At 46.1% G+C, this 57,671-nt stretch carries 54 protein-coding genes, 1 tRNA gene and 2 riboswitches (2 of these 57 cut by a window edge); of the genes, 30 read left to right on the top strand and 25 right to left on the bottom strand.

Features of this window, described 5'->3' with window-relative positions:
- On the top strand, positions 1-642 hold the 3' portion of the coding sequence (larC, locus tag QUA83_RS04300; protein WP_333291762.1) for a nickel pincer cofactor biosynthesis protein LarC. 768 nt of this gene lie to the left of the window's left edge; the window shows 642 of its 1,410 coding nt (coding positions 769-1,410); the start codon falls outside the window, past its left edge; its stop codon occupies positions 640-642.
- A gap of 252 nt (positions 643-894) precedes the next feature.
- Positions 895-1,458 carry a Uma2 family endonuclease gene (locus QUA83_RS04295; RefSeq protein ID WP_333291760.1) on the top strand — a complete coding sequence of 188 codons (564 nt, stop codon included), beginning with the start codon at positions 895-897 and terminating at the stop codon, positions 1,456-1,458.
- Positions 1,459-1,792: 334 nt separating this feature from the next.
- Here QUA83_RS04295 and QUA83_RS04290 read toward each other — a convergent pair whose 3' ends face one another.
- The 3 genes from QUA83_RS04290 to QUA83_RS04280 all read right to left on the bottom strand — a co-directional run bounded on the left by QUA83_RS04290 (position 1,793) and on the right by QUA83_RS04280 (position 4,881).
- Entirely contained in the window at positions 1,793-4,144 is a 2,352-nt protein-coding gene (locus QUA83_RS04290) for a PhoX family phosphatase (RefSeq protein ID WP_333291758.1), read from the bottom strand.
- 151 nt (positions 4,145-4,295) lie between these two features.
- Positions 4,296-4,421 carry a hypothetical protein gene (locus QUA83_RS04285; protein WP_333291757.1) on the bottom strand — a complete coding sequence of 42 codons (126 nt, stop codon included), beginning with the start codon at positions 4,419-4,421 and terminating at the stop codon, positions 4,296-4,298.
- Positions 4,414-4,881 (bottom strand): hypothetical protein, encoded by a 468-nt coding sequence (locus tag QUA83_RS04280; RefSeq protein ID WP_333291755.1) that lies wholly within the window; start codon positions 4,879-4,881, stop codon positions 4,414-4,416. Before QUA83_RS04280 ends, QUA83_RS04285 begins: the two co-directional genes overlap by 8 nt.
- Positions 4,882-5,270: 389 nt before the next feature.
- On the opposite strand from QUA83_RS04280, the gene folK reads away from it, so the two are divergent.
- The 4 genes from folK (at position 5,271) to QUA83_RS04260 (ending at position 8,981) form a co-directional block, all read left to right on the top strand.
- Positions 5,271-5,753: a 2-amino-4-hydroxy-6-hydroxymethyldihydropteridine diphosphokinase gene (gene folK, locus QUA83_RS04275; protein ID WP_333291754.1), complete on the top strand. Its 483-nt coding sequence runs from the start codon at positions 5,271-5,273 to the stop codon at positions 5,751-5,753.
- 187 nt (positions 5,754-5,940) lie between these two features.
- Complete coding sequence (locus QUA83_RS04270; RefSeq protein ID WP_333291796.1) at positions 5,941-6,489, top strand: NUDIX hydrolase; 549 nt, start codon at positions 5,941-5,943, stop codon at positions 6,487-6,489.
- Positions 6,490-6,638: 149 nt separating this feature from the next.
- Positions 6,639-8,090, top strand: coding sequence for an FAD-binding domain-containing protein (locus tag QUA83_RS04265; protein WP_333291794.1), 1,452 nt, complete (start codon positions 6,639-6,641; stop codon positions 8,088-8,090).
- 243 nt (positions 8,091-8,333) lie between these two features.
- The gene (locus tag QUA83_RS04260) at positions 8,334-8,981 is read left to right on the top strand and encodes a Uma2 family endonuclease (RefSeq protein WP_333291752.1); all 648 of its coding nucleotides are present in this window, start codon (positions 8,334-8,336) and stop codon (positions 8,979-8,981) included.
- 103 nt (positions 8,982-9,084) lie between these two features.
- Here the strand turns inward: QUA83_RS04260 and QUA83_RS04255 are convergent, their stop codons facing one another.
- A complete protein-coding gene (locus tag QUA83_RS04255; RefSeq protein WP_333291750.1) occupies positions 9,085-9,534 on the bottom strand; it encodes a hypothetical protein in 450 nt (149 codons plus the stop codon).
- A 97-nt stretch (positions 9,535-9,631) separates the two neighbouring features.
- On the opposite strand from QUA83_RS04255, the gene QUA83_RS04250 reads away from it, so the two are divergent.
- Genes QUA83_RS04250 through QUA83_RS04240 form a run of 3 tightly spaced genes read left to right on the top strand, consistent with a single transcriptional unit; the run spans position 9,632 to position 12,496 of the window.
- A complete protein-coding gene (locus tag QUA83_RS04250) occupies positions 9,632-9,958 on the top strand; it encodes a hypothetical protein (RefSeq protein ID WP_333291748.1) in 327 nt (108 codons plus the stop codon).
- Between the two features lie 15 nt (positions 9,959-9,973).
- Positions 9,974-12,106 (top strand): pentapeptide repeat-containing protein, encoded by a 2,133-nt coding sequence (locus QUA83_RS04245; protein ID WP_333291746.1) that lies wholly within the window; start codon positions 9,974-9,976, stop codon positions 12,104-12,106.
- 57 nt (positions 12,107-12,163) lie between these two features.
- Complete coding sequence (locus tag QUA83_RS04240; RefSeq protein WP_333291745.1) at positions 12,164-12,496, top strand: DUF2834 domain-containing protein; 333 nt, start codon at positions 12,164-12,166, stop codon at positions 12,494-12,496.
- A 431-nt stretch (positions 12,497-12,927) separates the two neighbouring features.
- Here the strand turns inward: QUA83_RS04240 and QUA83_RS04235 are convergent, their stop codons facing one another.
- A complete protein-coding gene (locus QUA83_RS04235) occupies positions 12,928-14,502 on the bottom strand; it encodes an FAD-dependent oxidoreductase (RefSeq protein WP_333291743.1) in 1,575 nt (524 codons plus the stop codon).
- A gap of 248 nt (positions 14,503-14,750) precedes the next feature.
- On the bottom strand, positions 14,751-15,512 hold the full coding sequence (locus tag QUA83_RS04230; RefSeq protein WP_333291742.1) for a Uma2 family endonuclease: 762 nt from the start codon (positions 15,510-15,512) through the stop codon (positions 14,751-14,753).
- 179 nt (positions 15,513-15,691) lie between these two features.
- Positions 15,692-15,838, top strand: a riboswitch (cobalamin riboswitch).
- Positions 15,839-15,899: 61 nt separating this feature from the next.
- Here QUA83_RS04230 and QUA83_RS04225 point away from each other — a divergent pair.
- From QUA83_RS04225 to QUA83_RS04190, 8 genes are all read left to right on the top strand, one after another.
- On the top strand, positions 15,900-16,619 hold the full coding sequence (locus QUA83_RS04225) for an energy-coupling factor ABC transporter permease (protein WP_333047166.1): 720 nt from the start codon (positions 15,900-15,902) through the stop codon (positions 16,617-16,619).
- Between the two features lie 3 nt (positions 16,620-16,622).
- Positions 16,623-16,955, top strand: a complete 333-nt coding sequence (locus QUA83_RS04220) for an energy-coupling factor ABC transporter substrate-binding protein (RefSeq protein ID WP_333291740.1) — start codon at positions 16,623-16,625, stop codon at positions 16,953-16,955.
- Positions 16,952-17,752 (top strand): cobalt ECF transporter T component CbiQ, encoded by an 801-nt coding sequence (gene cbiQ, locus QUA83_RS04215; protein ID WP_333291738.1) that lies wholly within the window; start codon positions 16,952-16,954, stop codon positions 17,750-17,752. Before QUA83_RS04220 ends, cbiQ begins: the two co-directional genes overlap by 4 nt.
- Before the next feature lie 399 nt (positions 17,753-18,151).
- On the top strand, positions 18,152-19,576 hold the full coding sequence (locus QUA83_RS04210; protein WP_333291736.1) for an ABC transporter substrate-binding protein: 1,425 nt from the start codon (positions 18,152-18,154) through the stop codon (positions 19,574-19,576).
- A 248-nt stretch (positions 19,577-19,824) separates the two neighbouring features.
- Positions 19,825-20,403 (top strand): Uma2 family endonuclease, encoded by a 579-nt coding sequence (locus QUA83_RS04205; RefSeq protein WP_333226727.1) that lies wholly within the window; start codon positions 19,825-19,827, stop codon positions 20,401-20,403.
- 38 nt (positions 20,404-20,441) lie between these two features.
- Positions 20,442-20,586, top strand: a riboswitch (cobalamin riboswitch).
- A 157-nt stretch (positions 20,587-20,743) separates the two neighbouring features.
- Positions 20,744-21,184, top strand: coding sequence for a hypothetical protein (locus QUA83_RS04200; RefSeq protein WP_333291734.1), 441 nt, complete (start codon positions 20,744-20,746; stop codon positions 21,182-21,184).
- A gap of 19 nt (positions 21,185-21,203) precedes the next feature.
- Complete coding sequence (locus tag QUA83_RS04195; RefSeq protein ID WP_333291733.1) at positions 21,204-22,070, top strand: methyltransferase domain-containing protein; 867 nt, start codon at positions 21,204-21,206, stop codon at positions 22,068-22,070.
- A gap of 230 nt (positions 22,071-22,300) precedes the next feature.
- Positions 22,301-23,149: an ABC transporter ATP-binding protein gene (locus QUA83_RS04190; protein ID WP_333291731.1), complete on the top strand. Its 849-nt coding sequence runs from the start codon at positions 22,301-22,303 to the stop codon at positions 23,147-23,149.
- Positions 23,150-23,305: 156 nt separating this feature from the next.
- Here QUA83_RS04190 and QUA83_RS04185 read toward each other — a convergent pair whose 3' ends face one another.
- Positions 23,306-24,007, bottom strand: coding sequence for a diacylglycerol/polyprenol kinase family protein (locus tag QUA83_RS04185; protein ID WP_333291729.1), 702 nt, complete (start codon positions 24,005-24,007; stop codon positions 23,306-23,308).
- A gap of 170 nt (positions 24,008-24,177) precedes the next feature.
- Here QUA83_RS04185 and QUA83_RS04180 point away from each other — a divergent pair, with 170 nt between their 5' ends.
- From QUA83_RS04180 to QUA83_RS04165, 4 genes are all read left to right on the top strand, one after another.
- Positions 24,178-24,369, top strand: a complete 192-nt coding sequence (locus tag QUA83_RS04180) for a hypothetical protein (RefSeq protein ID WP_333291728.1) — start codon at positions 24,178-24,180, stop codon at positions 24,367-24,369.
- Entirely contained in the window at positions 24,344-24,619 is a 276-nt protein-coding gene (locus QUA83_RS04175) for a type II toxin-antitoxin system PemK/MazF family toxin (RefSeq protein ID WP_333291726.1), read from the top strand. Before QUA83_RS04180 ends, QUA83_RS04175 begins: the two co-directional genes overlap by 26 nt.
- 130 nt (positions 24,620-24,749) lie before the next feature.
- Positions 24,750-25,031, top strand: coding sequence for an antibiotic biosynthesis monooxygenase (locus QUA83_RS04170; RefSeq protein WP_333291724.1), 282 nt, complete (start codon positions 24,750-24,752; stop codon positions 25,029-25,031).
- A gap of 53 nt (positions 25,032-25,084) precedes the next feature.
- Positions 25,085-25,591 (top strand): DinB family protein, encoded by a 507-nt coding sequence (locus QUA83_RS04165; protein ID WP_333291723.1) that lies wholly within the window; start codon positions 25,085-25,087, stop codon positions 25,589-25,591.
- Between the two features lie 214 nt (positions 25,592-25,805).
- Here QUA83_RS04165 and bicA read toward each other — a convergent pair whose 3' ends face one another.
- The 3 genes from bicA to QUA83_RS04150 all read right to left on the bottom strand — a co-directional run bounded on the left by bicA (position 25,806) and on the right by QUA83_RS04150 (position 29,383).
- Positions 25,806-27,479, bottom strand: coding sequence for a bicarbonate transporter BicA (gene bicA, locus QUA83_RS04160; RefSeq protein WP_333291721.1), 1,674 nt, complete (start codon positions 27,477-27,479; stop codon positions 25,806-25,808).
- Between the two features lie 377 nt (positions 27,480-27,856).
- Positions 27,857-28,804, bottom strand: a complete 948-nt coding sequence (locus tag QUA83_RS04155) for a glycosyltransferase (RefSeq protein ID WP_333291719.1) — start codon at positions 28,802-28,804, stop codon at positions 27,857-27,859.
- 108 nt (positions 28,805-28,912) lie between these two features.
- Positions 28,913-29,383 carry a tetratricopeptide repeat protein gene (locus QUA83_RS04150; RefSeq protein WP_333291717.1) on the bottom strand — a complete coding sequence of 157 codons (471 nt, stop codon included), beginning with the start codon at positions 29,381-29,383 and terminating at the stop codon, positions 28,913-28,915.
- A gap of 76 nt (positions 29,384-29,459) precedes the next feature.
- On the opposite strand from QUA83_RS04150, the gene QUA83_RS04145 reads away from it, so the two are divergent.
- Positions 29,460-30,803, top strand: a complete 1,344-nt coding sequence (locus QUA83_RS04145) for a glycosyltransferase family 4 protein (protein WP_333291715.1) — start codon at positions 29,460-29,462, stop codon at positions 30,801-30,803.
- A 34-nt stretch (positions 30,804-30,837) separates the two neighbouring features.
- Positions 30,838-32,760 (top strand): hypothetical protein, encoded by a 1,923-nt coding sequence (locus QUA83_RS04140; protein ID WP_333291713.1) that lies wholly within the window; start codon positions 30,838-30,840, stop codon positions 32,758-32,760.
- A gap of 307 nt (positions 32,761-33,067) precedes the next feature.
- Here the strand turns inward: QUA83_RS04140 and QUA83_RS04135 are convergent, their stop codons facing one another.
- Both QUA83_RS04135 and upp read right to left on the bottom strand, forming a co-directional pair.
- On the bottom strand, positions 33,068-33,214 hold the full coding sequence (locus QUA83_RS04135; protein ID WP_332946242.1) for a hypothetical protein: 147 nt from the start codon (positions 33,212-33,214) through the stop codon (positions 33,068-33,070).
- A 320-nt stretch (positions 33,215-33,534) separates the two neighbouring features.
- On the bottom strand, positions 33,535-34,170 hold the full coding sequence (gene upp / locus QUA83_RS04130; protein WP_333291711.1) for a uracil phosphoribosyltransferase: 636 nt from the start codon (positions 34,168-34,170) through the stop codon (positions 33,535-33,537).
- A gap of 601 nt (positions 34,171-34,771) precedes the next feature.
- Here upp and QUA83_RS04125 point away from each other — a divergent pair.
- Positions 34,772-35,344, top strand: coding sequence for a DUF4360 domain-containing protein (locus QUA83_RS04125; RefSeq protein WP_333291710.1), 573 nt, complete (start codon positions 34,772-34,774; stop codon positions 35,342-35,344).
- Here QUA83_RS04125 and QUA83_RS04120 read toward each other — a convergent pair.
- The 5 genes from QUA83_RS04120 to QUA83_RS04100 all read right to left on the bottom strand — a co-directional run bounded on the left by QUA83_RS04120 (position 35,322) and on the right by QUA83_RS04100 (position 39,478).
- Positions 35,322-35,588 carry a hypothetical protein gene (locus tag QUA83_RS04120; RefSeq protein WP_333291708.1) on the bottom strand — a complete coding sequence of 89 codons (267 nt, stop codon included), beginning with the start codon at positions 35,586-35,588 and terminating at the stop codon, positions 35,322-35,324. The two genes, QUA83_RS04125 and QUA83_RS04120, sit on opposite strands and share 23 nt — an antisense overlap.
- On the bottom strand, positions 35,567-35,713 hold the full coding sequence (locus QUA83_RS04115) for a hypothetical protein (protein WP_333291707.1): 147 nt from the start codon (positions 35,711-35,713) through the stop codon (positions 35,567-35,569). Before QUA83_RS04115 ends, QUA83_RS04120 begins: the two co-directional genes overlap by 22 nt.
- Positions 35,714-35,814: 101 nt before the next feature.
- Positions 35,815-37,062, bottom strand: a complete 1,248-nt coding sequence (locus tag QUA83_RS04110; RefSeq protein WP_333291705.1) for a URC4/urg3 family protein — start codon at positions 37,060-37,062, stop codon at positions 35,815-35,817.
- Positions 37,059-38,141, bottom strand: coding sequence for an adenylate/guanylate cyclase domain-containing protein (locus QUA83_RS04105; protein ID WP_333291703.1), 1,083 nt, complete (start codon positions 38,139-38,141; stop codon positions 37,059-37,061). The genes QUA83_RS04110 and QUA83_RS04105 overlap by 4 nt, the downstream gene beginning before the upstream one ends.
- 89 nt (positions 38,142-38,230) lie before the next feature.
- Positions 38,231-39,478, bottom strand: a complete 1,248-nt coding sequence (locus QUA83_RS04100) for a GTP cyclohydrolase II (RefSeq protein WP_333291702.1) — start codon at positions 39,476-39,478, stop codon at positions 38,231-38,233.
- A 403-nt stretch (positions 39,479-39,881) separates the two neighbouring features.
- Between QUA83_RS04100 and QUA83_RS04095 the strand changes: the two genes are divergently transcribed.
- Both QUA83_RS04095 and queC read left to right on the top strand, forming a co-directional pair.
- Positions 39,882-41,216 (top strand): cytosine deaminase, encoded by a 1,335-nt coding sequence (locus QUA83_RS04095; protein WP_333291700.1) that lies wholly within the window; start codon positions 39,882-39,884, stop codon positions 41,214-41,216.
- Between the two features lie 491 nt (positions 41,217-41,707).
- A complete protein-coding gene (gene queC, locus QUA83_RS04090) occupies positions 41,708-42,382 on the top strand; it encodes a 7-cyano-7-deazaguanine synthase QueC (protein WP_333291698.1) in 675 nt (224 codons plus the stop codon).
- 126 nt (positions 42,383-42,508) lie between these two features.
- Here queC and QUA83_RS04085 read toward each other — a convergent pair whose 3' ends face one another.
- A complete protein-coding gene (locus tag QUA83_RS04085) occupies positions 42,509-43,987 on the bottom strand; it encodes a hemolysin family protein (protein ID WP_333291696.1) in 1,479 nt (492 codons plus the stop codon).
- A 67-nt stretch (positions 43,988-44,054) separates the two neighbouring features.
- A complete protein-coding gene (locus tag QUA83_RS04080) occupies positions 44,055-44,747 on the bottom strand; it encodes a hypothetical protein (protein ID WP_333291694.1) in 693 nt (230 codons plus the stop codon).
- Positions 44,748-44,931: 184 nt separating this feature from the next.
- Here QUA83_RS04080 and QUA83_RS04075 point away from each other — a divergent pair.
- A tRNA-Ile gene (locus tag QUA83_RS04075) sits at positions 44,932-45,004 on the top strand.
- Between the two features lie 371 nt (positions 45,005-45,375).
- On the opposite strand, the gene pyrR is transcribed toward QUA83_RS04075, so the two are convergent.
- The 4 genes from pyrR to QUA83_RS04055 form a co-directional block, all read right to left on the bottom strand.
- Complete coding sequence (pyrR, locus tag QUA83_RS04070) at positions 45,376-45,909, bottom strand: bifunctional pyr operon transcriptional regulator/uracil phosphoribosyltransferase PyrR (RefSeq protein ID WP_333291691.1); 534 nt, start codon at positions 45,907-45,909, stop codon at positions 45,376-45,378.
- A gap of 252 nt (positions 45,910-46,161) precedes the next feature.
- Positions 46,162-47,241 carry an adenosylcobinamide-phosphate synthase CbiB gene (gene cbiB / locus QUA83_RS04065; RefSeq protein ID WP_333291792.1) on the bottom strand — a complete coding sequence of 360 codons (1,080 nt, stop codon included), beginning with the start codon at positions 47,239-47,241 and terminating at the stop codon, positions 46,162-46,164.
- A 355-nt stretch (positions 47,242-47,596) separates the two neighbouring features.
- Positions 47,597-47,980: a GFA family protein gene (locus QUA83_RS04060; RefSeq protein WP_333291690.1), complete on the bottom strand. Its 384-nt coding sequence runs from the start codon at positions 47,978-47,980 to the stop codon at positions 47,597-47,599.
- Between the two features lie 37 nt (positions 47,981-48,017).
- Positions 48,018-48,461, bottom strand: a complete 444-nt coding sequence (locus tag QUA83_RS04055) for an Rrf2 family transcriptional regulator (RefSeq protein WP_006635345.1) — start codon at positions 48,459-48,461, stop codon at positions 48,018-48,020.
- A gap of 265 nt (positions 48,462-48,726) precedes the next feature.
- Between QUA83_RS04055 and QUA83_RS04050 the strand changes: the two genes are divergently transcribed.
- Both QUA83_RS04050 and QUA83_RS04045 read left to right on the top strand, forming a co-directional pair.
- On the top strand, positions 48,727-49,116 hold the full coding sequence (locus QUA83_RS04050) for an AbrB family transcriptional regulator (protein WP_015179394.1): 390 nt from the start codon (positions 48,727-48,729) through the stop codon (positions 49,114-49,116).
- 765 nt (positions 49,117-49,881) lie between these two features.
- The gene (locus QUA83_RS04045) at positions 49,882-53,463 is read left to right on the top strand and encodes a PAS domain S-box protein (RefSeq protein WP_333291688.1); all 3,582 of its coding nucleotides are present in this window, start codon (positions 49,882-49,884) and stop codon (positions 53,461-53,463) included.
- 295 nt (positions 53,464-53,758) lie between these two features.
- Here QUA83_RS04045 and QUA83_RS04040 read toward each other — a convergent pair whose 3' ends face one another.
- A complete protein-coding gene (locus QUA83_RS04040; protein WP_333291686.1) occupies positions 53,759-54,862 on the bottom strand; it encodes a site-2 protease family protein in 1,104 nt (367 codons plus the stop codon).
- Between the two features lie 854 nt (positions 54,863-55,716).
- Here QUA83_RS04040 and QUA83_RS04035 point away from each other — a divergent pair.
- Positions 55,717-56,793 carry a DUF3616 domain-containing protein gene (locus tag QUA83_RS04035; protein WP_333291685.1) on the top strand — a complete coding sequence of 359 codons (1,077 nt, stop codon included), beginning with the start codon at positions 55,717-55,719 and terminating at the stop codon, positions 56,791-56,793.
- A gap of 140 nt (positions 56,794-56,933) precedes the next feature.
- On the opposite strand, the gene QUA83_RS04030 is transcribed toward QUA83_RS04035, so the two are convergent.
- Positions 56,934-57,671: the 3' end of an AAA family ATPase gene (locus QUA83_RS04030; protein ID WP_333291684.1), read on the bottom strand. Its footprint extends 900 nt past the window's final position; only the last 738 of its 1,638 coding nucleotides appear in the window; its start codon lies beyond the right edge, outside the window; its stop codon occupies positions 56,934-56,936.

The raw sequence follows: 57,671 nt of genomic DNA, 5'->3' as shown, positions 1-57,671 counted from the left end.
CCGCCACCGTCGATGCAAATTCAGGCGATCGGTTTGGGTGCAGGTTCTCGAAACCTGGCAATTCCTAATATTTTGCGCCTCTGGATTGGGGAGAAGTCAGAAGGGGAGAGGGGGAGAGTGGGAGAGTGGGAGAGTGGGAGAAAGACGGCTACTAATTCCCCATTCCCGATGCCCAATTCCCAATTCCCAATGCCCAATTCCATAGAAACTATTACGGTACTGGAAACGCAAATTGATGATTTGAGTCCGCAGGCGATCGGCTATGTTTTTGATGCTTTGTTTGCCGCCGGAGCTCTGGATGTTTTCACTGCCCCAATTGTGATGAAAAAGTCGCGGCTGGGGGTTTTGTTAACTGCGATTTGTCATCCAGAATTTGAGGATGCTTGCGAAGCTGTGATCTTTCGCGAAACTACTACTCTGGGAATTAGGCGATCGACTCAACAGAGAACTATTTTACACCGAGAAATCGAGACTGTTCAAACAGAATACGGCGAAGTGCAAATAAAAGTTGCTAAGTCTGGAGAAACGATTACTAATGTGCAGCCGGAATATGAGGATTGCGCGGAAATTGCCAGACTAAAAAATATTAGCTGGCGGGAAGTTCATCGCTTGGCGCTGCAAAGTTGGTACGATCGTACTTAATCAATTACAGTGACTTACAAGAGGAATTTATTCCCTGACGGGCTGACAACCCGTCAGACTCAGCAGGCTTGAGGAATATCTAAATCAGAGGAATCAAAACCTCTGATATCATGTCCGGTAGATTACCCCTAATACGTTAGGGGCTCCCCTCACGAAAAATATCTGCCAATAATTGACAATCTCAAAAACCCGCCCTTTTAATCGCTTTTTCTTCAAGCTATTATATAAACATACTTCATTCCCGATCGCATTATGGTTGCCTTACCCGATCGCCTATCGATGAGTGCAGAAGAATACCTGGCTTGGGAACCCACCCAAGAGGAACGCTACGAGTATTGGGATGGCGAAGTAGTCGCCATGAGTGGCGGCACCCGCAATCACAATCGAATTTCAGGAAATTTCTTCAGAATCCTAGATGATGCCCTTGTATATCGCCCTTGCGAACCTTACATCACGGATGTCAAAGTCCAAGTGGAACGAGGGCAAAAATATTTTTATCCTGATGTTGTGGTAACTTGTGATGAGCATGATAACGATCCGCAATTAGTGCAATTTCCTTCCTTAATTATCAAAGTTTTATCGCCTTCCACAGAAGCAGCAGATCGCGGCATTAAATTTGCTAAATACCGCCAATTTTCAACAATGCAAGAGTATGTCTTGGTGCAAGTTGAACAGCCAGGAGTAGAAATGTTTCGGCGCAATCAACAGGGGGAATGGGTTCTCTCCGAGTATGGTTTAGGCGATTCCTTGCAGCTTGAATCGGTGAATCTAGAAATTTCGATCGCCGATTTATATCGCCAAGTAAAATTTTCTTAAAAATTTCCCTGTCAAGGGATTTGATATTAATTATCCTAGCGATTTTTTTTAGTATTTGAACGAACCGCGAAGACGCGAAGATTGCGAAGAAAGAACAGTATCTTCTTCTTTCTCTTTCTTCGCGTCCGCGTGCCTCGCGGTTCATTTAATCTTACTCCAGATTCGTAAAAACCCGGTTTCTGGGCCCCGATGCGTAAGTCCTATTTAAACTGAGATGTTGCACCATTCTCAATAAGCTTTTTATGAACAGGCAAGATGCCTGTTCCACAAGAAAATTCACTCTTTGTGGAACAGGCATCTTGCCTGTTCTGGACAATGGTGCAAGATGTGAGATTTAAACAAACTGACCCGTTGGAGTCGATCGCACCCGACGAATTCCAATCACCGACGGCATCGGCGAACGACGCCTGTCATTCTCAATATTACTCGGCCACAAACTGCCGCGAGAAACACTACGAGTTTGATTAAAAACAGCACCGTTCAAATCCAACATTTCAATTTGCCGACTCAGTACAGTACCATCATCGATCGGACAATCTTCCCCAGGATGCTGCACCGCAAGCAACAACGTATCTCGCCCGACAAAAGTCGGCCCCGTCATTTCACAGCGATTCGGGCCGTAAGCAAACGGAATTACTGTTCCTGCATTCGGGCCGGAAGTCGGAATGTAAAACAGCCAATTGTTGCCGAAAACACCAGTCAAATCTGACACATTTCCCGTCTTTTTGTGGTCGATTGTCGTTGGCTTTCCACTCGCACCCACATCAAAACCGTTGTGCGTGCTCGTAGACATATCAGTGACGGCCCAAATATTGCCTTGAGCGTCAAAATCCAAATTGTCGGCACTAGCAAATCCCGACCCACCTACCGAACCCGCTTCTCCGCCTTGAGCCAAACGTTGCCAGCGGAACGTCAAACCTGCACCGTCGGGACTGTCTTCAATTATTTTGTAAAGTCCTCCCGACTGCTGAGTGCTGTTGACTGCGCTATCGTATTTAGCAACAGTAAAAATGCGAGAATCTGGATAGCCGTCGCTTCCGGGTGCGGCGTCAGTATAAGCAATGAAAACTTCTTTAGTAGTAGGATTAACTTCCAAATCTTCCGGCCGCGCCGTCGGAGTGCCACCAATCAAATTAGCAGCTAAGAAAGCATCAACTAAAACCGCGCCTTGGCTGCTGTAGAAATCAGCCAGAGTTTTATTTTGGTAGCCCGGAAGTGCTGTTGCTTCATTGGTTGTATCTACTACAAAAGAACCGCCGTCTTCGGTTTGACCAGCAATTCCGGCGCGTTTGGGGAAGCGAGTAGCGGCATCTCTTTGAGCTTTGCCAAAACTTGCTAATTCCGCTTCTCCCATTTTTTTTGGACTCAACGGATTAGTTTGGGCATTGATTGTTAGCTGCAGCCATCTTCCAGTACCGTTGCGGTTATATTGGGCAACGTACAAAATGCCGTCTTCAAACAATCGGCTGTTGTTTTTATCTGCGGGATTGGTGACAGTACCGTTGCTGACAAATTTCCAGGTGTGTCCGCCGCGCCGATCGTCCCCCATGTACCCTATTAACTTGCGGCCTGCTTCAGCGCGAATCGCGACGTTTTCGTGGCGGAAACGGCCCAACCATGTGTGCTTCCGGGGGCGGAAACTTGGATCTTGGGGATCGACTTCTACCATCCAGCCGTATTTTTCGCCGACTAAGCCGAATTCCTCGCCCGTAGTACCCTTGGCGTAGCCGGTTTGGCCGCCGTTGGGTTTGATGTTTTCCTGAACTCCGACGAAGAATAGTTCGCTACCTTGGAAGTTTTCTTCAGCGGAGAGGATTGTTCCCCACGGGGTTGTGGCGCCGGAACAGTTGTAGGCTGTACCGATGATGCGGTTGCCGAGTCCGTCGGTGTTGACTTGCGCGAAGACTTGGGTGGCTGCGGGGCCCGTGCCCGTGAGGTACTCGTTATCCCCTTGTCTGGTTCCCCAGGAGGTGACATCTTTGTATTTGTCGGTACGCTGGCTGTTGATTCCTAGCCCTGAAAGTCCGTGAATGCGTCGGTTGAGAGAGTCGCCGGCGATCGCCCCAAATCTACCGTTAGACTGTTTGGTGATGCGGACGATCGAACCACCGAGATTGTACAGAAATTCGCCGAGGGTATCGCGATTTTTTACGGATAAGTCTATACCGAGGACAGCGCGATCGGTTGTTGGAAATGGTGCCAGATCAGACGGCGCTTCCGGCGTCACTTTCGACATAGGGAAACCTACATACTCGTGGTTAACCCAGAGATAACCGTCGTCACTGCTGCCGCGAAGGGGTAGGAAGGCTGTATAGTCGCAGTTGTAGCCGAAATAGTCTGCCGGATTGGGGAAAACTCGATCGCCCCAGCGGACAATCACATAGCGTTCGTATTCCGGCGGCACAACCACATCGTCAACAATGCTGTAACTCGTTAATTTAGTATCCTGTGAGGCCGCCATCACGGTTCCCTGTCCGTTTAAGCCCGTCGGCATAAAGCTGGACAATTCTTGATAAATCGGCAGCGGGTGGGGAAGTCTTAACGGAGTGAAAGATAGCGGAACTACAGCTTCGGCCGAGGTGGAATTGATGCCGAATAGTGTTTTAGTTAGTTGAGGGGCAAGCACAGTGGTAGCTGCACTGCTGCCGAAGAAAATTAACAGTTGTCGGCGAGTTATTTTAGACATAAATTCCTGTTCAGCCCAACTTCCCTAATCTGATGATTCCGTATGAAACTCTATCACTGTTCAATTAAGGGAAGTTAACCTGAAGGTTAATTAAAGTGGAATTATATTTGGGTTAATAATTGGTTATTGGTTATTGGTTATTTGTTATTGGTTATTTGTTATTTGTTACCAATTCCCAATGCCCTGTTTGCCCTGTTTGCCCAATTCCCGATGCCCGATGCCCGATGCCCGATGCCCGATGCCCGATGCCCGATGCCCGATGCCCGATTTCAATCATCTCGAAAACCCGGGTCATTTTCTGGGGATGTCGATCGACTAGGCGCAGGTGCATTCATCACTTGCGAATACCCAGAATTTGGGGACGAAATATTGCCGTTTCGGAATCCCAGCAGCAATTGAGCATCGGCAAAATATCTAGTCCACTGTTCAATTCTCGCATCTTGTTGCCAGTCGTGGCGGGATACTCTCGATCGCAAAACTGGAACTCTTTGTCGGCTGCGATCGGCTGTAATGATGATTGTAACTTCTGTTAATGCCGGATTTTCTTGAAACTCGCGGGCGATCGACTCTTTCGCTAAATCTTCCGCCTGCTGCACTAAACTCGCAAAAGATTGACTGCCGTCCGCATCTAGGGTAAGGTAGCGCTCTTTTGTTTCAGCCAAACCTATTGATATACTTGCTGTTAAACTGATAATTGCTAGAATGACAGCCGACAATAAGCGTAGGTACAAATTCATTATGTTTGAGACTAAATACTAACACTTGTCAATGATAGTTAATAAAATTTAACACGAAGTTAATATTTGATTAAAATAATATTTTGTGTCACCACATTTCCCTAAAAAAGTGTCCTATAGGCTTAATTTACCCACCAAAAATTAGGCTTTTAGGGGCGGATTTTACTCGAAATGTTTGTCGGTAGTAAAGGATATCGATCAACCCGCCCCCGCGTTACTCTTCTTCCTTCTTCCTTCAACATCAGAAGGAACCCTCGATAATTAATCCGTGTATTCGTGTCAAAATCCGTGTCGTGCCTTCCCTCTTCCTTCTTCCCTTTTCCATCGGACTGACATCCGTTACATCCGTTACATCCGTTACACAATCCGTTGCCGAACCTTCTTCTTTTATGAAATCAACAAAATGTGCGATCGCCCTCGGTAGCAACTTAGGTGACTCCCTCGCCACACTCAAAAGCGCGATCGCCACCCTCAACAACACCCCAGGAATAGCAGTAAAATCCCATTCAAGCTGGTATCAAACCGCCCCCGTCGGGCCGCCCCAACCCGATTACATCAACGCCTGCGCCATCCTCGAAGTGGCACTAGAACCCGAACAATTGCTAGCAGCTTTATTAGAAATTGAAATAAAATTTAATCGAATTCGCCGAGAAAAATGGGGGCCAAGAACCCTCGACCTAGATTTGCTGCTGTACGACAATTTAATCCTAGAAACTCCGACACTGACTCTACCTCATCCCCGGATGACCGAAAGAGCTTTTGTATTAGTACCTTTAGCAGAAATTGCCCCGGATTGGGTGCATCCGGTGACGAAAAGTGCGATCGCCCAACTCCTGCAAACCGCAGATTGTTCCGGAGTGCAAAAATTGTAACTGTAAATATTGAGCAAAATTCACGGATCGTACCAGTTTCAAAAAAAATGCAACCCTAGGTAAGCTGCCAAGTGTGATAGTCATCAGTCATTCCCAATCTAAAATCTAAAATCTAAAATCTAAAATCCTATGAGATCGCCTATGATGTCTTAAATCGGTGCACGCTAACATTATTCGCTTGTCGCTTATGTCGATCGGTCAAGAACTACCCCAACTCCTCAAACAACGCCTATTTTACCAAGGGCGCAAATTCAACTTTGACGTAGCCACCCTCCGCCTTCCCAACGGTTCCGAAGGCGAGTGGGAATGTATTCGCCACCCAGGCGGAGCACTTGCAGTTCCCGTCACACCCGAAGGTAAACTCGTATTGGTACGCCAATATCGCTTTGCCACAAAAGGGCGAATTTTAGAATTTCCCGCAGGTACAGTAGAAATCAATGAAAATCCCGCCGAAACTATCAAACGCGAAATCGAAGAAGAAACCGGATATCGCGCCGGAAAATGGCATAAATTAGGGCAATTTTTTCTCGCCCCCGGTTATTCCGACGAAATCATTTATGCTTTCTTAGCCCAAGATTTGGAAAAACTGGAAAAGCCGCCAGCACAAGACGATGACGAAGACATGGAGACAGTTTTATTCACCCCGGAAGAATTAGAAAAAGCTATCTTAGCTGGGGAACCAATTGATTCAAAATCTATTTCTAGCTTTTTCTTGGCACGTCCCTTTTTGATGTAAATAGGACTGACAAAAAAACCCGGTTTCTTATAAAAATCGTGCGTCAAACCGATAAATATTAACTTAGAAACCGGGTTTTTGACCCCGCGTGTGTCCAGGGCTGTAAAATCTAAAATCTAAAATCTAAAATCTAAAATCGAATGTCCGATATATCCAATCTAATTTTATTTTGGCACCGCCGCGACTTGCGTATTTCTGACAACATCGGACTGGCAGCAGCGCGCCAGCAAAGCCCGAAAGTAGTCGGAATTTTTTGTCTCGATCGCAATATCCTAAATCGCGATGACGTAGCGCCAGCCCGAGTCACATACATGATAGGCTGCTTGCAAAAACTCTCCTCGCGTTACAGGGATGCAGGCAGCCAATTGCTGATAATTCAAGATGACCCGATCCTAGGAATACCGAGATTAGCAACAGCTATAAATGCTCAAGCAGTATTTTGGAACTGGGATGTAGAACCCTACGCAAAACAGCGCGATCAGTCTGTATCAAACGCCCTCCAACAAGCAGGAATTCAAGTTCAAAATTTCTGGGATCAACTCCTGCACGCCCCAGATGAAATTCGCAGCGGTACAAAGACTCCCTACACAGTTTATACACCATTTTGGAAAAAATGGAACAGTAAACCCAAAGCCCAACCAGTAGAGACACTGCCGATAACTTATCTGGAATTAATGACCGGATTAACCGCCGAAGAACAAGCAATCGCCAACCAAGCAGGTGCAATGGAAACAGTGCCAACTGCCTCTAGTTTGGGATTTATTTGGGAAAACCCATTAGTAATAGAACCAGGAGAAGATGCAGCGCAACAAAAATTAGAAGAATTTTGCGATCGGGCAATTTACCAATATCAAGAACAGCGCAATTTCCCCGCCATTAACGGCACATCCCAACTCAGCGCCGCCCTCAAATTTGGTGCAATTGGCATCCGCACTGTTTGGCAAGCTACCCAGATAGTAATGGACACTTGCCGCAGCGAAGAAGCGTCTACAAGCATCCGTACTTGGCAACAGGAAATAGCGTGGCGGGAATTTTACCAACACGCCATGTATAATTTCCCAGAATTAGCAGACGGCCCCTACCGTCAAGCATTCAAAGACTTTCCTTGGGAGAACGATGAAAAGCTCTTTCAAGCTTGGTGTAAAGGCAAAACTGGCTATCCTATTATCGATGCAGCAATGCGGCAGTTAAATCAGACAGGTTGGATGCACAATCGCTGCCGCATGATAGTCGCCAGTTTCCTCACCAAAGATTTAATTATTAACTGGCAGTGGGGCGAAAAATACTTCATGCAAAAATTGATAGATGGCGACCTTTCTGCTAACAACGGCGGCTGGCAGTGGAGCGCATCTAGCGGCATGGACCCGAAACCTTTGCGAATATTCAATCCCGCCAATCAAGCTCAAAAATTCGATCCGGAAGGGGAATATATTCGGCACTGGGTTCCAGAATTGCGTCGCGTTGATACTAAAGTTTTGCTAACAGGAAATATTTCGCCTTTAGAACGCCGACTTCTTCATTATCCCTCTCCGATCGTAGATCACAACGAGCAGCAGCGCAAGTTTAAGGAACTTTACAGCCAGCAAAAAAACGCAGATTAGACAGCTCGATTTTTGGCAGTTAACAGTAAATTAAGTTGAGAGGGCGCTGTACACCCATCAACTTAAAAGATGGTATCAGTTATAATCAATAGTCCGGACAGTTTTCAATCACTAACGGCAGAATGCGGGTTTCAGCCTTCTCAGTGAGGTCAAATGCTAACGGTAGAATGAGGGTTTCAGCCTCGGTCTCAAAAACTGTCCGGAGTATTGATAATAAACTTAAAAAATAAATCGGAGGTTGAAATGGTATCGCTGCAATTAAGGCAAATCAGTGTACCCCCAGGACATAGAGTGCTGTTTAATGATGTCAACTGGCAGGAATTTGAAGCAATTTTAGAAGAGTTGGGAGAACACCGTGGCTCTAGAATAGCTTACAGTCAAGGAACTTTGGAGATTAGGATGCCACTACCAGAACATGAATTCAATAAGGAAATCATTGGCGATATGGTGAAAATATTACTCGAAGAACTTGAAATTGATCGAGAATGTTTTGGTTCTACGACTTTTAAGAGAAAAAGTATGTTACAAGGAATTGAACCTGACAACTGCTTTTACATTCAGAATCACGCTCTAATGATTGGCAAAAAGCGGATAGACTTAACTGTAGATCCGCCGCCTGACTTAGCAATTGAAGTCGATCTAACTTCCAAAACTCAACTCGATGCTTACGAAGCTTTGGGAGTACCTGAAATCTGGCGCTATGAATATAAAAAGCTTCAGATTAATGTGCTTCAAGATGGGAAATATGTTGAATCGGAAATTAGTCCGACTTTTCCCAATCTGCCAATTATTGAAGCTATTTCTCAATATTGCGAACAAAGTCAAACAGCGGGCACGAGTCAAACTCTCAGATTGTTTCGCAAGTGGGTTAAAGACCAAATACAAAATTGATATGAAATCCCTATTCCCCGCACTTGCTGTCAGAATTCCAGCTTATTTACGATCGCCAAAAAGCCCAGTTTATGACAGCAAGCCTCCTAATCCCGTTGTATTGTTAATTGCGCTTTTGGGAAATAGAGAGAGAGTAAGGGTGTTGACCTTGAGATCGATCGCCCACAAAAATAACATAAGTTCCCTTGTCCCCATAACCGGAAAATTCTACATTCCCCGCAGCAGCATTCGCCGGCAGGACGCAGAAACGCCCCCTCGGCCCCTGAATCATCAAACTCGGAGCTCCAGCGGTTTGTACTGCAATCCGCCAGTAAGGTAAATCCTGCGTTACTTCGATGACGTGGTTCGGTGCTTGGGACACAAAACCGCAGTCGCCGCTATTGTTCGGGCCGCCGGAAACTCCAGAAACTCCCAGCGGTTCGGGAAATCCCGGAGCAATTTGTAGCGGTTGGCTCCGAATAGCACCGGCATCCGCTAAAATCATTGCCAAGGCTACGGTCACGATCGAGCTAAACCACAGTTTGCCGCGATCGCCCGGATAATTGATCTTCATGTTTCCTCACACAATGGCATTTGGTTATAGTTCTTTGACGGTAGGGGATAATGGCGGTTCCAAACACATTAATCGAAAATAACTTCCGAATTTTTTTATGAATCCTCAAAATAACTTCAATTGGCAGCAAGCGTTCGGAGAACTAAAAGCTAAAGTAGAACGATCGCCACTCATCACACAAAATTCAGACAGCTATCAAGCCGTCGGAACCTTATACAATCAATTACTGGACAAGTTTCAAAGACTCCCCAAACCGGGGCAGGTGGCAGCCTTTGCCGTCGGAGCGATAATTGTCCTGACAGTCTTCAATAGCATCGTACAGCTAATTTCGGCCCTGATGACTCTTGCCGTTCTCGGAGTGCTAATCTACATAGCGTATAAATTGGCAATTTCGCCCCAGTCCTCAAATACTAACGACAAATAATAGGAATTTTTAAATATGGCTAACCCCACCGCGCCCAGCGGCATCAATCAACCCGATCCGTCTTGGCAAACACAATCCAAGCAAATGCCACTGCTGGTTCGCAGGTGCGGCGCTTGGGCAGTGGAAATTTCGTTAATTGCGGCCAGCGCCCTTGTTCCCTTCAGTATCGGGGCATTGGTCAACCAGGAAGATCAAACAGCGCCACTCAATTCCTCAGTAGCAGCAGCATCCGAAACCGTCGCCCGTACTTTGGGCATACCGATGCGCGATCGCAGCCCCAGAGTCGCACACCTAACTAATCTATTCTGGTCAGGGGCACTGCTGGCACCGGCAGTTTTAGCGGGGTGGCAACTGTTTTTGCTCGCCCGAACCGGTCAAACTATCCCCAAACGCTGGTTCGGGGTCAAAGTTGTCACAGCGTCGGGTACTCCTCCGGGTTTTGGGCAAGTGCTAATTCGCGAAAGTTTGGGGCGCTGGGGAGTGCCTCTGGGCGTCGCTTACGGCATTTGGCGCTTGAGCGGTGCGTTTCCAGATTTGCTGATTTTAGGGGGGCTCAGCGGCTTGGCAGTGCTCGCAGACGGCGCTTTGGCATTGCGCTACAAACGCCAATCCGGACACGATCGCCTCGCCAATACTTTGGTGGTCAACGCTCGATCGAATCAACTATCTGACAATCCTGTCAAGAGTCCAGATTGGACTGAGGAAGACGCGCAGATTGCGGCTTTGGTTGTGACTCCACAAAGCGGCCTGAAAGCAAATGCCAGTTTGTGGAATTGGATGCGCCAACACCCAGGCACAACTCTAGTGATAGTTACCGTCGGCAGCGCGGGATTGATTTTAACTTTGTTTGTTGGCACTCTCATCTACACTCAAAGTCAAGCAAATATGCGGGATTCCCGGCAGCGGAACGACGAATTATTTGTAGCTTTAGTTAGCAAATTGTCTCCCACATCGGCTAGCGGGGCATCCGGCAGGCGATCGGCTATTTTGGCTTTGGGGGCGGTGGAAGACTCCCGCGCCGTACCCTTGCTAGCGGATTTGCTAGCTCAAGAAGACAACCGCGCCATGCTGGACGCGATCCAGCAAGCTTTAGTCAGTAGCGGGCCGAAAGCTTTGCCTGAGTTGCAGCGGTTGAATCAGGCCCTCAGCAACGACCTCGATTCCCTGCGGTTTGGCGGCAAGGCCCCGGAACGCGAGTTAGCGGCCGCCCGCCAGCGAACAGTACAAAGGGCGATCGGCAAAATTCTCACAGTGTATAGCAGCCAACTCAACGGCGCCGATCTGAGCCGCACGGATTTAGCTCAAAGTCCCGCCGGCCCATCTCAGTTTACTTTAGTTTTAAACAAAGTTGACTTGTCGGGAATTAAGTTGAGAAATGCCAATTTAACCAATGCCAGCTTGCAGGGAACTCGCTTTTACGGCACCGGCGAAGACAGGCGTCCGGGTACATTTGACGATTGGATTTCTGACTTGAGCGGCGCTAATTTGGAAGGAGTAAATTTGGTCGGGGCGTCTTTGAACAGTGCTGTAATGAACGGGACTAATTTTGTGCGCGCTGTCATGAACAAAGCTAATTTGTCAAAGGGCAATTTGAATTCAGCTAATTTCAGCAGTGCTATTTTAATTGGAGCAAATTTACAGGAAGCACTGTTAAAAAATGCCCGTTTTACCGGAGCAGATATAGGAAGCGCGAATTTGTCGCGAGCAGATTTGTCAGGTGCGCGTTTGGGCAAAGTGAAGGCTCAAGGCGCTCAGTTGTCCTTGACAAATTTGTCTAAATCGGAATGGCAAGGTGCTGATTTATCTGGTGCTGATTTGAGTGGCGCAAACTTACAAAAGGCAAATTTGACTTCGACTAAACTCGCCAACGTGAATTTAAAAGATGCTCAGTTGCAAGATGCGAATTTTAGGAATGCAGAGGTGAGTTCGGTTGATTTTAGAGGCGCGAATTTAGCGGGAGCCGATTTTAAAGGCGCTGTGTTTCTAGGGAAGGCAGCTTCGGATCAATTTATTCAAAATCCGACTGGTAGTAAATCCGGTAGATTCCTAGGAGTTGATTTTGCGGAGGCTAAGAATTTAGATAAAAGTCAAATTGCTTACATTTGTTTGCAGGGGGGGATTCATCCGAAGTGCCCACAGAAGAAGTAAGGATTTGTTGTTAGCGAGTAGGCTAATACAGTTAATCAACGAACAGGTAAGGTAATTATGAGCGTTAAGCGAATCATTTATCTCATCCTAGCAATTCTGGGGCTTGTGCTGCCTTGGTACTATAACTTGCAGTTTTTTAGCAATGCTGGCTTGCTGGACTTTGTAAACGAGAGTTCGGCTAATCTTGCTGCGAAATCGGTAAGCTTAGATTTGTTTATCGCAACTGTAGCAGGAAGCACTTGGATGTACGCTGAGTCAAAACGATTGGATATAAGTTTTGTAGGGCTGTACATAATTCTGGGTTTGCTTGTTTCGTTTTCATGTGCTTTCCCGCTTTTCTTGTTTGTGCGGGAAACCAAGCTGGAAAAATCAAGCGAAGTCTCCAGTTGAAAAGTTGTTTCACCGGTTAGTGCCGCGCAGCACAATAATTCGTTGCAGGCGATCGAGGTATTATATAATTTCCGGTAAAATCACCGTTATAGGTTTGTAGTGACGACGGAAGTGCTCAGAATTGTATGAGGATGAAATTCCTCACTACAAACCAACTTAATGGTTGTCATTCGATGTGGCATAATACTAATAGCAATTCCCTCATTTTTTGCTAAAAACTTTTGGCTTGAGTTTCATTCCCCCTGCCCAACTTACTATTGCATTGTTTATTGAAAGTGCTATTATATCGTTTCCGGTTGCAGCGGTATTTGTTCAAATATCCAAACAGTCCGTTGTCCCGAAAGCATAATTTTAGTCAACAGCCAACAGTCAACAGTCAACAATCAACAGTCAACACTCAACAATCATGAGGAGTGCAGCCGGAATGAATATTACGCAATAGCATCCGAACTGGCAAGAGTCTCGAATTGCGCCAATAGCATGGCATCACTATTATTTGGAACTCCAAAAATTTTAGGTAACTGACCTGTTTCAGCGAGAACTTGTCTCACTTCTCGGTTAGATACATCGGCTAGATTTTTGTTATTTAGAATGGCATTAACCGCAGCGATACCCACACCTTGACCAACTGCAGCGTTGAATTCCACAATTCTGCCGACAGAACAAGCAAACCCTTCAAATCCAGAACAGGGACTGACCACTGCCAGGTTAGGAACGTTTTTAATTAATGCGTGGCGGATGCCAATATTCAAGATAGGGTGTTTAAAACTCAGACTTTTAAACCATCCTAGACGAGTTGCTTGATCGCGAATACCCTGGATGCCTCCGCGTACATCAAAATGATAGCTAAATGTTGCCAGGGCTTCATTCGCAGGTACGCCACCTAACAGCATTTGTGCACCAGTTAAAGGTTCTACAACTCCCGTCACATTGCCAGCGTGTCTGATATAAAGTTCTGAGGCAGAAGTAACAGAAGTAGCCCCCAAACTCTTCAGCCAAGTTGTAATAAATAACATCTCTCTTTGCATATTAGCCGTGGGTTTGCTCCCGCTTCTAGCTAAGGCTTCCGCTTCGCTGGCGGTGACTGCAAATAAAAGCGCATTCCACGAAAGTCTGTCATTGGGAAGTATTGCTATATTTCCCTCATCTAAAATTATGCCGGTTTCAGAAAAAGATAGTTTTCTTCCTCTAAAGGAGTGGTAAGCTACAGATAGAGCCGGCGAGCGAACATCGATGTAATCGTTACCCGCCCACAGAGTTTTGAGATTGCCTTTAGTGTCCCTCATTTCCCGCCGGAGTTCTTCTGCTAGTTGGGCATCCTTGTCGGCAGCGTACAGCAAAAATTTTTGACTCTCTGAATCGGCCCGGTTTGTGAAGCGTTTTAGATAAGTGTAATCGAGTTCTTTCAGTGCTCTTGCACTGAGTCCTTGGGTTTCAAAAACGAGGGTGACTGGAAGTTCTGAGTTAGGCAGACCAAATGTTTCAAATCCCTTCAGCTTTCTCACACCGGCAGCTTGAGCTAATTCGGCATTGACAGTGGCATCAATAAATTGCTTGCCGGCATAAACTACGCCTTGAGAGGTGGTTATACTGGCTATTTTTTGACCTTCTTTACTGACTGATTGAATTTCTACTTTGCTGAGGAGATCTGCCCCAGCTTTTACCAGCATTTCTTTCAGCGCTGCACTGGCTTTGCGGGGGTCGAGTGCAATTGCTTTAACGCCGGATTTTTGTAAGAATTCTTTATAGATTGTCGCCGGTGAACCAAAGGTATCTAACTTTAAAGATTGTTGAAGTTCTTCACTAATCTGACTTCTATCTAAATAAGCAAGACCGCCTCTTACCAAATGCCCGCCAATTCCTTCTTGCAAGCTTGCTTTCGACATCAGTAGAATTCGCGGATAACGCTTTGTTCGGCGAAGATATTCTCTGGATGCAGAGATAACAGCTAGAACTCCTGGAACTTCATCACCAAAACAGATGATATCGTAAGAACGCAGATTCATGACCATTATTTAATAACCTCTGTTGATTTTCATGTTTTCGAGCTGCATCTCAATGTTTGCCGTCCAACTCTCTGTTTTTCCCAAATCTAGCTCGATCTTTCCTGATTTTTGCGATAAATATTCACACTTTTCTGGAGGCAGCAACCGGGTTTTTTCCAGAAAATCCTCCGTTGAGGACGATCTATCTCGGTTGAAAAACCCGGTTTCTGAGCGTCTAGAGTACAACACTGAGGTACTCTTGATTGCCATCAGGTGAGATTATCAGGATCTATCCCCAACTCCCGCAATCGCTGAGCTAGTCGATCGGAACGTTGGGCCAATCCATCGGCGCGCTGCGATTCCTGTTGGGCGCGCTGCGATTCCTGTTGGGCGCGCTGCGATTCCTGTTGGGCGCGCTGCGCTGATTCTTTCACCTGTTCTTCAGGAGTCAGATAACGTTTTCCATCGGCATCATACCAATACAACCACTCCCTTGTCACCCCAGAATAACTTCCCCTTTCACAACCAATCCCCAAACCAATTTCAGGCATCCAAACAGGATGTCCTGGCTGTAACTCGTACTTCCCATTGACTAACTTATGTACTTCTAAACGGGGTTTACGGCGGCGGCGGGAAGAATAAATGACGTAATAAAGTACGCCTAAAGCTTGATATTCCTCCAACTTTGTGGTGTATTCTTTGCGATAAGTTGGGGAAACTACTTCCAGCACAAAAGTCGGCAGAACATTTTCATCCCACAGCACGTAACTGGGACGCAATTCTTCATCATAAAACCTTTCTACACCTAAACTTAAGAAAGCATCTGGGACAATGACAGGTTTGTCGGGGTGATAATAGATACCCATATCTATGCCAAAAAACCAATCCATGCGTTCTGCCCAAAGTATGAGCAATATTGCTTTTAACAACCCTGGTATTAGTTCTTGCAGTTCGTTATCCACAGGCGTTTCATCTGAGTCTGGTAGTTCATCGGCTGAGGGCCAGTGCCTCGGAAATTTGTAATCTAACATGGCGGCTTTCCTCAAAACTCACTAATATTATACCGTTGATTTGTTTAGCAATAGTATTTATTGAACGAACCGCGAAGACGCGAAGGAAGAGAATAGAAGAGAAGATGATAGGTAATTTTGACTTAGTTAATCTGAATGAATTTTTGTAAAAGATTTGCTGAGACTTACGCGATCGACTAAACTATGTCTAACCAGTCGGTTCTAATGGGGAGCAGCCGTTAGAGGAAACGGGGAAAGTTCGGTGCAAGTCCGGCGCTGTCCCGCAACTGTAATGAGAGTCTTGTCGCTTTCTGAGTCAGGATGCCCGCCGATGTGTTAGTTTACATAGTCTCATCTGCGAGGTTCAGCGTGAAGGCCAGAAATCGGAAATTGGTCAGCTTGGGATTGATGGCTGGCTTGAGTTGTTATATTGTCCTGGGTTCGGCAACGCCCGCCGCAGCTATGCACATTTCGGAAGGTTTTTTGCCGGTGCAATGGGCGGCTTTTTGGTGGATGGTGGCGTTGCCTTTTTTTGCAGTAGGTTTGCGATCGATTACTCGGATTACAAAAGAACACCCGGAACTTAAACTATTGCTGGCTTTGGCGGGTGCGTTTACTTTTGTGCTTTCTGCTTTAAAAATTCCTTCGGTAACGGGCAGTTGTTCTCACCCGACGGGTACTGGTTTGGGTGCAATTTTGTTCGGCCCTTCGGTGATGGCGGTACTGGGGGCTTTAGTTCTGCTGTTTCAAACGTTACTGTTAGCGCATGGTGGCTTGACAACGCTGGGAGCGAATATGTTTTCGATGGCGATTGTCGGCCCTTTCGCTGCCTATTTTATCTATCAATTGCTGTTGCGAACTGGTAGCCAGCGGGCGGCAATTTTTTGTGCGGCGGCTTTGGCAGATTTGCTGACTTATGTAACGACTTCGATTCAATTAGCGTTAGCTTTTCCCGCAGCAAGCGGCGGTTTTATGGCTTCGTTTCTCAAGTTTGCTGGCATCTTTGCTATCACTCAAGTACCTCTGGCTATTAGTGAGGGATTGCTGACTCTATTGGTTTGGAATTGGCTGCATTCTTACGGGAAGCCTGAGTTGGAAACTTTGAAATTATTGAGACAGGAGTCATAACCCGTGAGTCAAAAAACTACAAAAAATCACCAATCTACTTCGCGGCAAAATTTACTATTGGCTGGCGCTGTGATTGTTCTGGCAGCGTTTCCTCTCGTTTTTGTGCGGGGTGAATACGGCGGTGCCGATGACCAAGCTAAGAAAGCAATTACGGAAATTCAACCGGGTTATAAACCTTGGTTTAATCACTTGTTTGAGCCGGCTAGCAGCGAAATTTCCAGTCTATTGTTTGCGTCTCAAGCGGCGATCGGGGCTGGCGTAGTTGGGTACGTCATTGGGTTGTATAAAGGCCGATCGCAATCTCGGCAGCAGTCTGATCATAAATCGTCGGAATGAACCATCAGATTGATAGTCTGGCTTATACCAATCGCTTGCGCGGGTTGCCGCCAGCTCACAAGTTATCTTTTGCGATCGCCCTTTTAATTCTGTCTCTAGTTTCTGGGGCGATCGTCCAATTGTCGATCGCCCTTTGGTTAGCCGTCTGGATCGTCGTCTATGCGGGTATTCCGGGGAAACTGTATTTGCGGTTGCTGTCGCTACCGTTGATGTTTTTGCTGACAAGTTTGCCTGCTTTGGCGATGGGTGCGGTTGCGGGCGATCGTATCCCTGCAATTGGGTGGGATATTTGGCAAGGTTGGGGCATTAGCATCGGCACTTTTTATCTGTATGTGAGCCGCACTGGAATATACCAAGTGAGCTTGCTATTTGCCCGCGCCTTCGCATCGACAAGCTGTATGTATTTCATCCTCTTGACGGTTCCATTTACCGAAATCTTGCAAATTCTCAGACAATTACGCTGTCCAGAGTTAGTCACAGAACTGCTATTACTAATGTATCGGTTTATTTTTAGCTTATTGGCGATCGCCGATGAACTTTGGATAGCACAAAACTCGCGCTGTGGCTATCGCACTTGGAAGCGGGGAATGCAGAGTTTAAGCATTTTAATCGGGCAATTGCTTCAGCGAACTTTGGAAAACTACCGTCAAGTTTCGTTGAGTTTAGCGTCGCGCGGCTTTAATGGAAAACTGCAAGTTTGGAATTCTTACCCTTACAAACCTTCGCGAAGATATATATTTGAAGCTTTGTTTGGGTGTACAGTTTTAACTTTGTTAAACGTGCTATTTCAACATTAAATTACTCGTTCCCAGGCTCTGCCTGGTAAGGCAGAACCGGAGGCTCTGCCTCCAATTTCCCCTTGGCCACGCGAGGCAGAGCCTCTGGAAATCGGTTCCCAGGTAGAGCCTAGGAACCAGTCAATGGGGGCCAGAAACCGGGGTTTTTACAGAATATGTGGGCTCTAGCGCGTCTTCTGGGCAAAAAACCCGGTTTCAGAAAACCGCGCGTCCAGGACTATTGTTGATAATTCTCCTATTCTCGTTAGTTTAGCGGGCCGGATTTGAATCAGGGCGATCGTACTTCCTGCAACAGCTATTACAAATATGACTTTTATGAACTTAATTAATGAATTATATGAATTGACGTGAACAGTAGTTGAATGAATAATTACAGTATCAAAATACCGCGAAAAAAATATGTATCAAGATACTAACAAAAAAAACAGCCCGCCGCCCATTGTTTTTATTATTGCCATCGGCTTAATTGGGTTTGGCGCATACAAGTTCCTTCCCGGTTTATTGAAAGCCAAAAATTCAGATACACCTCCATCGAAATCGACATCTACATCTACACCGGCAACGATCGCACTCGGAGCGATCGCCAATCGTATCAGTTTAGGAAATCAGATATTGCTGACATCCTACGCAACACCTGACAAACAAGCAGGAGTTCAAGCTTTTGGTGAGGGAAATTACCAAGCTGCCGCCCAATATTTTCAGAAATCGCTGCAACAAAATCGCAACGACCCGGAAACCATTATCTATTTGAATAATGCCACAGCAAGCAATGGTTCTTCCTTGAAAATTGCTGTCAGCGTCCCCATTGGTAGTAACCCCAATGTCGCCCAAGAAATGCTCCGAGGTGTGGCCCAAGCTCAAGATGAAGTCAATAATAGCGGTGGCATCAATGGCGCAAAACTGCAAGTAGAAATTGTCAACGATGACAACAGTCAAGAGGTTGTCAGAGAAGTTGCAAGGACATTGACAAAAGATCCGAGTATACTAGCCGTAATTGGACACAATGCTAGCAACGCATCTCTCGAAGCTGCTCCGATCTATCAGCAAGAAAAACTGGTAATGGTGACACCGACGAGTTTTGCCAATAATCTATCAGGATTTGGCAGCTACATCTTTCGGACAGTACCCAATATTAGCTTAATGGCTGCTCCCTTAGCAGAATATATAGTTAAAACAGAACGCCAAACTAATATTGCCGTTTGTTATGACTCCCAAGCACCGGATAACATATCATTTAAAGATGAATTTGTGGCATCTCTTACTGCTGCTGGAGGCAAATTAGTTCCCACTGTTTGCGACTTTTCATTACCCTCTTTTAATCCCGAAAGTGCCCTGGCCGATGCTGTCAGCAAAGGTGCACAAGGATTGATGGTAGCACCCCACATCGATCGCATTGACCGTGCGATTTCTCTGGCTCGCAGCAATCGAGGCAAATTGCCACTCTACGGCAGCACTACGCTCTACACCTTTCAAACATTAAAAGACGGACAAAAAGACGTTGACGGGCTTGTTTTGCCCGTTCCCTGGCATCCTGACACTAATCCTGGTAGCCGTTTCCCAGAAAATGCCCGCCAGCGTTGGGGAGGCATTGTGAATTGGCGAACAGCAACGAGTTTTGATGCGACTCAAGCTGTGATCGCTGGCTTGCGGCAAAGCAATACGCGGGAAGGATTGCAACAAGCACTCAGAAATGCAAGTTTTTCGGCAGCAGGATCAAGCGAGGATGTGAAGTTTTTGCCCACGGGCGATCGGGCTGGTAAGCCGATTTTAGTGCAAGTTAAACAAGGAGGAAGCACTGGCTATAACTTTGTCCCGCTGCGGTAAGTTTGTTAAGTGCGATCGCACGGGCGGGCTCTTCGGCCCAACCCCTACTCCCCACAACAAAATTCAATCTTTGTGGAACAGGCATCTTGCCTGTTCTTGATGCCAAACTCACGCCCCACAAAAAAATTCCCTCTTTGTGGAACAGGCATCTTGCCTGTTTCTTAGCATGATTCAAATCTACTTTTCTGTTGAATAAGGCAAATTTTTAAGATAAAATGAAATGAGTAGATTAAAGGAGAGCGTTGTGTATGATCGCGCAAGTTGAAACCAAAACCTACACCGCTGAGGAATATCTAGAATTGGAAATCAATTCTCAGGATCGGCATGAATTTATCAATGGGGAGATTGTTCTGATGGCTGGCGGCACACCGGATCACAATGAAATTACGAGCATCTTAAATGCTATTTTGAGGGTGAGTCTTAAGGGTAAACCTTACAGTATTTTTGCATCGGATCAGCGGCTTTGGGTTCCGCAGCTTAATAATTATACTTACCCGGATGTGATGGTGGTAGCGCGCCCGATCGAGCTGCAATCTGGACGGACGGATACAATTACTAATCCGCTGCTAATTGCTGAGGTGCTGTCTAAAGGTACCAAAGCTTATGACCGCGATGAAAAGTTTGCTGCCTATCGCAGTATTCCTAGTTTTCAGGAGTATTTATTAATCGACCAATATCGGCTACAGGTCGAGCAATATTCTAAAACTGATGCGAATAAGTGGATTTTTTCGGAATATAGCTGTATGGGCGATCGGCTGAGTTTAACATCTGTTGCTGTGGAAATTTCGCTGGCCGATTTGTATGAAAATATTGAGTTTGGTGAATAGGCGGACGCTTTTTTGTCAAATATCCCAAATAGTGGTAATATCCCCGTATATCGATCGGCTCTGATGGAGAACAGCCATCAGACGTAAGGGGGAAAGTTCGGTGCGAATCCGGCGCTGTCCCGCAACTGTAATGAGATTATTGCATCTCTGAGTCAGGATGCCCGCCGATTTGTTTACAATCATGTTTTTCATCTGCGAGGTATGGGTGATGGTGAGTTTATTATTTTTTTTATTATTGGATTGGGGTTTTTCAACCGCAGATATCAGCAGATGAACACAGATGAACGCTGATGTAATTCGATCTGTGTTCTGAAGCGTATATTATTTTAATGGAAAAGAAATGCGAATTGAAGATAGTGTTTGGCAGGGTAGTTTTGGCTACTGGCAAAACTTGTTTATTCACCAGAATATTTTGCCGATCGGACATACTGCTTGGAATGGCTTTTTGCATCGAGGACGAGGCTTGGTTGCTTGCAAAATCAATACTCCCATTAACGGTTCTGTGAATTGGAGCGTAGATACTATCAAGTACGATCTGGAATTTGTTTCCCAATTGTACGCAACTGCTTATTTGCAACAACTAGAAATAGAGGAAAATACTGTTTCCAATCTGCTGCAAATCATTGATAGCTACGAACCCAAGGCAGCCATTATATTTTTGTCGATCGCAAACGGTCAGATTGATATCAATTTGTTGCAAAAGTTGGCAATTTCTCCTGTTGAGTGCTATGAACAAGTATGCAAGCGCTGGGAAGAATTTCAATTCTGCCCTAAATCCTAAAACTTACTAAATTTTCCGAATGCCGCAGCCAAAATCAATCGAAATTTCCAAGGTAACTCGCTACCAAAATGCAGCGCTTAATTACTATTTGGGCCTGACAGATTCGCCCTACCTTCACTACGGCTATTGGGAAACCCTACCTGTGCCCGCTGACGAACTAACGATCGCACGATTGCGCCTCGCTCAGCAAGCTTATACTGTAAAACTGTTGGATGCAATCCCCAAAGGCACTCATACGATACTCGATGTGGGCTGCGGGATTGGTGGAAATGCGGCTTATTTGCTCGATCGAGGTTTTGCAGTCGAAGGGCTCGCACCCGATCCGTTCCAACAACAGCGATTTCTTAAGTGTACGGGCGATCGGGCAATTTTCCACCTCACGAGGTTTGAAGACTTCAAAGCAACCCATTTCTACGATCTTATTCTCTTTAGCGAAAGTAGCCAGTATATGTCGGCTGTTGATATTGCTAACGGTGCCGCCAAAATCCTCAATCAGGGCGGTTACGTTTTGTTGGCTGATATGCTGCGATCTGATGCTAATTATAAAGAGGGAATGTTCTCTAATTGTCATGTTGTTACGGAACTTCATGCAGCATTAAAGCAGGCTGGATTCATTTTAGTAAAAACTGAGGATATTTCCGCCCATATTTTGCCAACAATCGATTTGTATGTCGATACTTTCCGCCGATATGGACTAAATACAATGATCTATGTTGCAGATTTGATTGCAATCACTGTTCCCCCCGTCCACAAATTCCTGCGCTGGATATTTCGTCGCTGGTTCAAGAAGCTGGTGGTTGAAGGATTGGAGGCGGGTCAACTTTTTGAGCAACATCTCTGTTATGAAATGCAACTTTGGCAGTTGTCAAAATCTGATCGAGGCTGACACAAATATAGCAACTCTAAATCATTTGTTAATTTCTTACTCCCTCCCCTTGATAAGGGGAGGGTTGGGGTGGGGTCAAAAGTTTACGACTCCTGCAAGGATTGCTATACAATGGAAATCGGTAATCGGTAATTGGTAATCATTCATCGGTAATCGGTAATTGGAGGCATAGCCTCCGGGTATTTATTCCCAGGCAGAGCCTGGGAACAAGGTTATAAAAAATAAAAAATATGTCTGAATGGATTCTCGAATTCGATCGCACTTCCTACTCCTATCCCTGCGGTTCGCGAGTGGCAATTCAGGGTTTAAATCTCAAAGTTCCCGCCGGGAAACGGTGCGGGCTAATCGGTCAAAATGGCTGTGGGAAAACAACATTTTTTCTGTTAGCAAATGGCTTATATCAACCGCAACAGGGAATCATTAGCTGGCAAGGTGAACCCTTTCGCTACGATCGCAAATCTTTGATGCAACTGCGCCAACAAATCGGACTCGTCTTTCAAAATCCCGAACATCAATTAGTAGCTTCGACGGTAGAAGAAGATATCTCCTATGGATTGTACAATTTAGGCTTGAGAGAATCCGAAATTGCTCAACAGGTGCAGCAGGCGATCGAGCAATTCGATCTAAGCGAACTCGCCCGCGAACCAATTCACAATCTCAGTTTGGGCCAGAAAAAGCGGGTTTCCATCGCCGATATCATGGTTCTCAAGCCCAAACTGCTGCTGCTAGATGAACCTACCGCTTATCTCGATCCGCGTCACACCCGACAACTGATCGGTTTACTCCAACAAATTCACAGCGCTGGAACCACAATTCTTTTAGCAAGTCACGACCTCGATTTCATCTACCGCTGGGCTGATTGGGTGTTTGTAATGGATCGAGGAAAATTGATTTTAGAAGGAACACCGGAAACCGTTTTTGCTCAGCGGGATGTGTTGGAACAATTGCAGCTTGGCGTACCGCTGGCGATCGAGCTGATGGAGCAAATCAGGGCGATGTTTCCAACAGACGATCGCTCAAAAATCCCCGCTTTCGAGCAATGGCAACAACAAATTTTACAAGCACGTCGGCTGCTTTAACGGAACTTAGACAATTGATAATGGTGTTGCTGATTCACGGTATGAATTACTTTTTCGCTTGATGTTACAAAACTCACCATACTTGGCTTATAGCAATTGCGAAATCTTGAATTCATACCTGTATCCAGCAACGCCCCCCGTGGGGGGAAGTTCAGATTACACATTACCAATTATCAAAAATTGATTTAGGAAAAAGGCGATCGCCCCACTGCCGATCGGCACAGTCAGATTGTCAATTCCCAGCTTGGAAACCGACTCCAAAGTAGCAGCAGCCAAAGCTACAACAGCCGACACAGCCCAAGTTTGCCAAATATTGCCTTGAACCGTCAGCAAAATCAAACTGCTAACAGCAAAACTCACCAAATACATAGTTGCAGAACCTTCCCAACTCTTCTGAATTCCCCAAACTCGATAAATATGTTTGCCGTATTTCTGGCCGATGACAGCAGCCAATCCGTCGCCCCAAGTCATGACTAAAATGCCCAAAGCAGCGTATTCCTGATGTTGCAGCGGCCAAAACCAAGCTACAAGAACGCTGATACTAACAGCATAGAAAAAAGTTCCCCAACTCTTCCGGTTGATACTGTTAAGACTGGGCAAAATCGGAACTTGGTAAGAAATTAGGGCGATCGCACCTGCTAAAACCCCCGCCGAAATCCCCACCCAACCGGGTATTTCCAGCCACCATGCTAGCAAAATCACATTTCCAGTACCGATGTGAACAATCTTCCGCGATACCTCAGCATCGACAGAAGTAAAGCGATTTAACCCCTCAGCTACCAATAAAATCAAACCCAGCCAGACTCCCACGAGGGAAATTTGCAGCCATACAGTCGGAATTTCGGAAAATATAGACACGATATTTAGGAAAAACTTAGATGGATCACTGTTTACTACTTTAGTGGAAAGCGCGATCGATGTTAGAACCCCGCAGCCTTAAAGTGCTGCGGGGAGCTGGCTGTTATGTTTTTTGAGGTTGGTCTACTTAAAACCTGTGCTATGCTATAAGCAAGTCTAGGGAAAAAGCTATGACTATTTTAGTAGAAGAACTTTTGAATACCTTTGAGCGATTAACAGACTCAGAGCGGTTATATTTGGTATTGGAAATTTTGAAGCGGACTGTTTATTTAGACTTTCCTCCCCTATCTGATGAGGATTTAGTTCTGAATGCTGAGGGACTTTTCCTAGAGCTAGATGAGGAAGAATCCGTATATGAATAGTCCAGAGCGTGGTGAAATCTGGTTAGTCGATCTAGGTTATACTGCGAAAGTCAGACCATGTTTGATCGTGAGTATTCCTGCTCTAAATCAAGACCGGGCATTAGCGACTCTAGTGCCACATACAACAAGTCTACGCGGCTCAAGATTTGAGGTGAAAGTCACAAATAAGTTCCTCCGAGAAGGAGTATTTGACGTACAAAATATGATTACAATCCCTCATGCAAAGCTTCTACGCAAATTGGAAGTCTGACATCCGAGAAAATGCTCGAAGTAGAAGAGGTAATACTCTTGTGGCTGGGATTTAAAGAGGAAAATGCTGAGGAAAAAGAGGAGTAAACCGAACCCTTGAAGTTTTGAAATTATCCGAGAAGCTGATTACTATGCCGTATGTCTTAATTATTCATGAAGTAGAAAATTATGAAGCTTGGAAACAGGTATTTGATAATGCTGAAAGCATCCGAAAAGAAGCTGGCGAGCGCTCCTATCAGGTCTTGAAGTATGACAGTGAACCCAACAAAATTGTTCATTTCTCCGCGTGGACATCAATCGCAGATGCTAGGGCGTTTTTTGAGTCGCCTGCACTGGTTAAAATTAGAGAGGAAGCGGGAGTTAAAGCTCCTGAATTTATTTATCTAGACCAATTAGAGTCAGGAGTCTTGTGAAAGACATATTTGTATAATGTAAGTTGTTCAAACTAGGTGGTGAAGTTTTGAGTATGTACGACGGTAGCTACTACCAGCTAATGGCCGAGTACAATTGCTGGATGAACCAAAAGATATATTCTGTATGCTCCGCAATTCCTGATGAACAGCGCAAACAGGATATGGGTGCTTTTTTCAAGTCGATTCATGGCACTTTGAATCACTTACTGTATGGTGACAAAGCATGGATGGGGCGTTTCACTCTTCACCCATTTTCTGTTACCGTTATCGGTCAAGAACTCTATGCTGAATTTGAGGTTTTGAGAGCAGAACGGGAGACAATGGATCGGCAAATTATAGAATGGTCTAGACATCTTAATCCTGACTGGTTGAGTCAACCGTTTGAGTACACCAGCAATGTAGATGGTAAATGCCGCGTGCTACCGACTTGGGTTCTGGTGACACATATGTTCAATCATCAAACTCACCATAGAGGGCAAATTACCACACTACTCAAACAACTTGGCTACGACTCAGGCGTTACAGATATTCCGTGGCTACCCGCTATATCAATCGGATAATTTCTGCACGCACGAGGGAAATGATTGTTGACTGTTGACTTTTGACTGTTGGCTCTTGACTAAAATTATGCTTTTGGGAGAACTGACTGTTTGGACATTTGAAGAATACCGATGCAACTGGAAACGATATGAAAGGGGCGATCGAGCCATAAAAATAGCAGGAGAAACTGGCACTCCTGCTAAACCAATACTATTTTGGCGAATTCGCGGCTTTTTACGCCGGCACTCCCAAGGGGATGCCTTTGTTGTCAACCACAGCGACCGCTTGTCGCAAGGCTGCGGTACGATCGCTCATGACATGCTCTGGCGCGATCAGATCCAACAATCCCAACTTCTGCAAGCGCTGCTGAATTTTCTCGCTGGCACCGACGATGTAAACCTGCAAACCCTTATCGCAGGCATCGCGGATCGCATTTTCGATCGCCAGCGAAGCCGTCACTCCCAGCATGGGCACAGCACTCAAATCCATCACCAAAGCATCCGCATCCTTCATAGCATTGTGTTCGCGGGAGATCGCTTTTGACAACCCAAAAATCATCGGGCCGCTCAAGCAGAACAGCAACACGCGCCCCCTACCCTGATCCAAGAGTTGCTTCTCCTCCTGACTGAGCAGAACCTCATCATCCGTATCAGAAATCAGCTTCACTCCTGCAGACTGCAAACTACTCAACCGTTCGATAGTCAGGATATTGGCAATAAAGACGCCCACACCCACCGCCACAATCAGATCCACAAACACAGTCAAAAACAGCACCCCGTACATGATCAGGGAACCCTTAACAGACACTTTGTGCGATCGTTTCAGGAAACTCCAGTCAAGGATATCAATCCCCACCTTCAGCGCAATCCCCGCCAACACCGCCATCGGAATCGGTTCAGTTAACTTCGCCGCCCCCAAAACCACCACCAGTAACACCAATGCCCGAGTTAAACCCGATACCGCCGAAGTCGCGCCTGTTTGGATATTGACCACAGTTCCCATCGTTGCCCCGGCGCCCGGTAAGCCACCGCAGAGCCCCGACACGATATTGCCAATCCCTTGACCGATCAACTCCTTATCGGACTTGTGCTCGGTTCGCGTTAGACTGTCCGCCACCACCGCCGTCAGCAAGGTATCGATACAGCCCAGCATCCCCAGCATCACCGCATCCACAAACATCACCGTGATTTGACCGGCGGAAAAAGTCGGAAATTGCAAGGGGGGTAGTCCCACCGGAATTTCCCCAATCCGGCGAATCTCCGCGCCCTGAAACACAGTTAGGGAAATTACCGTGCCGACAATCAGCGCTATCAATTGCGGGGGCACGATTTTCCTCACCTGTTTGGGCATCAGGAAAATAATTGCCACCGTCAAGGCACCCAGAATTGCTTCCGGCGGATTTATGTTCCCTAGCAACTGCGGAATTGCTAAAAAAGTGCCCAAAACACCGCCTTTGGGCGGGGCTTGACCCAGAAAGGGTGCAATTTGCAGAATGATCAAAATCACGCCAATTCCCGACATAAAGCCGGAAATCACGCTGTAGGGCATCAGGGTGATGTATTTCCCTAGCTTGAAAATACCAAAGATGATTTGAAACAGCCCCGCCAGCATCACAACGGTAAACGCCATTGCTAGCCCTTGTTCGGGATTGCTGGCGGTGAGGGATGCGACGATCGCAGTCATCACCACAGTCATCGGCCCTGTGGGTTCAGAAATCAGTGTTGGGGTGCCACCAAACAGCGCCGCAAAGAAGCCAACGCAAATGGCACCATACAGTCCCCCGATCGGCCCGACTCCGGAAGCGACCCCGAAGGCGAGGGCCAGAGGCAGCGAGACGATGGCAGCCGTAACACCGCCGAAGATGTCGCCCTTGAGATTATTGAAACGAATCTGATTAGTTATTGACATGAGTGGTGCATTAATAAACTAGACAGAATTTAACAATGCGGACTTTGATCCCTTCACCCAGTGTCAGGGCAAAAGTTTTTCCTAATCGCCTGACAGATAGCACAAGCAGGGCAGACCCAAGGAAAGGTCTGTACTTGTGCCCGATCGATGTCAAACTCGTAAATACTTAATTTTCAGTATTTCTTAATCTCTTAATTTAATGTAAAACGTGTCCGATCAAATTTTTATTTTTTGCTAACTCTCGGAACGATCCCGGCAAGTTCTCGATCGAGCCAAATCAGATCAAATCTCAAGGCCAGACCACACTCCTTGCTATAAGTAAAATTAATATATATTATTTTTTGATTGTGATTATTAGTAATAACTATTATTGAGCGTTATTTTATCAACTCCCGCACAAACTCAAACGCCCTGGGACGCAACTCGACGGGCAGCAACGACAATCCCAAACCCGCCCACAGTTTCGCTGCAGAAACCGACTTTCCCGCCCGCACCATCAGGCGCCCTTTTTGAGTTTCACCCACCTCAATCAGCCGCAAGCCTAACGCTAATTGAGTTTCGGCAATCCTTTTGAGCCTGACTGTTTCCAACCTCTCCGACTCAAACTCGTAGCCGGTCAAATAGCACAATTTATCGCTTAAATACGGAATTGCCCGATCGACTCCTTGCTGTCCTGCATGAACTCGATACTCCATCAACAGCTCCGGCAAGTAATAGCATTTTTTGCCAGCAATCGCAAGTCTCACAAACAAATCGTTATCTTCGCAATTTTGTAAATTCGGCCGCAGAAATCCGACTTCTTCCAGGGCGCGGCGCCGAAACAAAGTAGCCCCTATTTGCAAACTTTGTCTCAGAAACACTGCTGAGAGCAAATCTTCAATAATTCCCGCCGACAACTCGGTGCGCCCCCACCGCTGGGAATTGAGTTTCGTCTGGTTTTCGTCTATATAATTGTTAATGTCGATCACCCAGTGATCTGTACTGACAAAATCGATGCTGGGGTCTTTATCTAAAATAGCCGATGTCCGCTCTAGAAATTGCGGGTTCAGGCGATCGTCATCGTCAAACTTGATAAAATACTCGCCCCTTGCTGCCGCAAAGCCCGATCGCATATTATTACTCTTGCCGATATTCTGCGGGTGGCGAATGTAGCGAATCCCGCGATCGACAAATTCCGACATCAACAGAGGAGTGCTGTCAGTAGAACCGTCATCACAGATAATTAATTCAAAATCTGTATAAGTTTGATCTAGCACGCTGGCGATCGCACAAGCCAGCAGATGCACTCGATTGTAAGTAGGAATGCAAACGCTAATTTTAGGCACTACGACTATTTTCAATTTTAGATTGTGGAAAAAATTCGCACTTCAGTCCAGGGAAATAAACCACCAATGCCCAATGCCCAATGCCCAATGCCCAATGCCCAATGTATTTTAATTTAAACGAGCCGTACATTCGAGAATTAACTTTTGATTCACCAAAGCAAAAGGTTGAATTTCCAAAGCGCGACGAAAAGCTTGAATAGCATTTAGGTATTCTCCCAAGGCAGCGTAGCACAAACCCAGACCGTGCAACGCCCCAAAATGCACCGGGTTCAGTTTGAGGACAACTTCGCAGTCGTCGATCGACTTTTTATAATTTCCTTGGGTATAGTGAAGTACGGCGCGTCGGTTCCAAGCTTCCGCAAAATCCGGCGCTTCCGCAATCAGTTTCGTCAGCAAATCCAAAGCGTGGTGAACATCACCTGCATCTAACGAAACTTGCGATCGCCTGAGAATTTGCATCCCATAGTCACCCTTCTGGTTAAACCAAGTGCGCCAGAGTTCTGTAGTTGCCCGATCGCGCACGATTTCGTCGGACTTTTTCAAGTCTTCCAGCAGCGCCTTAACAGATAATTCGTCCATAGGTGCAAAGATTGTTAAAAAGATTTTATCAATCAATTTTATCGCGCAAGCGGCAACTTTATTTATTTCACATCCCATGAAGATTTTGATGCTTTCCTCGACTTTTCCCTATCCACCCAGCCGCGGAGGAACTCAGGTAAGGACGTTTAATTTATTACAATACTTGAGCCGGCGACATGATGTAATTCTCGGCACTGTACGATCGCCCGATGTCACCGATGCACAAATCGACACATTGCGCCAGCAAGTCACAGAATTAGCAGTTTTTCCCAACCGGCAACTACCCCCCCAACCCCCCCTTAGTAAGGAGGAGCTAACTCTGCACCAGGGGCTTGAGGAGGGCTTCTTGCCTCCCCACCTTAATAAGGGGGGGACTGAGGGGGGGTTCTCTGAAATAATAGGAAAATTCCACAGATTCAGTCGATTTTTGTTGTCCGGGACGCCTCCCAACGTACTCTCAAGCTACTCCCAAGCAATGCAGAATTGGGCAGACGAATTGGTAACAGCAAACAAATGCGATGCTGTCACCTGCGAGCACAGCGTTAACGAGATTTACGTGCGTCCAGAATGGCGCCAAAAACTGCTGACAGTGGCAAACATTCACAGTTCTGTTTGGGGAACTTGCCGGGAAATGTTAGCAACCGGCACCTCGGAAAAACCCCTGCGCGATCGACTAAATTTACCCCTACTCGCCCGCTACGAAAAACGCTACTGTTCCAAATTCTCCCGCATTGTGGCGACAACATCCACAGACAGAGAGCAACTCCTCGAATTACTGTTGCCTCCGGTTCGGGTGCGAGGAAAACAAGATTTTTTTGTACCTCCCATCGATGTAATTCCTAACGGCGTGGATTTAACTCAATTTCCCTATCGATCGATCGATCCGGGAGGACACACCTTAATTTTTGCAGGCGCAATGAACAATTTGCCCAATATTGACGCGGCGCGGTTTCTCAGTTTGCAAATACTGCCACCTTTGCAGCAGCGCTATCCCGATGCTACCCTCACCTTAGTAGGGGCTTCGCCAGTCCCGGAAGTGCTCGCCTTGGGGGAACTTCCCGGAATTCAAGTAGTAGGCCGGGTACAAAGGGTGGCAGAATATTTGCATCAAGCTGCTGTTTGTGTGGTGCCGATGCGGATTGGTTTTGGGATTAAAAATAAAACTTTGGAGGCGATGGCTGCAGGAACTCCCGTGGTTGCCAGCGATCGAGGTTTGGAGGGTTTAGCTGTCGATGGCGGCCCACAACTGATAAGGGCCTTGCGGGCGAACAAAGTTCAGGAGTATGTTGAGGCGATCGCCAGTTTGTTTGAAAATCAGCAGCTAAGACAGGAGCTCTCTGTCAACGCTCGATCGCTCGTTGAAAGCCAATACACTTGGGATATCATAGGTCGGCAGTACGATCGGCTATTGCAAATTTAAACTCTAAATTCTAAAATCTAAATTCTAAAATGGCATGATGGAACACAAAATTAACCCCTCAAAAAATCGAGCCAAACCCCCAGAAAATCGCCAAGTTGCTCCTCCTCCGACAAGACGCCGGCGCCAAACCCGACGCCCCAAAAATCTTCAAGAGTCCCAGCGTCCAATACCTACTCCCCGAACTCGCGCCAGATATCCCTGGAAAAGACTGATAGCTAATTTGACAGCCCTCAGCATCTTGGGTGGCTGTGCAGCTTTAATGGGAGGCGGCGCTTGGCTGAGTTATCAGCTAATTGTCGATCCCAATGGCAACAAGTTGATCTCTCAGTTTGTGCCGGAATGGTCGCGCCTGCCTACAGGTAGCAGAGATTCGATCCAAACTCTCGATCAAATCAAAGCCAGCATCCGCAAATTGGGATTCGTAACCGGAGAAGCCCTGCCTCTTCCCGTCGATCAATCCCGCGATAATTCTATTTCCGATTTGCTCTTGCCGGTGATGGTAGAAAGAACTGTTAAGGCTTCTACTGTTTGCACAAACCCTTGTCGCCAAATTGTCGAACTTCGGGTGTACAAGCGAGTACAGTTGCCCGATCGCAGTTCCGATAAAGAGCAGTATTTTCAGTTAGCAAGTTCTGTGAACGTAGAAGGCCCTGCGGAATCTTTTGTCATTGCTTCTTTAGCTGACTCTAGATATAACAATCAAGCCTCGAATCAGTCGCTACCCCTAACACAACTGCGGCGCTTTGACGGAAAGCCCCCCGCCTCCGGCATTTGGTTTAATGTCAGCGGTCAACTAAAGCAGGGCGACAAGAAAATTCCCTACGGACAAGTCGTTCGCTACAACCCCAGCCAAAATCATTTAATGCCGCTGTTGGAGTGGGCCAGTGCGGCCGGACAACCGCCGAATTGGCAGCAAATTGTTAAGGGCGAAAACCCGCAGTTGGCGATCGACCAAACAGTTGGTTTAGAGCCACAATTTACCCTTTATCAAATTGGCCCGCGCAAATTTTTGCCCAACCCAGTTCAGTTAACGGCGATTTCTTTAGAAGAAATTGCCTTCAATGACGAGACTTACAAAAATGGGCTGCGACTGGCGAAAAGCGGGCTGTGGTCTCCAGCATTAAATGTTATGCGTGTGGCGAAGGGGAAAGCCGGCAAAAATTGGCCCGCAGTCGCGCAAGCTCAGCTAGAAACGATCGAATTTCACGCTAAAATTACTCGGGCTCAGGCGATCGCATCTTGGGCCAGTCCCGGTCAACAAGTTCTCGCAGAATTGATCGACGGCCGCTGGACCGAAGCTTTGCAAGTATTTGAAGCCGATCCGAGTAACAGTCACGAAATAGCCACAACCCTCAAAAATGACGGCGGGCGGATCTGGAACCGCATCGACGCCGCCTTGAGAGTGAATGCCGCTGACGCCGATGTCAAGGCTTGGGGGGCCCTGATTGTAGCGTCTCAAGACGGCACTCGCGAGGCGATGAATTGGCTCGACCAGCAATCAGATACTGACAGCGAAACCAGAAGTCGAATTCGGAATTTGGTCAACAAACTTGAGGAAGCAGTTTCTCAGGCTGAAAGTTTAGAAGACCACAAGAGTCAAATTATGGGTTCTGCTACTTTAATTAACAGTGTCAATCCCGCTGAGTGGCTGGAACCAGAACCGAAAAACGAGTTAAAATTGGCAGGAGAACAAGTTTGGTATCAGGTGCAGGTAGCGAGTTTTTACGACGGTAGCCGCTGGGTTAATTCGCCATTTTCTGATGTTGAAGTGAGCTCTTTTCCTGCTACTCAAGTCAAGTGGCTCTGGGGGCGGCTGGGATTGCAGGCTGACCCCAAGATTAAGATTGAGGTAGCGATGGCTAACGGTCAACAAAGAGTTGCTGTGGGAACGGTGAAAGCAGTGCAGATTCAAGACGGAAGTCTGCGCTTGCTGGCGGCGGTTGACAAGCGATCGTAATCTGGCAGAAAGCATTCGGCAGATAGAACAGTCCCGGACGCACTCTTGACACAAAGAAACCGGGGTTTTTTACCATTTCTGCCGATCGCAACAGAAGTATTTTCGTAAAAAAACCCGGCTTCCTTCCACCTGTACGTCCAAAACTAGGAAAAAGGAAAATTCTTTCTTTTGCCCCTCCCGCAACTACGAAAGCAGCGCAATCTCAAAACTCTTCCCCTTACTCCTCTCGAACTCGGACAACAATGCAGACAAAAATTTTGTTAATTTAATTAATTAACACAACCTGTGCACAAAAAACGCAGATATGTCAAATCGCGCCCTTTTTAGAGAGTGCTGCAATCATCTGCCGTTTCACTGCTTTAGCCCAAAGCTCAAACTCCAAACTGTTGATATTCTGAATTTTCACTTCCTCAACAGGCTGAGTTGGGGCTTCCTTCTGTGCTGTAGTCTCCATTGTTTTTTCCCTCGTCAAAAAAATGTTAGTAGTCGATCGCAAACGGTTAGCATCATACATCTATTTTAATAACTAATTCTTGCAATTAATTACACTAAAGGCATAGAATTTAACCATCAAATGCAGTAAATACATCTAGATCATGCAATTTACGAATTTAATGTAAGAAAACCCTACAACCATTGTTATATATAGGCTTTTCCTGACATTAAAATTTTACAATTTAGATTGTATGGCACTATCAAACCAATAGTTATGTTAGTAAACTTATTTTTAAATGAATGTATTGGCATATACAGCAGAAAATAATTTGATTGAATTCACATAGTGCCGTAAAGTCGATCGCCCGCATCTCCCAATCCGGGTACAATATAGCCGTGTTCGTCCAAACACTCGTCAACAGCAGCCGTATAAATCTGCACGTCAGGGTGTTGTTCGTGAAAGTGCCCCACTCCCTCCGGTGCCGCCAGCAAGCACAAAAATTTAATAGACTTCGGATTAACTTCTTTCAGCCTATCCACTGCCGCGACTGCTGAATTACCAGTAGCCAGCATCGGATCGACAATTAAAACATCTCGCTGTTCGATATCCTGGGGAACTTTGAAATAATATTCGATCGCCATCCGAGTTGTCGGATCGCGGTACAAACCAATATGTCCTACCCTCGCAGACGGAATCAGCTCTAAAATACTATCTAACAGTCCCTGACCGGCGCGCATAATTGAAATAATAACAATTTTCTTTTCTGCAGCCAGCACCGGTGCATTCATTTTGGCGATCGGCGTTTCTATTTGTTCGTATTTTAGCGGCAAATCTCGCGTCACTTCATAAGCTAGCAGCATCCCAATCTCTTTCAGCAGTTGGCGAAATTTCGCCGTACTCGTTTGAGTTTGCCGCATGAGAGTTAACTTGTGCTGTATCAAAGGATGGTCAATGACAGTAACTTTAGCACTCATTTTTTTGAATAATTAATTTGCTTTATTCTAACTTATCAGCCATCAAGGCATTCTTGACGAAAAAAAAACCGGTTTCTGCCGCCCCTGCGTCCTGAACTACTTATATAAAACCCCTATTGAAAACACAAATACCGCGCAAATAAAATTACTTCTACACTTGCCTTTCATCCGCCCAGCGCGACACTAAGTATGCGAAGTTAGAAAATAGACAAATATGTCATTATCTCGTTTCCTCTCCTTCCCGCACTCTTCCTAAGAACGCAGATCCGGGCCCAAAAGCCTCCCCACAGGTTTCGCTGTCTCGCGCTCCATCCCAGCCCAATAACACACATCCGGAGTTTCGCACCGAAATCTTCCGGAACTTGTACCAACAGATATGAAGCTTAAGAAGTATCAACATAAAACCTATTTTTTCGATTAATTCACTCATCGAAAAAACCTGAATAGGAACTGCATATGAGGTTATAAGCTTGGCTTTACAGGCTTTTCATCTTTCAACATGAATGCGGCCATATCCAAGTTAAAAACACATTACCTAAATTCAGTTCCATTTTTTTAGGGTGCTCCTAACACACAACTGAACTTATTAAGGAGAACATCCATGAAGTTTGTAAAACTATTGCTAGCTACGGCATTAATGACTGCTTCTATCGGCCCCGCCTTGGCTAATCCTGCCGTTCAAATTTTAGGTGCAAGCTACGGCGGTAGCGGTTGCCCAGATCGCTCCGCCAGCGTCAGCGTCAGCCCCGACGGTCAAGAACTCACCATCCTATTTGACAAATTTGCAGCCCTGGGAAATGTCTCAGCAGAAAGCCGAAAAAGCTGCAATCTGAGCATTCCCATCAAAGTACCCCAAGGCTACCAAATTTCTATCTACGATGCTGATTACCGCGGCTACGTGGCTCCTAGAACCACAGGCAACCTGCGAGCAGAATACTTTTTCGCTGGAACCCGCGGCCCAGTTTTTAGTCGGAATTTCAGCGGCGAAACTAACTACAATGTTCGAGATAAGTTAGCCACTGTAGCTAATGTTTGGTCTCGCTGCGGCGACAGTGTAAATATGCGAGTAAATGCTGCGATGACAGCCCGCGGTGCCGGCATGGCAACCGTTGACTCCTTCGATTTGGCTCATCGCGGTTTAGTTTATCACGTCAAATATCGCACTTGCCGCTAAGCAGCTTGTTGGGAGTGTAGTGTGAGGTATAGTTTTCAGGTTTGAATTTTGAATTTTGAGTTTTAAGTTGGAAGAGGGAATAATTTTCCCTCTTCCTTCTTCCTTCTTCCCTCTTCCCTCTTCCCTCTTCCCTCTTGCTTCTTCCCTCTTCTTGACATCCGTTACGTCTGATATCTTGCACCATTGTCAGCAACAGGCAAGATGCCTGTTCCACAAGAAAGTTTATATTTTGTGGAACAGGCATCTTGCCTGTTCATAAAAAGCTAATTGAGAATGGTGCAACATATGACTTAGATCCGTTACATAATCCGTTGCCCAACTTCCCTCTTCCTTCTTCCTTCTTCCTTCTTCCTTCTTCCTGACATCCATTACATCCGTTACATCCGTTACAGAATCCGTTGCCGAACTTCCTTCTTCCTGACATCCGTTACATCCCGTACATTGCTCGTTGCCGAACTTCCCTCTTCCCTCTAAAACACAGTGCCGTCACTTTCAATCTGAATTGGTGGCACTCCACCAGCCCTCAATTCCCCCGCAATTTTCCGCCCCGCCGCCCAAGTTCCTCCTTGCAAAATCTTCACCAGCGGCAATTCTGTCGCACTCAAATGCAGCTTTTCTCGAATAGCTGCAGCAATTTTATCTAAAAGATTGACAGTGAGCGATCGCCATTCCACTATAACTTCCGAACCAGGCAAGTAAGTCTGCTCAAAAATAGCCGAATCTTTTGCCTGCAACAGCCCGATATCCAAACATAAACCGCCGTTTCGGTACTCCGGCAATCCCGTTAACTCATCCAATCCGGCGACTTCTAAACCAAGTTCTTGCAGCGGTTCCAACAGCGAATAAGTCAACCACTGCGAGAGTTTGTGAAATGGCACCAATTCATCTCCGAGATTTTCTCCTATTAAAGCCGGATGCCGCCAAACATCGCCTAAATTAACACCACCAATTGCATATCTTCCCGGCCAAATTTCCCCAAAACCTGTCAAAACAGCGCTCAACACAACCGCAGTATTCACAGTTTTGACTCCAGAAACCCGACTGTCGAGCAAGTATTTTGCCAAATTACCGGGACGCGGGTTTTCGCTGCCAAATAATAATGGATGCTGGCAAATCGCATTTCCCAAACGCTGCAATAATTCTAATCTGCCTGTTAAACCAACTAGCGGATTGTCTCGACTTACCTGAAAGCCCGCAGCTAAGGTTTCTAGTTTTAATTGAGAAAGTCCGCGATAATCAGCTTGCCAAGGAAAATCGGGATTGCTGGAAAAAACACCTTGACAAAACATCCGCAAGCTGGCTATTGCTAACCCTTCAGAACGGCGGTAAACCTTCCCGATTTCTGGTTCGCAATACTGCCAATCTGCACCAGCACCGGCATCAAGCAAAACGCTGATAATTGCTAAATCAAATTTGATCTTAGCTTGCTCTATGAGTGCAAATTCGGCTATTGCTGCATTCAATTCGGCGAGTCGCGACAGGTTCCCCGCTTCAAAATGTCGCCAGCGACTGTGAAAGGGAATGTTAAAATCGGGATATTGTTGGCGCGTTGTATCAATTACATAATTTGCTGCTTTGTCGAGTTGGGATAAATCGACGCGGAAGTAGCGAAGTTTATCTTGGCTGGCTAAATCAAAAAGCCGATCGCACTTTTGGCGAATAGCAGCCGGCGTTCTCAGATATTCTACAATCTCAAGTTCAATATTATGCAACTTCATACAACCAAACAGCGGTAAACATCGTTTTCTTGAAAAAAGTCAAACTGACTGTAATCTAAAAGATTATCTAAAATCGCATTTTTATCGATTTTTATCAGCTTATATTCCCACTTCGACCCGCTGACTTCGCGTTTTATGTGATCTGAAACTATCACCGAATTTTTTTCTCTACCGGGAGATACTATTTTACTTAAATCTTCCAGCCTGTCGGCTATGTGAATATCTTTTCCGTAAGTGCAAGACCGAAATATATATAAATTTCCCTTAGCAACTCCCACCGACAAGCCACAAGGTATTTGATTGGCGTTAATAAAAAGTTTCCAATTCTCGCACAGACTTTCCATTGCCGCTAAGGCTGAGTGAGCTTCCGGGAAAGTCAACAAATGCGAATCCCCAACAATACTCCGAATTGTGCCGCCGTATTCTTCGCAAATTGTTTTTTCAAAAGTATCAAAGTTGGTGAGCAAATATTCCACATCTTTGATAGAATTAGATTCTTGATAAGCTATAAAACCTCTCAAATCTGCTTTAATTATTGCTTGATTCTTGATGATTCGCGTTTTGTAACTTTGGTCAACTTTGTATACTTTTTCAGGTTCGCTCATCCCTTTCAAAGAAAACTCATTGACAAAAGACGTTTGCACTTCTGCTTTGTTGAGCGCCAGCCATGCTGCTTGGGACAAATATATTTCATCCGGCGGAGTTACTGATTCTATACGCGCTGTTAAATTCACCGTATCGCCAAAGATATCTTTATCTTGATGCAAGACATCTCCTAATGTAATAGACACGCGAATAGCCAATCGTTCGTCGTTCGCCTTGCTAGATTGTTGCGCTCTCAATTCTTGCTGCATTTCTATAGCTGCTACCGCCGCTGCTGTGACGCTGGGAAAAATTATCCAAAATGAATCACCTTCCCCTTTAATCACGCTGCCTTCATTTCTGGCGCTAATATCTGAAACAAAAGTTTTATGCTCGTTTAACAAACTACTTAAGTCCGACTGAGATAATTTTTTGACTCTGGCGGTATATCCACAAATATCTGTTTTTACGATCACACTAGAACGCAAATTAGCCATAACCTACCCTGACTGATCAAAAACCAGCAATAAATTTCATTTAGCAAAGACGCGATTGTTCGCGTCCCATCGGTCGCGTCTTTGCCCTCTTAATCTCCTAAATCGCGTCCGATCGCTTCTGCAAGAATTGTAGCATCTGGCACAGGGTCAGGCGTGTAGTAGCCGGCGGCTTTTTTGGCGACGATTTCGACTTGTGCGTCTGCGGGAATCCAATCTTCAGGAATGGGGATGCGATCGACCACCTGAATGCCAGAATTGATAATCGCATTGTATTTCATATCGCTCATAGAAACTAAACTGTCAATTCGAGAGATCCCCAACCAGTGCAGCACGTCTGGCATTAGTTCTTGAAACCGCATATCTTGAACTCCCGCCACACATTCAGTGCGCGTAAAATAGGCATCAGCGCGATCGCCGCCTTCCTGCCGTTTTCTGGCATTGTACACCAAAAACTTAGTCACTTCCCCCAAAGCTCTCCCTTCCTTGCGGAAGTAAACTATTACCCCAGAACCCCCGGCTTGTGCCGTTTGGATGCAAATTTCCATCCCGTGTACCAAATAAGGGCGACAAGTGCAGATATCGGAACTGAAGACATCAGAACCGTTGCATTCATCGTGTACCCGTACCGCCAACTGCTTATCCGGGTCAGAAATATTCGCGACATCGCCAATAATATAAACCGTAGTTCCGCCAATTGGTGGTAAGAAAACGTGTAAGTCCGGCCGCGTCACTAAATCCGAGAACATTCCGCCTGTTTGCTCGAATAGCACACGGCGGAGAACGCTTTCTTGGGCGCCGATTCGCCTAGCAATTCCCGGCAAATACCACACCGGATCGATCGCAATTTTAGTTACTGCTAAATTGCCACCTGCTTTGACTATTTTGCCATCAATTTGCACTCGCCCCTTAGCTATGGCATCTTGCAATTCAGGCATATTCATATGAGCTTTAGTGACAGCAATTGTCGGGCGAATATCATATCCCTGCTGGAGAAATGAAGTATAAACTTCGCTGACCAAACCCCCAAAGGGATCGAGAGAAACAATCAAATTGCGATCGCCCCAACTCGGGTGCGGCCCGATGTGTGCGGCCGGAGAGGTGTTGGTAAAATCGGGGCGGTGATCTGCTTGGAGTGCGCCGGAAGCAACTGCTAGCGCGCGATAAACTGAGTAGGAACCCGAATGAGTGCCGATCGCATTCCGGTGAGACGATTTGGTGAGGCTGCCAATCACAGGCCCCCGTTTCAGCGGATCGATTTCTCCCCAGTGGATGGGATGAGGTTTTGTGCCGGATCTGTCGGGATGGGATGTTAAAACTATATGCTTGGGTTTTGACACTGTTGTTTTTGGCTCTTGCTATGGATGCTGCTGTTAGTTTAAAGTTAAATTGCAATTTGAAGCAGTGATTTATGATAGCAAAAGGATTCGGGATCGGGAAGTATCCGGCATAGCCAAACTCGTGACACTGATTTTCGCGCTGTCCTGAAAATATAAAAGTTTTGCATATGTGCTTCAGTGATTAGGGCGGGAGTACCAACAGCAAAGCTACCTATTTAATCCAAGTTTCTCTAGCATTTATATTTTCTTTGTGCATGATATTTGTTTAACTAACCGCAGAGGGCGTAGAGAATCTCGAAAAGAGAGAAAGAGGGGAAAAGAGATGTTCACAATTCCTGGGAAGGTTGTTATAGTTACAACTGGTAGCCGGGAATTATCAAGAAAATACTAACTCACAAAATTAATGTTGCCAAGTACATCTAATTATTTGCTCAAAAATGCTCGCGTGCCCGCGTCTCTTCTAGAGATGAAATCGATCGCCCCGTCAGCTTCTACTGTGGCGACAACGGGGAGTGAGAACAATTTTTGTTTGGTGGATTTGGAAATTGCAGCAGGGGCGATCGCCCAAATTACTCCTGCAGGTAGAAAACCTGTATCCTCCTCTGGAGATATCCCAGTTATAGATTTGCAGGGTGGCTTAATTTGGCCTTGTTTTGTGGATATGCACACCCATTTAGACAAAGGTCACATTTGGGAACGATCGCCCAATCCCGATGGAACTTTTGCCAGCGCGATCGAAGCGATAGGCGCTGATGCCCAAAAAAACTGGAATGCAGAGGATGTTTACCGGCGAATGGAGTTTGGCCTCAAGTGCAGCTACGCCCACGGAACCAAGGCTATCCGCACTCACATCGACAGCGCGGGCGAACAGGGAACCGTTAGTTGGGGAGTATTTGAAGCGCTGCAAGCCGAATGGGGCGATCGGCTGATCCTGCAAGCAGTTTCCCTGGTTTCCCTGGACTATTTCCTGACACCAGCCGGCGAAAAATTAGCCGATCGCATGGCCCAAACCGGTGGCATTCTCGGCGGCGTCGCCTATATCAACCCCGACTTAGACAAACAACTCGATCGAGTTTTTGACTTAGCCAAAGAACGAAATTTAAACCTAGACTTCCACACCGACGAAAACGACGATCCAGAATCAACAACACTGCAGGAAGTCGCAAAAACCGCCATCCGCCATCAATTTTCCGGTCAAATTATCTGCGGACACTGCTGTAGTTTAGCCGTACAACCGTCAGATTTAGTAACAGAAACTCTGGAATTAGTCAAGCAAGCAAATATTGGCATTGTCAGCTTGCCGATGTGCAATCTTTACCTGCAAGACCGAGAATCTCAGCATACACCGCGCTGGCGGGGAGTGACACTGCTGCACGAACTCAAAGCAGCAGGAATTCCCGTTGCAGTTGCTAGCGACAATTGTCGCGATCCGTTTTACGGATTTGGCGACCATGATGTTTTGGAAGTCTTTAATATGGCAGTCCGCATCGCCCATTTAGATAGACCTTATGGAGACTGGCCCTGTGCAGTTACAAAGACTCCAGCCGATTTAATGGAATTGCCGAATTTAGGACGAATTGCAGTTGGTTTACCAGCAGATTTGATTTTGTTTAAGGCGCGGAATTTCAGCGAATTGTTATCTAGAGCGCAGGGCGATCGCACAGTTTTGCGGCAGGGCATTAAAATTGATACAACTTTGCCCGATTACCGCGAACTCGATGATTTATTAGCAATTTAAATCTGACATCCTGCATCAATCTCAAGAACAGGCAAGATGCCTGTTCCACAAAAGATGAATTTTCTTTCTACGGGCTGCATCAATCTCAAGAACAGGCAAGATGCCTGTTCCACAAAAGATAAATTTTCTTTCTACTGGTTCCCAGGCAGAGCCTAGGAACCAGTTAAACACGCACTATAGATTATCAACCAACGTCCCTTCTCTTCTCTTCTCTTCCTTCGCGTACTTCGCATCTTCGCGGTTCATTACTCGTTACTAGGCTCTGCCTGGTAAAGTAGATCAGGAGGCTCTGCCTCCCATTTTTCTGACCGTAAGGCGAGGCAGAGCCTCTAGATATCGGTTCCCAGGCAGAGCCTAGGAACCAGTTAATTTTTAGGGTAAGCTGTGCAGTGCCTAAGCTACATTGAGATGTTCTGCACAACTCTTATTATTGTCAATTTGCCACTAATTTGATATAAATATAAAAGCTAATTTGATTGAGGATGTTTTAAGTGAAAGCAGTTATTTTATTGTCGGGAGGGCTGGATTCCTCAACTGTTTTGTATCAAGCCAAGGCCGACGGCTGCGAGTGTTACGCTATTTCCTTTGACTATAAGCAAAGACATCGGCGGGAGTTGGAATCAGCAAGGGCGATCGCACTTTCGGCCGATGTTAAGGCGCATCAGATAGTAAACTTTGACCTAACGCTTTGGGGCGGTTCCGCTTTGACGGATGATGAGATGGAATTGCCGATCGATCGCAATCTTGCAGAAATGTCTCAAAACATCCCCACTACCTACGTTCCTGCTAGAAATACAATCTTTCTCAGCTTTGCCCTAGCCTACGCAGAAACTCTAGAAGCCGATCGCATTTACATCGGTGTCAATGCTTTAGATTATTCGGGATATCCCGACTGCCGCCTCGATTACATCCAAGCAATGCAGGAAGTATTTCGGTTAGGAACCAAGCAGGGTAGAGAAGGAAATGCTATTAATATTATAACACCTTTGATCGAACTTAAAAAAACAGAAATTCTTCAATTAGGCAACAAATTAGGAGTACCTTGGGAGCAAACTTGGTCTTGCTACGCAGGCGGGAAAAATGCCTGCGGCGTTTGCGATTCTTGTCGGCTGCGGTTGGCGGCTTTTGAGGAATTGGGGCTGAAAGATCCGGTGCCTTATGCTTAAACAGTATTCCGACTCGGCGGTTGAAAGCGCTCCTCTCTCTCTAAAAAACTAAAGAATAAACGGGGTTGCTAACTCAGATTTGGGAGAAAAAGTTGCGCTATTTTGAGCGCCCTTTTCATCCAAATCTTAATGAGAAAATTTTGCCACACTACTCACCCCGCTATTCTTTCGCCCTTTCCCCACAACTTCCTCATCCGCTGCTGCAACTTCACCTAAAGCTCGATCGCCCGCTGCCCCTTCCAACAAGTGAATTTGAAGTTGATCCAACCGCGGCCCGCACACAGAAACAACCGTAAGTTCCACATTTTCGCCACACCAAACTTCCCCCACAGCCGGCATTCTTTGCAACTGATAGCTCAGAAAACCTCCGATTGTCTGATATTCGTCAGTTACTGGCAAATCCAAATTCAATATTTGATTCACATCATCTAAATTTAACTGCGCTTGCACTAAATAAGTGCGATCGTCCAATACTTGCAAAGCAATTTCTTTACTGTCGGGCGACTCGTAGCTGCGGCCGATAATTTCGGCAATCAAATCCCTCAGTGTCACTAACCCGGAAATGCCACCAAATTCATCGACTACGATCGCAATTTCTTCCGACGAACTCTGCATCAAAGGCAGCAGTTCCCCCAGCAGCATCATCTCTGGTACAAACCTCACCGAACGCATCCAAGTTAAAATAGGCGTATCGGGAGATAGCAAACCTTCAGCTAGGGGTTTCGCAAGTTGTTTGAAGCCAATAATACCGATAATGTCGTCTAAAGAATCTCCCGTCACGGGATAGCGGGAATGGTTAGAAATCGCCATTTCGTCGAGCAAAGTTTGAAAGGTGGCTGTTTTGGGAAGTGCGACAATGCTAGGCCTCGGCACCATTACTTCTTCTACCCAAACTTCGCCAAATTCAAACACGTTGTTGAGCAATTCTCGCTTTTCTGCTTCCAATCCGCTGGATTCGCTGGAAGTAGCTATAATTAATTGCAGTTCTTCGGGAGTAACCGGCCGATGCCTTAGATCGTATTCGATGCCCGCAAACCGCAACAGCGATCGAGTAGATTGATTGAGAAACGACACAAAGGGCTTGAACAAACGGGCAATCAATAAACTCGGAGGCCCTAAAGTTCTGGCTAGCTGTTCGGAATACAGTAACGCTACAGATTTGGGAAAGAGTTCGCCCAATACGATTTGCAGGTAAGCTAGCAACAAAAAAGTTACTATTGAGATGCTAAAAGAATGGGCGATCGCCGACTTGATGTAAATTGGCAGCGGCAAATAGCCGATCGACATTCTCACTAGCACGGCGATCGTACTTTCCCCAATCCAGCCGAGAGCTAAACTAGAAAGAGTGATTCCCAACTGCATTGTCGAGAGCAATCGCTCAATACTTTGCTGCAAAGATTGCACAGTTAAAGCTGCAACGTCGCCAGCGTCCACTAACTGATTGATGCGCGATCGGCGTACCGTCACCATCGAAAACTCAGCCGCCACAAAAAAAGCATTGATCGCAATCAGCAACAGCACTGACAGCAACCGCGACAGCACCTCTGTCCAACTCATCGCGGGTAAATCAGATATCTCCTGCACTCTCGCCCCTAAAAGTGACACAATGCTCCCTAAAAAAACTTTCTCGCTCAAACGTGAGAATCCCTTTGGAGGTTTTACTCCTTTTGTTTTACTTCGCCACTGGAATGCCAGATATTTGCAACTGAAGTTTTTGACCTGGATAATCTGTCAGCGTCAACGAAACTTCCTTAGCATTTTCCAGCAAAGCTGTGGGAATACTCACCGTACCGTAATACACCTGCCCGTTGGGGGGCAGTTCCGACGGCAAATCCTCGGCAGTCGCGCTCAGGGCTCGGCCACGATCGTCAGTGACGTTCAAGAAACTGTAGAGAAACCTCACAGCTTGGGAGCCTTCATTTTTCATGCTCACGTCTAGCAGCATGGAATTGTTGCGCTGACTGGACGCGCTTACCTCCAAGGTTATTCCCCCGTCGCGACTGTTCAGGGGAAACTTGGCGCTAGCATTTTGTGCAGCCGGTTTTTTGGCCGCGGCTGGTTTAGAGCTTGCCTTCTCTGTTTTCGTATTTGCCCCGGCCGTTGTTTTTTCTGGATCGCGACCTTCTACCCGTGCTTTGACGGTTGTGAGAATGTCTTTTTCTTTCAAAATGCTCACTTGGTCTTTGCTAGCCGTCTTTCCAGGCTTGCCGCTGCCAGCATTGTTGCTGGGACGAACATCGGGTTGAGTCGTTCCTTGCAAGGCTTCGCGACCTATAGTAAATCCCCAAACAGAACTCGTCACGCCTGCTCCAAACATTAGAGCGAGCAGAATTAGAGTCAGCACTACCGTCGAATTCACTGCCATTGCCTATAAGTTTATGCCGAGTTTTAGAAACTGCTTTGTCAGGTCGATCGGCTCCAGCACATTGGCTAACAGGCGATCGGGACTCAGCAGATCTAAAGATTTTGATTTTTGTTCTCTAGTTCTAGCACGGACTGAGAAATTATGTTATAATTCATTTTGAGTTAGATCAAAGAAATAGATTTAACGGCAGTTGGCCGAGCGGTTTAGGCAGCGAACTCATAATTCGCCCCAGGCAGGTTCAACTCCTGCACTGCCGATTTAAAATTAATCACGACGCTCCCCCCGTGAACCCAAAACCGGGTTTATTCCCTCGACGCATGGGAGGCGAGAAACCGGGTTTCTCCGAATTTTTACGTTGAGTAACGATAAATATACGTAGAAACCCGGTTTCTGAGGTCGCAAGTGCGATCGCGGCAAACTAGACATTTGATCGATCGACTCCTTGCAGAGATATCTTGGCTCCGCGCGCGTCCATCGCACTTGCGACCTCAGAAAATTATGATTCCGATGCCAACGGAAACGATAAGTAGATCCACCTAATTAAACGAAAAATACGGATCGCGCTCAAGCTTGCTGTGTAAGTCTTCTTCCTTCTTCCTTCTTCCTTCTTCCTTCTTCCTTCTACTTATCAACCCTTAATTAACTCCACTCCGTCGCGCCCGTCGAGCTCGTGAACGTAAACCTTAACTTGTTCTTCCTTTGCAGTCGGCAACTTTTTACCCGTAAAATCCGGCTGAATCGGTACTTCTCGGTGGCCGCGATCGACTAATACCGCCAACCAAATTTTCTCCGGCCGCCCGTAATCATTTACCGCATTCAAAGCCGCTCGACTCGTTCTGCCTTTATATATAACGTCATCTACCAACACCACGGTTTTGCCCGTCAAATCAAAAGGAATTTCTGTTTTAGCCGGTGTCCGCATCGCAACTCGATCCAAGTCATCCCGGTAAAAGGTAATATCCAAAGCGCCCACGGGTACTTTGACTTGTTCGAGGACTTCAATTTGATCTGCCAAAATTTGAGCTAAAGGAACTCCTCTACTATGAATGCCCAACAGCACTAACTCCGAGGGATTCCCTGATTTTTCGACAATCTGGGAAGCGACGCGGGTGAGAGTGCGCCTCACTTCATCAGGGGATAAAATTTCGATAATTTTAGTCATTGTTTGCTGCGAGCTAATTGTTGGCTGTTGGCATATCGAACAATTTGAGATTTTAGATGGACTTGACAGATGAATCTGGGGATTTGAACAAAGGTCAAAACTTTTTTGGCTGCTGTCGGTGGCTGAGCTCTGTCTTCTGCAGGACTTACCCAGAACGGATGAAAAGCAGATGCTGCGATTCCTTGCAAGCGGGCGAACAATGACAGAAATACGTTATTTATGCCTCCTGGAGTGTTCGGGTGAGGTCATCAGTTAGCGGCTCAAACATAATAAGGTATAAAAAAGCAATGATAGTCCCAACCAAATCAGAAAGCAATACCGAGTTAATTGCAATGCTTGGCAAATTAGCGGCGCTGTGATAGGGTGAACCGGCTCGCCTAACAGCGGTTTGTGTTTGAGAACTCCGCGATAGGAATTAGTACCTCCTAGTTGTACTCCCAAGATGGCGGCGTAAACGCACTCGCTCCAACCGGAATTGGGGCTGGCATCTTTAACAGCATCTCTCTGACAAATTTGCCAAATGTAAATCGGTTTGCCAGATATAACGGCTAAAGTAATCACTGTTAGGCGGCAAGGAATCCACGTCAGCACGTCTTCTAGTTTGGCGCTAAACCATCCTAAATCAGTGTATGGCGCTTCTTTGTAGCCGATCGTAGAATCTAATGTGCTGGCTGCTTTGTAAGCGATCGCCAAGGGGACTATAGCAGTCGCCCACATCGAGTTAGGATCGATCGGCGCCGCGGTAACACTTAATAATAGATGCGGCAGAGCGAACCCAAGTAAGGCATAAAATAGCGGTGCTGTCACGCCATCGACTGCATTCTCGGTTACAGTTTCTAACAATGCTCGCAGAATTTCAGGCTCCGATAAGTTTTCGGTATCCCGGCCGACGTAAAGGCTCAACCTTTCTCGCGCCTTGACTAAATCTCCAACATTTAAAGGTGCTAGCACATCCTCTGCTGCCGCCCTCAAACTGCGACCTGCAAAACAGCTTGCCAGCAAAATGGTCTGTATGGCAATACCTAAAAGAGGATGCACCCAACTAGCAGCTTGGACGATCGACCAACTGACAGTATAACTGCCTACAATCAGCCCGATCGCTAGTATTGTACCAGCACCTCGTAGCAGCAGTTTGTGCTGCTCGCCAGCGGGACGCTCCTCTGCTTCAGGCATTTTGCCTGCGGGATTATTCCATATATTAAAGACAAGTCGAGTATAACGGTCGATCGCCCAACCCATCGCCTGCACGGGATGTGGCCAACCCCAAGGATCGCCGATCGAATAATCCAACACCGCAGCTAAAATCAAAACAGGAAATTCATCCGGCATCATTATATATTGTGTCAAACTTGATAGTCCGTCAATCGATTTTAGATTTTAGATTTTAGATTAAAGAATTGAAGAAAGCGACCCCACCGATCGATCCGGGGACTTGCGATGGGGAGCGAGGAGGTTTTTTCTCGCTCCACGGATGAATCCGGGGACTCGAAGCATCTTCCTGGATTGTCAGAGCAGGAGCCATCGCCCCATAGAGCAGATTTTAACTCCTGCTACCCTTGCGGACTTTGATTTTTTGAGCTGCGATTTTATAGTAGAAGGAAGAACGAAGAAGCAATAAAGGCAAGGCTTTGAGCAATTCAAAACCTCATCATCATCAGGCGTGGTTGCTATAACTGCTGAGATTACTTTAGTCGCCGAGCAAGTGTACGTTCTGCTCCCAATTAACACCATCAAAGGGTAGGATCTGAAAGTGTTCGATGGCATCTGAGTCAAGACAACGGACGTTGACATCGAAATGATCGGGATGCGATCGGGGGCGATAGAACGAGTGAATGCCGCAAATTCGGCAGAAAGTATGTTGAGCAGTTCCTGTATTAAATGTATAGGTTGTCAAAACATCTTCGCCACTGAGCAAGGTAAAACGTTCCGGTGGCACAATGAGGTGCAAAAATCCCTTCTTTTTACAGATAGAGCAGTTGCAATCAGATGCTTCGTGTTTGTCAACGGCGACACGGAAGCGGACAGCTCCGCAGTGACAGCCACCAAAGTAAGTAACAAGTGTTGCGTCCATGTGTGCTTGCTGCCGATCGAATGAATGAACTTACCATTTAAATGATAAAGCTAGTTTCTTCCCCAAGAGCCGCTTGCCAACTGCGGACATCATAGTATAAGTCTTCGAGGGAAATACTGTACAGCGCTTCGGCAAGTTTTTTGTGCAATCGGTTCCACAAACTGAATGTTACCCAGTCCTCTGCTTGCGTCGCGTCGGGAAAATGTCGAGGTAAAGGTTCAATAGTTTCACCTACAGCCTCTAAGATTTGTCCTAAAGAGATTTGAGCGGGCTGACGGGCTAATTGATATCCTCCTTGGGAACCCCGAACAGATTGGACTAAACCGGCTCGTCGCATTTCAATCAGCAATTTTTCTAGATACGGAGCAGGTAACTCCTGTCGCTTCGCTATCGATTTCACCGATGTCGGGCCAAAGCGAGGTTGCAAACTTAGATCCAGTAATGCTTTGACACTGTAGTGTCCGCGTGTGGTTAACTTCATGGGATTTTAAGAGCGGGGCAAATATTCAGCTAGCTGATAGCTGATAGCTTATGCTACCGAGTTTAGAGATTGCTCGCACCGGTTGCAGCTACTCCTCAAGAAAGACTGCAGGTTGTTAAAAATATTTAGATAATAGTGGTTAACAATTGAGCCGATCGGTGTAATATAGTTTTACGACCAGCTATAAAGCTAAAGTTTCTTGGTCAAACCAAAAACCAACCGAGAAAAAATCCGTACACCAGTTGAATATTTCAGGACTCAGTAAATGGCTAAAAAGAAAAATATCGAACCCCTTGAAGGCGAAGATCTGATCAAAAAGGTCAAAGACCTAGAGAACCTTACCAAGGAAGAAAAAGCTAGAGCCTGTGGCTACTACACCGTTACCAAGAACGGCGTAGAACGGGTCAACATGATGAAATTCCTGAATGCGCTGATTGATGCAGAAGGCATTCAGCTAGACGGGAAGCAAAACGGCAATGGACGTGGCGGACGCTCTGCCAGCTATCGGATTAGCGTTCAATCTAACGGCAACTTACTGATTGGAGCTGCCTACACCAAACAGATGGAACTCCAGCCGGGAGATGAATTTGAAATCTCTCTGGGACGCAAGCACATTCACCTGCGCCAAATCGATCGAGAAGAAGAAGAATCCTAGGCTTTTACAACTTGCTTTGACTTCTTGCTTGAACTGGTTGGTTTGACTTCAAGCATTGACTGCAAGCAGAGAATTGGCTCTTAAATCTTTTTGTGAGCCTAAAACACTATGGCTTCTATAGATGGCAATGGCTCGACAAAAGCCACTGCCACTACTTTATAGTTTCCGAGAATACCTATTCTCGACCCTCGCTATATCCGTGTGGACAAGCGGGGGATTTTCCGCGTAGCTGTTAAAGAGAAGTTCGGCAACGAGCAGTGTACAAGATGTAACGGATGTAACGCATGGATGTTCACCAAGGGATTGTATAGTGGATTTAACGGATGAATGTTGAGTTTCGATGGTCGAGGTTCCAGGCAAGAAGCAGGTTAGGTTGAGCTACGAAACCGAACAAAGCAAGAAAATGGCGGAGGTATTCTGGGCCAAGAGTGCGTAATACCAGTTTAAAATTTAAAAAAAAGAATGTAACTGTCGGCAAACTCCAAAGCACGAGCTTCCTCATTCATCCCCAATTATTTAATCTAAAATCTAAAATCTAAAATCTAAAATTGTATAAGTCTCGTGCTTGCTCCTGATTGGTGTGTGTGGGAGGGGTTTTGAGGGCAAGGAAACACCTCGATCGCCCCTACGTGAAATTACAGGCGGGAACAGTTAAAGTGTTAGGGAGCAATTAGTCATCAGCCTATGCCGTTGCCCCGATTCGCGAGTAAAACTTCTCAACACCAAACAAAAATCTCCCTGCGTCGCCTTCTAGTAGCCTCTTTTGTGCTGCAAATCGTCGCCGTAGTTGGGATTGTCGGGTATCTTTCCTTTCGCAACGGAGACAAAGCAGTCGAAGAGCTCGCCGAGAAATTGATCGCGGAGACGGGAAAGAGAGTTGAAGAAAAGCTGATTTCTTTTCTCGAACCTACCCAGTGGGTAAATCAACTTAACGCTGAAGCGATCGAGCGCGGTGAATTAAACTTACAGTTAGAAAAGCCACAGCCTCGGGGAGAGAAGTTCCTCTGGCAGCAAATGCGATCGTTTAAAAGCATTCAGTGGATTTCCCTCGGTGCGGAAAAATCAGGAGAATATCTCGGAATTTGGCGCAACCCCACGGATAACAGCTTGCAAATTGTCGTGGCGAACAAGTCTAGCAACTTTCACAGCATTTACTACGCTACAGACAGCCTAGGCACTCGCACCGCTAAATTAAAGGCAGAACCCAGAACCTACAATGCCCGTCTCCGCCCCTGGTACAAAGAAGCTGTCGCAGCTAATAAACCGATTTGGACGAGCATTTATCCGGGTTTTAATCCTGGGACTGTTTTTATTGCTACCAGCCAACCGATTCGCGATCGAAATGGTAAATTGCTAGGAGTTTGTGCCGTAGACTTTTCGCTTTCGGAGCTTGAGCAATATCTGCATCGCATTAAGCTTAGCAAAACGGGACAAATTTTCGCGATCGAACGATCGGGCTTGCTGGTTGCCAGTTCGAGTCAAGAATCACCCTTTAGAAAGATTTATGGAAACCCGCAACTGCAGCGGCTAAATGTTTTAGACAGTCAAACTCCTGTCATTCGCACCGCAGCTAAATATTTGTACGAGCAATTCGGGGGCTTTGGCGACATTAAGCAGCGGCAGCAACTGAAATTTAGCCGAGACGGGCAGGAATATTTTGTGGAAGTGCTGCCGTTTTCTGATGTTTACGGTTTGAACTGGCTGATTGCGATCGCAGTTCCCGAATCCGATTTCATGGGGCAAATTAACAAAAATACGCGCACTACAATTTTACTTTGTTGGGCGGCGCTGCTGCTATCGACAATTGCCGGAGTGCTGACAGCTAGGTGGGTAACGCTGCCGCTGCTGCGGCTCAACGAAGCAGCTAAACATATTGCCGCCAGAGAGTTCGATCGCGCTGTTACTGTCAGTAGGCTTGAGGAAGTCGGCGAATTAGCGCAGTCTTTCAACGAGATGGCAGCTCAACTGAAACAGTCTTTTCAAGCTTTGGCAGAAAGTGAAGAAAAATTTGCCCAACTGGTAGAAAATTTGCCCGTTGGAGTCTCGGCGATGACTCCGGGTGGCGCAGTTATTTTCATGAATTCGGCGGGTGAGCAGATATTGGGGAGGGGAGAAATGCCCGATGCTACCGCACAAGAGCTACCACAAGCTTATCAAATTTATAGGACAGGCACTAATCAACTGTACCCGGCCGAGCAAATGCCGTTTGTGCGGGCGTTGAATGGCTTGGAGGTGATTGCTGAAGATATGGAAATTCGCCGAGACGGGAAAAATATTCGTTTGGAAGTGCGAGCACTGCCGGTGTTTGAGGGTGGGGGGAATATCCTTTATGTTCTTACTGTTTTTAAAGATATTACGGCTCGCAAACAGGCAGAGCAAATATTGGCTGACTACAACCGTACCCTGGAAATTCAAGTAGTCGATCGCACGAGCGAGCTAGCCTCGATCAATGCCCGCTTGCAGCTCGAAATTGAGGAGCGCAAGCAAGCTGAAAAAATTATCCGTCAAGAGCGCGACTTTAACTTAAAGATTATCGAAAATTCTCCGATTTTTTTTGTGGCGATCGACTCTGAGGGTAAAATCCTGCTGGCGAATAACAGTATGCTGGAAGCTGTGGGCTATACTGCCACAGAAGTTGCAGGCAAAGATTACTTAGCGACATTTGTACCCCCAAGCGATCGAGCCGGATTACATTCAATTTTTACGGGCGTAACAGCGCGGGAGCAAACGGTTAACGAACATCGCATTCTCACTTCGGACGATCGGACTTTGTTAGTCGAGTGGCACGGCACACCGGTACTCGACGAAGGTGGCAGCCTGGATTTCTTGTTTGGATTTGGGATTGATATTGGCGAGCGCAAACAAGCACAATTAGCCTTGCAAAAAAGCGAAGCTCTGTTTCACAAATTAGCCAACACTGTTCCGGGAGAGCTTTACATCTTCGTGCAGCATCCCGACGGCTCAGTCAAGATGGAATATATCAGCCCTCTGTGCCGAGAAATTCAAGAATTAGAGCCGGAGGAAATCCAGAACAACTCTGCTTTACTCTACGAACAAATGTACCCGGACGATCGATCCAGTCACTTCGAGGCAATTGTCAAAAGTGCCACCGATCTAGAACCATTTTCCCACGAGTGGCGGATTGTGACAGCATCGGGAAAACTCAAATGGCTACAAGGTTATTCTCGACCCGAATTGCGCGAAAATGGAGATATTGTCTGGCACGGCATAATTATTGATATGAGCGATCGCAAACAAGCAGAACAAGAACTCCAACAAGCCAAAGAAGCCGCAGAAGCTGCCAACAAAACTAAAAGCCTCTTTCTCGCCAACATGAGCCACGAATTGCGAACCCCCCTCAACGCCATTCTCGGCTTCGCTCAATTAATGGAACCCAGCACTAATTTAACTTTGCCCGAAAAAGAAAATATCAAAATTATTCGCCGCAGCGGAGAACACCTGCTGCAACTGATCAATCAAGTCTTAGACTTATCTAAAATAGAAGCGGGGCGCATGACACTCAACGCCAAACTTTTTGACTTGTACCGCTTGCTGGGGGACGTGCAAAATATGTTTCAAATTCCGGCGAGAAATAAAGGATTGCAATTAATTATTGACTGCTCTTCGGATGTTCCCCAATACGTGGAAACTGATGATTTTAAGTTGCGAAAAGTGCTAATTAATTTATTAGACAATGCGGTTAAATTTACCCATTCCGGTTCAGTTTTAGTTACTGTAGAGCCGAATAAAACAGGAATAATTAAGCAGACAGAAAAAGATGATTTCGATGTGGATAATCAAGAAATAGTTATTATTTCCTTTGAAGTAGCCGATACAGGAGTTGGTATTTCCCCGGAAAAATTAGAAAGTATATTTGAATTATTGGTGCAAACTTCATCAGAAAAGCAAGTTCAAACAGGTACGGGTTTAGGATTAAATATCAGCCGCGAGTTCATAAGATTAATGGGTGGCGACATTACCGTCGATAGCGAAGTGGGACAAGGGACTATCTTCAAGTTTGACATTCAAGTTGTTACCGCAGTGGGTGCTGGTGAAGTTATCAATAAATATGTTGAAGTCAATGATTTATCGCCGAGTTCAAGTATGGTACAAGAAAAAATATCTGATAGTGCTGCAATATTTACGCTGGACTCCAAGCCGAAAGTTTCCCCAGAATGGACGAGCAATCTAAAACAGGCAGTCCGTGAGGCTGACTTCGACTTGATTGCCACAATTATTGAGGAAATCGGCAGCGATAATGATGTGTTTGCGGAAGTTCTGATGAATCATCTATATAATTTTGATTATCAAAAAATATTAGATTTGATTGCTGAAATTGAGATGTAGATTGCTGAGCTTTCGGGTGCGCCGAAACTCACCTTGCCTATAAAGTTGTTGTAGGAAGCATCTCAGCAGAGATGCTCCCCGAACAGTTATTTTAGCTGCTGCGACAATAGTCCTGAGATGGCATAAAATCCTCGCTCAAAGGTCTATACACTCTGATAATTATCATGCTTGATTTGCTGCGAATAATTGAGTGTTTGAGTTGACTTTTTTGAAGCTAGAGTTAACCCCCCCGATCGCCCTTTTGGTAAAGGGAAATCGAGGGGGTTAACTATTATTTGTCAAGTATCTAAGGAGATTAAGCAGGGTTCGCTTCGGCTCGTCTTTGTAGCAGGCGGGCGATTTCAGCTTTTTCTACAAGTCCGACGAGGACACCGTTTTCACGAATGACGGGGAGTTCTTGTACTTTGAGTTGTTCTAGGAGGGTGACGACTTCGAGGAGGGATAATTCTGGTTTGACGGTTGTGGAAAACTCGATCGGCTTCAGGAGTTCTTTGACTAAAACTTCGGGCCAGCGTCCGGTAGGAATGGTTTTGAGGTCATCAAGGTCGATCGCCCCTACCAATTGTCCGGCATCATCTGTTGCCAGGAACCTGCGCCAGGTATGAGTGCTACCGATAACGTAATTGTTGGCAAATTCTCTGAGGGACAAGTCTTGGGAGACGATCGGACTTTCGGGGGTAACAGCATCTGCGGCTGTCAGGCCTGCCAGTTGATTTTGGACTGTGGCATATTGGGCAGATTGACCGGCATTTTGCAGTAAGAACCAACCGATTACTAGATTCCAAATATTGCCGAATATGCCTGTAGCAATGGCAATCCAACCAATTATTTGACCGACGCGGCTAGCAAAAATTACACCTTTATAAGGGTTGCCAGTAATTTTCCAGACGATCGCTTTGAGGATGTTGCCGCCGTCGAGGGGCAAACCGGGAATTAAGTTAAATAAGGCTAGAACTAAGTTGATGGAAGCTAAAAGTCCGACGATGGCGGCTGCGGGGCCTGTGAGACCAGCACCGATGCCGATCGCTGTTAACAAACCGGATAAAAATAAGCTGACCAACGGGCCTGCAATTGCTACCCAAAATGCTTCGGCTGGGGTTTTAGATTCTCTTTCTAAATTAGCCAGTCCGCCAAACAGAAATAGCGAAATCGATTTCACGCCAATTCCCTGTTTAATGGCTACCCAACTGTGTCCTAATTCGTGGGCTAAGACGGAAGCAAATAACAGTAACGCTGTGAATAATCCCAGCATCCAGGGCGCTACGGGGCCCAAGGTGGGAAACAGGGCAGCTAATGCGCCGCCGTACTGCCAGGTGACTAAACCCAGAACTAAAAACCAAGATGCGTTGACAAAGAAGGGAATCCCAAACAGGTTGCCGACGCGAAATGTACCGTTCATAATGGCTACCTCTGATTTTACGAATGAGAGGTTTTTCTCTCTGTCTCCTTATCGTAACGAAACGTAACGGCGATGTTAATGCTTCCATTAGGGTGTTATCCGTCTGTGGAGGTTCGGTTTGCTGAATAATTACCGCCGACTGCGGTTTTGCCCGCTAGGGGTTAAAAATCCTTATCTCAAAACGGAAGTTCTTGCTATGAGGCTTGAGGAGGATATTTTTTTTAATTTTCTGTTTTAGTTTTGAGTCGGTTTTAACTGAGATCTTGCACCATTCTCAATTACTTTTTTAGGAACAGGCAAGATGCCTGTTCCACAAGAAAACTCATTAGACCTCTTGCAAAAATCCTTTTCCTCAATTGATGGGACGGGCTCTCCGGCCCATCCCACAAGAGTTATTTTTTATTGTGGGATGAGCCGGAGAACCCGTCCTAATTATTTTTGCAATAGGTCTATTCTTTGTGGAACGGGCATCTTGCCCGTTCTTGACAATGGTGCAAAATCTCAGTTTTAACTCAAATCTTGCACCTCTGTCATGAACAGGCAAGATGCCTGTTCCACAAAAATTAAATTTTCTTGTGGGAATTAGGAGTTGGGCATCCTGCCCATCATAAACAGGCAAGATGCCTGTTCCACAACAGATGAATTTTCTTTCTTGTGGGGAGTAGGGGTTGGGCTTCTAGCCCGCCCATAAAAGCCTTATTGAGAATGATGCAACATCTCAGTTTTAACTGAATGCAAGCTTTGATACCGAAAATTAATTCGCCGACAGACTATTACACCTGTGGCAAGATATCAGTTTCAAGCAGCTTTAGCTATAATGACTGACCATAACAATACTTTTGCTGCTAATAATTATGCCAGAATCTTTTTTGCTCGGTCGCCTGCTGCTGCAATTCAACAGCGAAGCGGCTGATATTATTACAGACTTATCCGCTGTTGCTTTAACTCCCGATGGCTATTTGTGGCTGGGTTCCGATGAAACGACTTTGATCGAGCGTTTGTCGCCTGTCGCGCCTCATATTTTTGGAGAACATCAAAGATTTGCGATCGCAGATTTTATCGATCTAGCTGAAGAATCCGAAATCGATATTGAAGGAATGGATTTCAGCAACGATTATCTTTGGGTGGTCGGTTCTCACAGCACCAAACGCAAAAAAGCTAAAGGCAAAGACCCCGGCAAAGACATTGAAAGATTAGCACAAATTGTGACAGAGGTCAACCGTTATTTACTGGCGCGCATTCCTATGAAAGACGGGATTTTGTGCGAGTCAATTCCCGATTCAGACAATCCCGAAATTCAACTGACAGTGGGATGCCTGCAGCGGACAGAAACAGGCAATTTGCTGACAGACGCGCTCAAAGATGACACCCACCTCGGTCTATATTTATCTGTGCCGATTCCGAGTAAAGAAAATGGCTTTGATATTGAAGGGTTGGCGGTGCGCGGAAATCGCATTTTGCTCGGTTTGCGGGGGCCGGTGCTGCGGGGCTGGGCGATAATTTTAGAAATAGAAGTTGAAGATGCTGAACTGGGAGTTTTAAGGCTTAAGGCGATTGGGGAAGGAGGGAAATTGTACAAGAAACATTTTGTTGATTTGAACGGTTTGGGGGTGCGAGAATTGTGCTGGAATGGGGAAGATTTGATGGTTTTAGCCGGGCCGACGATGACTTTATCTGGGGCGATGAGGGTTTTTCGGTTAAAGGGGATTTTAGGGCGATCGGGCGACAGTATTACTGGGCAAGATGGGGGAGATTTGGAGGTATTGTTGGACTTGCCTTTTAAGGTTGGTACGGACAATGCTGAGGGATTGAGCCTGTTTCCATATTTGGGGGAGGAGAATTCGCTGTTAGTGGTTTACGATTCGCCGGATGCGGGGAGAATGGTGGATAAAAATGCTATTTTTGCGGATATTTTTCAATTAGGTTCGTAGTAGTATGGTGCGTCATAAGGGGAGATATTTGGGATAATTAATCAGGCATGAATTGACGCACCATGCAATTAGGAAGGTTCGTCTGATGGGATTTTTCAGAGAATTAATTAAACCTTAACTGACGCACCATACAAGTGGGATTAATTGTCGATCGCATCCCTTCGCCGCTGGCTGTAGCGTTTCAATTCATCAATTAAGTGAGTATCGTTAGAAGCTGTTCTCGCGCCCGCTTCCGCCGCCCACCGTTTCAAATCTTCAATTTGCGATCGCGCGATCGCAGCTAAAGGTACAGTATCCTCGATCGACCTCAAAATATCCTCCGTCATCAAATCCCGGCGCTGTCCGTTGACAAACGTTCCAAAGGCCCGATACAACCCATCTATTACGACTTGTTCGATTTCTGCACCGCTAAAATTCTCAGCGCACTTCGCCAAAATCCCCAAATCAAACTCGCGCAATCTAGTCGGCCGCAAACGCTGCAAATGCACTTTAAAGATATCTTGCCGTTCCGATTCTGAAGGCAAATTTAAAAAGAAAATTTCATCAAACCTGCCTTTTCTCAGCAACTCTGCCGGCAAAATTCTGACGTTATTTGCAGTTGCGACAATAAACACCGGGCTGGTTTTTTCCTGCATCCAAGTAATCAAACTGCCGAATACCCGGCGCGAAGTTCCCGAATCGCCGTCGCTGCCGCTGATAATGTTGCCGAAGGCTTTATCTATTTCATCGATCCACAAAACGCAAGGTGCGATCGCCTCTGCTAATTGTATCATTTGCCTGACGCGACTTTCGCTTTCCCCGACCACGCCGCCAAACAATCTCCCAGTATCCAATCGTAGCAGCGGCAAACGCCATTCGCAAGCAATAGTTTTCGCAGA

The sequence above is a fragment of the Microcoleus sp. K1-B1 genome (assembly GCF_036704705.1).
In the GTDB taxonomy this organism is placed as follows: Bacteria; Cyanobacteriota; Cyanobacteriia; order Cyanobacteriales; family Microcoleaceae; genus Microcoleus.
The sequence above is the reverse complement of the archived record's forward strand: the minus strand, read 5'-3'. Positions and strand labels throughout refer to the sequence as shown.

Coding starts and splice junctions, on each gene's coding strand:
- QUA83_RS04225 (WP_333047166.1), top strand. CDS start 15,900: ATGGCTGGCTTGAGTTGTTATATTGTCCTGGGTTCGGCAACGCCCGCC.
- QUA83_RS04175 (WP_333291726.1), top strand. CDS start 24,344: ATGAGGAAGAATCCGTATATGAATAGTCCAGAGCGTGGTGAAATCTGG.
- QUA83_RS04110 (WP_333291705.1), bottom strand. CDS start 37,062: ATGAAGTTGCATAATATTGAACTTGAGATTGTAGAATATCTGAGAACG.
- QUA83_RS04260 (WP_333291752.1), top strand. CDS start 8,334: ATGGTATCGCTGCAATTAAGGCAAATCAGTGTACCCCCAGGACATAGA.
- QUA83_RS04245 (WP_333291746.1), top strand. CDS start 9,974: ATGGCTAACCCCACCGCGCCCAGCGGCATCAATCAACCCGATCCGTCT.
- QUA83_RS04295 (WP_333291760.1), top strand. CDS start 895: ATGGTTGCCTTACCCGATCGCCTATCGATGAGTGCAGAAGAATACCTG.
- QUA83_RS04280 (WP_333291755.1), bottom strand. CDS start 4,881: ATGAATTTGTACCTACGCTTATTGTCGGCTGTCATTCTAGCAATTATC.
- QUA83_RS04240 (WP_333291745.1), top strand. CDS start 12,164: ATGAGCGTTAAGCGAATCATTTATCTCATCCTAGCAATTCTGGGGCTT.
- pyrR (WP_333291691.1), bottom strand. CDS start 45,909: ATGACTAAAATTATCGAAATTTTATCCCCTGATGAAGTGAGGCGCACT.
- QUA83_RS04180 (WP_333291728.1), top strand. CDS start 24,178: ATGACTATTTTAGTAGAAGAACTTTTGAATACCTTTGAGCGATTAACA.
- QUA83_RS04060 (WP_333291690.1), bottom strand. CDS start 47,980: ATGGACGCAACACTTGTTACTTACTTTGGTGGCTGTCACTGCGGAGCT.
- QUA83_RS04055 (WP_006635345.1), bottom strand. CDS start 48,461: ATGAAGTTAACCACACGCGGACACTACAGTGTCAAAGCATTACTGGAT.
- QUA83_RS04200 (WP_333291734.1), top strand. CDS start 20,744: ATGCGAATTGAAGATAGTGTTTGGCAGGGTAGTTTTGGCTACTGGCAA.
- QUA83_RS04255 (WP_333291750.1), bottom strand. CDS start 9,534: ATGAAGATCAATTATCCGGGCGATCGCGGCAAACTGTGGTTTAGCTCG.
- folK (WP_333291754.1), top strand. CDS start 5,271: ATGAAATCAACAAAATGTGCGATCGCCCTCGGTAGCAACTTAGGTGAC.
- QUA83_RS04270 (WP_333291796.1), top strand. CDS start 5,941: ATGTCGATCGGTCAAGAACTACCCCAACTCCTCAAACAACGCCTATTT.
- QUA83_RS04230 (WP_333291742.1), bottom strand. CDS start 15,512: ATGTTAGATTACAAATTTCCGAGGCACTGGCCCTCAGCCGATGAACTA.
- QUA83_RS04115 (WP_333291707.1), bottom strand. CDS start 35,713: ATGGATGTCAGGAAGAAGGAAGAAGGAAGAAGGAAGAAGGAAGAGGGA.
- QUA83_RS04165 (WP_333291723.1), top strand. CDS start 25,085: ATGTACGACGGTAGCTACTACCAGCTAATGGCCGAGTACAATTGCTGG.
- QUA83_RS04250 (WP_333291748.1), top strand. CDS start 9,632: ATGAATCCTCAAAATAACTTCAATTGGCAGCAAGCGTTCGGAGAACTA.
- QUA83_RS04210 (WP_333291736.1), top strand. CDS start 18,152: ATGTATCAAGATACTAACAAAAAAAACAGCCCGCCGCCCATTGTTTTT.
- QUA83_RS04105 (WP_333291703.1), bottom strand. CDS start 38,141: ATGGCTAATTTGCGTTCTAGTGTGATCGTAAAAACAGATATTTGTGGA.
- QUA83_RS04145 (WP_333291715.1), top strand. CDS start 29,460: ATGAAGATTTTGATGCTTTCCTCGACTTTTCCCTATCCACCCAGCCGC.
- QUA83_RS04095 (WP_333291700.1), top strand. CDS start 39,882: ATGTTGCCAAGTACATCTAATTATTTGCTCAAAAATGCTCGCGTGCCC.
- QUA83_RS04205 (WP_333226727.1), top strand. CDS start 19,825: ATGATCGCGCAAGTTGAAACCAAAACCTACACCGCTGAGGAATATCTA.
- upp (WP_333291711.1), bottom strand. CDS start 34,170: ATGAGTGCTAAAGTTACTGTCATTGACCATCCTTTGATACAGCACAAG.
- QUA83_RS04125 (WP_333291710.1), top strand. CDS start 34,772: ATGAAGTTTGTAAAACTATTGCTAGCTACGGCATTAATGACTGCTTCT.
- QUA83_RS04120 (WP_333291708.1), bottom strand. CDS start 35,588: ATGCCTGTTCCACAAAATATAAACTTTCTTGTGGAACAGGCATCTTGC.
- QUA83_RS04170 (WP_333291724.1), top strand. CDS start 24,750: ATGCCGTATGTCTTAATTATTCATGAAGTAGAAAATTATGAAGCTTGG.
- QUA83_RS04290 (WP_333291758.1), bottom strand. CDS start 4,144: ATGTCTAAAATAACTCGCCGACAACTGTTAATTTTCTTCGGCAGCAGT.
- QUA83_RS04050 (WP_015179394.1), top strand. CDS start 48,727: ATGGCTAAAAAGAAAAATATCGAACCCCTTGAAGGCGAAGATCTGATC.
- QUA83_RS04235 (WP_333291743.1), bottom strand. CDS start 14,502: ATGAATCTGCGTTCTTACGATATCATCTGTTTTGGTGATGAAGTTCCA.
- QUA83_RS04140 (WP_333291713.1), top strand. CDS start 30,838: ATGATGGAACACAAAATTAACCCCTCAAAAAATCGAGCCAAACCCCCA.
- cbiQ (WP_333291738.1), top strand. CDS start 16,952: ATGAACCATCAGATTGATAGTCTGGCTTATACCAATCGCTTGCGCGGG.
- QUA83_RS04150 (WP_333291717.1), bottom strand. CDS start 29,383: ATGGACGAATTATCTGTTAAGGCGCTGCTGGAAGACTTGAAAAAGTCC.
- QUA83_RS04195 (WP_333291733.1), top strand. CDS start 21,204: ATGCCGCAGCCAAAATCAATCGAAATTTCCAAGGTAACTCGCTACCAA.
- QUA83_RS04135 (WP_332946242.1), bottom strand. CDS start 33,214: ATGGAGACTACAGCACAGAAGGAAGCCCCAACTCAGCCTGTTGAGGAA.
- cbiB (WP_333291792.1), bottom strand. CDS start 47,241: ATGATGCCGGATGAATTTCCTGTTTTGATTTTAGCTGCGGTGTTGGAT.
- QUA83_RS04080 (WP_333291694.1), bottom strand. CDS start 44,747: ATGGCAGTGAATTCGACGGTAGTGCTGACTCTAATTCTGCTCGCTCTA.
- QUA83_RS04035 (WP_333291685.1), top strand. CDS start 55,717: ATGCCAGAATCTTTTTTGCTCGGTCGCCTGCTGCTGCAATTCAACAGC.
- bicA (WP_333291721.1), bottom strand. CDS start 27,479: ATGTCAATAACTAATCAGATTCGTTTCAATAATCTCAAGGGCGACATC.
- QUA83_RS04040 (WP_333291686.1), bottom strand. CDS start 54,862: ATGAACGGTACATTTCGCGTCGGCAACCTGTTTGGGATTCCCTTCTTT.
- QUA83_RS04190 (WP_333291731.1), top strand. CDS start 22,301: ATGTCTGAATGGATTCTCGAATTCGATCGCACTTCCTACTCCTATCCC.
- QUA83_RS04285 (WP_333291757.1), bottom strand. CDS start 4,421: ATGATTGAAATCGGGCATCGGGCATCGGGCATCGGGCATCGGGCATCG.